Below are 57,671 nucleotides of genomic sequence, written 5' to 3' on the forward strand. Positions count from 1 at the left end.
GGTCGATGGTCGATGGTCGATGGTCGATGGTCGATGGTCGATGGTCGATGGTCGATGGTCGATGGTCGATGGTCGATTAGTCAGCGTAGCGGCTCACGGGGCCGTTGCAAGGCATTCGTGCAAATTCTTGCATCGTGCCCTGCCGTCCGACGCAAGCTGGAGAAAGCGAATCAGCGAAAGCGCACCGGCGCAACCGGCTCGTTGCGTTCAATCGCCGCCGAATTCGTCGACGTCGCCTTTCAGTAACTTGGCGATCGTCGCGCTCGAAAAACCGCGCATCGCAAGAAAGCGCGCCTGCTTCGCGCGCTCGGCAGGTGTTTGCGGCACAGTGCCGAACTTCTTGCGCCAAACCGACTGAGCGCGCTCGAATTCACTCTCGCGCAATCGAGTGCCGACGGCCTCGACGAGCGCGTCGCCGACCGCATGACGCTTCAACTCGCCGACGATGCGCGCCGAACCGACGCGCGACGCGCGCCGATGCACGAGGCTTTCGGCGAACCGCGAGTCGGACAGCCAGTTTTCCCGCTCGAGCGCATCGAGCAACGACTCGATATCGTCACTTTCTTCGGCGTGCAGCGCGAGCTTGCGTGCAAGCTCCGCGCGGCTGTATTCGCGGCGCGACAGATAGGCAATCGCTCGCCCTTTAAGCGTGCGCGCGGGACGCTGCGATGCCGGCGAGCGCTCGGCGCCCCCGGACGCGGGCGCGGACGAATCGGAATGAAAAGGCGGCGCGCGCCGACGCGACCGGGGCCCGGCCTGACTCGTTCGCGTATAGACGTCGCCCGCCGTCTCCCCCCGCTCCTTCACGGACGAAAACGCTGACGACGCCCGCGAGCGGCCTTCGGTACGCAAGCCGCCTGCCCGACCGCCGCCGGACACATCGTCGTTCGCACCGACGACGCTTGCCGACGAACGCCGCCGCGCAGCGTCGTGAGCATCGAACGATTCGTACGGATCGAAGGAATCGTCCGATTCCAGCGCAACCGTTCGCCCAAACGAAACGAGGGCATCATCGGATGCCCTCGCTGCCGGGCGGCCGACCGGCCGCCCTTCGCTCGAAACCGTCGTGCGCGCTTCGCGTTCGACGCGGGGCTCGTCGGCGGACACCGTCCGCGCACCGTGCCCTGCCTGCCGCGAATCCGCGCCCTCCCGGTTCTTGCGCATTACTCCTCTTCGTCCATGATCTCGGCTTCGGAATTGGCACCCTGCGGCATCGCGGCGACGCCGAGCGATTCGCGAATGCGATTCTCGATCTCACGCGCGATTTCCGGATTCTCGCGCAGGAATTCGCGCGCGTTATCCTTACCCTGGCCGATCTTCTCGCCGTTATAGCTGTACCACGCGCCCGCCTTGTCGACGATCTTCGCCTGCACGCCGAGATCGATGATCTCGCCCTGACGCGAAATGCCTTCGCCGTACAGGATGTCGAAGATCGCTTCGCGGAACGGCGGCGACACCTTGTTCTTGACGACCTTCACGCGCGTTTCGTTGCCGATCACCTCGTCGTTCTTCTTGATCGAGCCGATCCGGCGGATGTCGAGGCGCACCGACGAATAGAACTTCAGCGCGTTGCCGCCCGTCGTGGTTTCCGGGTTGCCGAACATCACGCCGATCTTCATCCGGATCTGGTTGATGAAGATCACGAGGCAGTTCGTCCGCTTGATCGTGCCCGTCAGCTTGCGCAGCGCCTGCGACATCAGGCGAGCCTGCAGGCCCGGCAGCGAATCGCCCATCTCGCCTTCGATTTCGGCCTTCGGCACGAGCGCCGCGACTGAGTCGATGACGATCATGTCGATCGAGCCCGAGCGCACCAGCGCGTCGGTGATTTCCAGCGCCTGCTCGCCGGTGTCCGGCTGCGAGATCAGCAGCTCCGGCACGTTCACGCCGAGCTTCGATGCGTACTGAACGTCGAGCGCGTGTTCCGCATCGATGAACGCCGCGGTGCCGCCCAGCTTCTGCAGCTCGGCGATCACCTGCAGCGTGAGCGTCGTCTTGCCGGACGATTCCGGCCCGTAGATTTCGACCACACGACCGCGCGGCAGGCCGCCGACGCCGAGCGCGATGTCGAGGCCGAGCGACCCCGTGGACACCACCTGGATATCCTCGACCGCCTCGCCGTCGCCGAGCCGCATGATCGACCCTTTGCCGAACTGCTTCTCGATCTGCGCGAGCGCGGCGGCAAGCGCCTTGCTCTTTTCGGCAGTCAGCCCGGAGCCTTTCTTGCTTTCTTCCATGAATCGTCCTTTGCTATGATGAGCAGCGTCTGATACAAACGCACCGGCTTCGACACGGCCAGCAAGCCGTTAGGTGCGCGATGCAGACACTGTATAAAAAAACAGTGGTTTATGCAAGCCCGCGTTGCGGGCAGGCATCGCCCATATTTCGGAGACAGCCGCGCGCAGCGCCATCGCCGCGGAGCAGCAATCGGTTGCGCATCATGCGAATTCTCATCGCCGAAGACGACAGCATACTCGCGGACGGTCTCACCCGGTCACTCCGCCAATCGGGCTATGCCGTCGATCACGTGAGGAACGGCGTCGAGGCCGACACGGCCCTGTCGATGCAGGCGTTCGACCTGCTGATCCTCGATCTCGGCCTGCCCAAAATGTCCGGCCTCGACGTGCTGCGGCGCCTGCGCGCGCGCAATTCGAACCTTCCCGTGCTGATCCTGACGGCCGCCGACAGCGTCGACGAGCGCGTGAAGGGGCTCGATCTCGGCGCCGACGACTACATGGCGAAACCGTTCGCCCTCAACGAGCTCGAAGCGCGCGTGCGCGCGTTGACGCGGCGCGGCGCGGGCGGCGGGCCGACCGTCGTGCGGCACGGCTCGCTGTCGTTCGACCAGGTCGGCCGGATCGCCTATGCGAACGACCGCGTGCTCGAGCTGTCCGCGCGCGAGCTCGGGCTGCTCGAGGTGCTGCTGCAGCGGATCGGCCGGCTCGTGTCGAAAGAGCAGCTCGTCGATCACTTGTGCGAATGGGGCGAGGAAGTCAGCAACAACGCGATCGAAGTCTACGTCCACCGGCTGCGCAAGAAGATCGAGCCGAGCGGCGTGCGCATCACCACCGTGCGCGGCCTCGGCTACTGCCTCGAGAAAGCCGCGCCCGCGGCGAACGACGCGCCGGCCGCAGCCGCGCCGCAGCCGGCCGCCTCCGCCGCGAGCCCGTCGCTGCGCTGAGCCCACCCGCGAGCGAGCGGCCGATGGCCACGCCGGTCCGTTCCCCTCACGCCGCGCGCGGCCCGGCCGATGCCGCATCCGATGCGGACGCCGCGCGCGACGCGCGCTACGAGAACCCGTTCGCGCCGCCAGACGAAACCGATGCCGCCGAAGGCCCCCGCCCGCGCTCGCTGTTCGGCGAGATTCTCGACTGGATGCTCGCGCCGCTCCTCCTGCTCTGGCCGATGAGCATCGCCGTCACTTATCTCGTCGCGAAAACGATCGCGAACGGCCCGTTCGACCGCGCGCTCGAAACCGACGCGTACGTGCTCGCGCGGCAGATCACGCCGGTCAACGGCGTCGCCGAACTGAAACTGCCGCAGGCGACGCTCGACTTCCTGCGCGCCGACAACGTCGACAGCCTGTACTTCCAGGTGCTCGGCACGCGCGGCGAGCTCGTCGCGGGCGAGGCCGACCTGCCGCTGCCGCGCGACGACGACCGGCCGTCGCCCGGCGTCGTCGTGTTCCGCGACGACATGCTGCGCGGCAACGACGTGCGCGTCGCGTACACGACCGTCGCGCTGCCGGGCGCGACGGGCTCGCAGCCCGTGCTCGTGCAGGTCGGCGAGACGCTCGACAAGCGCAACGCGCTCGCGAACGACATCATCAAGGGCGTGATCCTGCCGCAGTTCGTGATCCTGCCGCTCGCGATCCTGCTCGTCTGGTTCGGGCTGTCGCGCGGGCTCGCGCCGCTCACCGCGCTGCAGGCGCACATCCGCAACCGGCGCCCGGACGACCTGTCGCCCGTCGAGGCGAAGCGCGCGCCGCCCGAGATCGAGCCGCTCGTCACGTCGTTCAACGATCTGCTCGCGCGCCTCGAGCAGAACATCACGCTGCAAAAGCGCTTCATCGCCGACGCCGCGCATCAGATGAAAACCCCGCTCGCCGGCTTGCGCACGCAGGCCGAATTCGCGCTGCGCCACGAAGTGCCGGACGACGTCGCGCGCTCGCTCGAGCAGATCGCGACGAGCTCCGAGCAGGCGGCGCGGCTCGTCACCCAGTTGCTCGCGCTCGCGCGCGCGGAAAACCGCGCGACGGGGCTCACGTTCGAGCCCGTCGAAATCGCGACGCTCGCGCGGCAGGCCGTGCGCGACTGGGTGCAGGCCGCGCTCGCGAAGCAAATGGACCTCGGCTACGAAGGCCCGGACGCCGCCGCCGGGCCGCTTCGCATCGACGGCCACCCGGTGATGCTGCGCGAGATGCTCGGCAACCTGATCGACAACGCGATCCGCTACACGCCGGCGGGCGGCCGCATCACCGTGCGCGTGCGGGCCGATCGCGCGGCCCGCGTCGTGCATGTCGAAGTCGAGGACACGGGCCCCGGCATTCCGGCGAACGAGCGCGAGCGCGTCGTCGAGCGCTTCTACCGAATCCTCGGCCGCGAAGGCGACGGCAGCGGGCTCGGCCTCGCGATCGTTCGCGAGATCGTCGCGCAGCACGGCGGCACGCTGACGATCGACGACAACGTGTATCAAACGTCGCCGCGCCTCGCCGGCACGCTCGTGCGCGTGAGCCTCGGCTTACGGCCGGCGGCCCCGGAATAACCCTAAGCGGCCCGGCCGCCCGCACGGCCAAAAAAGCACGTACGCGACTTTTGCGGCAAAAATAAATACAATTAAGCGACGAAGGTCGACATAAACCACAAATCGAAGGTGCGAGATTTTGACGCGCCGAGTCAGTGCGCCGTAAGTTTGCCCTCCAATAATCGACTCGGAGCCGCCCTCTCGCGAGGACGCGCGCCCCTATATCAAAATTGGAGACATTCATGGCAACGGTTGGCGGACAAATTGCGCACACGCCGATGACGGGCGACGAAAAGCGCGTGATCTTCGCGTCGTCGCTCGGCACCGTGTTCGAGTGGTACGACTTCTATCTGGCCGGCTCGCTCGCCGCCTACATCAGCAAGAGCTTCTTTTCAGGCGTCAATCCGACCGCGGCGTTCATCTTCACGCTGCTCGGCTTCGCGGCGGGCTTCGCCGTCCGGCCGTTCGGCGCGATCGTGTTCGGACGCCTCGGCGACCTCGTCGGCCGCAAGCACACGTTCCTCATCACGATCGTGATCATGGGGATCTCCACGTTCGTTGTCGGCTTCCTGCCGGGCTACGCATCGATCGGCATCGCCGCGCCCGTGATCTTCATCGCGATGCGGCTGATGCAGGGCCTCGCGCTCGGCGGCGAATACGGCGGCGCGGCGACCTACGTCGCCGAGCACGCGCCCTCGCATCGCCGCGGCTTCTACACGTCGTGGATACAGACGACGGCGACGCTCGGCCTGTTCCTGTCGCTTCTCGTGATCCTCGGCGTGCGCACCGCGATCGGCGAGGAAGCGTTCGGCAACTGGGGCTGGCGTGTGCCGTTCGTCGCGTCGATCCTGCTTCTCGCCGTGTCCGTGTGGATTCGGCTGCAACTGAACGAATCGCCCGTGTTCCTGCGGATCAAGGCCGAGGGCAAGACGTCGAAGGCGCCGCTGACCGAAGCGTTCGGCCAATGGAACAACCTGAAGATCGTGATCCTCGCGCTCGTCGGGCTGACGGCCGGCCAGGCGGTCGTCTGGTACACGGGCCAGTTCTACGCGCTCTTCTTCCTCACGCAGACGCTGAAGGTCGACGGCGCGAGCGCGAACATCCTGATCGCGCTCGCCCTCCTGATCGGCACGCCGTTCTTCGTGTTCTTCGGCTCGCTGTCGGACAGGATCGGCCGCAAGCCGATCATCCTCGCCGGCTGCCTGATCGCGGCGCTCACCTACTTCCCGCTCTTCAAGGCGCTCACGCACTTCGCGAATCCGGCGCTCGAGGCGGCCACGCAGAAAGCGCCGATCACGGTGATCGCGAACCCCGGCGAGTGCTCGTTCCAGTTCAACCCGGTGGGCACCGCGAAGTTCACGACGTCGTGCGACATCGCGAAAAGCGCGCTCGCGAAGGCGGGCCTCAACTACGAGAACGTCGCCGCGCCGGCGGGCACGCTCGCGCAGGTACGGATCGGCGACACGGCGATCGACACGTACGACGGCAAGGCCGCCGACGCGAAGGACAAGGCGAAGACCTTCGACAAGACGCTCGCGTCGACGCTGAAGGCAGCCGGCTACCCGGCGAAGGCCGATCCGGCGCAGCTCAACTGGCCGATGACGACGGTGATTCTCGCGATTCTCGTGATCTACGTGACGATGGTGTACGGTCCGATCGCGGCGATGCTGGTCGAGATGTTCCCGACGCGCATCCGCTATACGTCGATGTCGCTGCCGTATCACATCGGCAACGGCTGGTTCGGCGGCTTCCTGCCCGCGACCGCGTTCGCGATCGTCGCGGCGAAGGGCGACATCTATTCCGGGCTCTGGTATCCGATCGGCGTCGCGCTCGTCACGTTCGTGATCGGGCTGCTGTTCGTGAAGGAAACCAAGGATTCGAATATTTACGCGCGGGATTGATGGGGGCGCGCCGCGGGAGGTGCGGGAAGCGGGGCGTCCGGCAGACGGCGAATGGCGATCGACAGTTGGGCAACCAGCCGATCGCCTCGTCGACGGATCGGGCTGGGCGGGAGCCCCTGCATCGATGCCTTCGGCCTTTTTTAAGGGAATCGACAAAAAGGGCTTGACACTCCCCAACTCGCCCTCCATAATTCGCCTCCTGTTGGCGAATTAGCTCAGTCGGTTAGAGCGACGGAATCATAATCCGCAGGTCCGGGGTTCGAATCCCTGATTCGCCACCAAATGCAGAAAGGGCTCAGCGCAAGCTGGGCCCTTTTTCATTGCTCCGCAAAAGCGGCTTTGCTCCGCAAACAGTCAGCCAAAAGCCAGAAATCTGGCCACCTCCAAAGCCAGCTTTGATATCCTGAGCCGAAACGGCCACCACGCACCACGGCCCCACCAAGCTGTGGTTCGGCTACATGACGCAGACGCCAAGGGTGGACATCATGGATGACCACGACGAATATCAATTCAGCATAGGGGCTTACTCGCCAGCCACGATCCCGATGGAGCGGCTGGCCAAGTACATTGCTGCCCTCGCAAAGCTGTTCGGCAACAGCCCGAATGTCCACCTCGACCGCTTACAGGAAGGCAGCACGATCCCTGTAATGAATGTCGACCGACAGGCCGCGCGGCATGTCTCGGAACGGATCTCAAAAATCGACAAGCGCGAAGCAGCAAACGACGTCATTGCAAGCTACGACGAGCTGAATGCTCTGCTTCGTGACGACAACGCCACCGGCGAGCTTCGCCGTCGCTCAGCAGGCGCGGATTCCATCTCCGTAGTGCTTCGGTTTCCAGGCAAGGAACTACCCAAACCGCTTACCTTCGGTCCGTTCACTGAACCAGCCACCATTGACGGCGAGCTGGTGCGAATCGGCGGGCGAGACCGCAGCGCCCATGCAACGATGATCGATCAAGAAGGACACTCGTGGCGCTGCGAAACCACTCGCGAACTTGCTCAAGAACTAGCGCCATATCTGTACAAAGGCCCCGTGCTAAGGGTGCATGGAGACGCAAAATGGGAACGCCTAGAAGACGGTAGTTGGAATCTCGAACACTTGAAAGTCACAAGCTTCACCGTACTTGATGACGACACCCTGCAGGAAACCACCGATCGCCTACGACAGCTCCACGCTACCGACTGGAGCAAGCTTGACGACATAGACGCATATATCAACGCCTCTCGGGGCGATAATGATGGACTCCACTAACAATGGTCGTCTTTGATACCTCGTTCCTTGCGCTTGCGTTCGACAATTCATATGCGCCACCGATCGATCCTGCGACGGGTAAAAAGCTCGATCGCTGTTCTGACCGGATAAATCACCTTATCGGCACCCTCAGTTCGTCCAAACAGCGGGTCCTCATTCCCACACCAGTACTTGCCGAGTACTTGGTGCAAGGCGGCCCCGACAAAGACAAGCGTGTAGGCATTTTCGCCTCCTCTCGCGTTTTCGTCGTCGCGGCATTTGACCAACGCGCAGCCATCGAATGTGCGCTGCTGGAGGATGGGGAGTCAAACAGCAAAAAGCGGCTATCGGACGACGAAACCAAAGCCAAGGTGAAGTTTGATCGCCAGATTATTGCCGTCGCCAAAGTACACGGCGCGCTGACAATTTATACAGGCGATACAAAGCTCGCGAAGCGCGCCACCGACAACGGGCTCACCCACCATGAGCCCCGCCGCCTGCCCACCTATCAACGGTTCATCCGTCGGGTCCAGATGCCAGACATGCAGATACAGCGCATTCCCCTTCGAATCGGTACCGCAGCCGACAAGCTGCCCACCGACCTGCGCGTACGTAACGCCATCGACCCCACCCGGACCACATGCCACGCTCGATACCGCCATGACTCCGCCTCACCGATGAAATAAAAAAGGCGCTCAGTTACCCGAACGCCTTTGAGCGCGCGCAATCGAGTAATTGGCTACATCAACGGCCGATGAAGCCCTTGACCACCTTGTATCCCCACGCAACTGCGGCGACAGCAAGCACTGCGCCGCCGACCAACACGAGGTTCGGAACAACTGCATTGATGCCCGAATCTCTTCCAGTTCACGGGTGAATTCCGCACGTTCATCCAACTTCGCCCGCAACATGCCGATGGCCCGCACGATTTCAAACGCCTCGTCATATCGGGCGTTGCGCGTACCGCTTTCGGCAGCAACCGGCAGCAGCCTGTGATAGAGGGCAATGGCGTCGTGCGGGTGTGTCTTGCCACGGACAGCGGCCATTTCCGGCCATAGCTGCATTACGACCGGTCCGCCGGTAAACGTTTCCCATGCGGCGTCGTTCTCTTTTCCAGCAAGAAAAATCCTGACCAGTTCGGTCCGCGTCGACCGCTGCCAGACATTGCGCTTCGATTTTGCAGCGGCCTCCTCTTCCCTGACCAGCGCCCAAAGGTGCGTAAGAGTGCGCTCCCGCGTCTCATCATGCCTGCCAGTAGCCGTGGCAACCTTCATCAAGGCGGGAAACGCCTCGGCTGTCGGGCGCATTTCAAAGCGGCGCCACGCGAACGCATCGGCCTTGTCGAATTCACTGCGACGCAGATACGCGTCGATACAGAAGTCGAGCAGGCGCTGGTCATGGCTCTTGCTGGACTCCTTGATGCCGCGCTCGGCCCAGGCGAGCCCTTCATCCGGGCGACCGTGCTTGACACAAAGCTCCGCCACCAGCAGAAAGCGGTACGGACTCGACAGGTCCTTCGAGTAAATGCGTATCAACGCATCAACGTCTCCATCGAGTTCGGCCAGCGCCCCCATCGCGCGTTCGAGCTGCATGCGCGGCGAGTCGTGTGACCGTCGATATTCCTTGTCCGGCGCGAGCGCGGGCAGCGCTTCCCAAGCCTCGTTGACGAGCTCGCGGTAGCGGCTCAAACCGTTCTTGCCCAGTGGCTCCGCATACGCCGGCAAAACGTTGTAAAAGGTGTCCCACTTGCCTTCTGTCTGAAATCGGAATAGCCGCTCCGCGAGCTTCACTGGGTCGGGGACAGTCAACTTGCAGGCATCGAGGTGCACAGACGCCAGTTCGAGAATCGCCGGCATCACGTCGCCACCGGAGTCGTCAATCTGTTCGAGGCTTGTTTCGGCGCCCGCAATCGCCAGTTCGGATAGCTCGACTACCTGTGCCGCGTGAGGTCCGTGAAGCCTCCGGCGCAGCATGTCGGCCAGCGACATCAGGCCATCGCCGTATGCGCTAGCCTCCCGCCAGTCCAGTGGCCGGGAAAGGCGTGTCGCCTGCCTGACGGCGGCCTTCATGCCGGGCAAGTCGGAGGCCCCCGTCGCACGCGCGGCAAACAGCAGCTTGTCACGAAACGACAGGTCGCGTTCGATGGCTTCGAGCAACAATTCCTGAAGCTCATTTTTGTCGAGCGTCGCGACGTATTCGCGAATCACTTCCTCGTAGGTCTTCCGCTTCTTGCGTGGCTTGCCGGGAGCCGCCTCTTCGGCATGAAACACCTCTCCACCGGAATTCTCGAGCCAGGCGAGCGCAACAGCGACAGCGTGCTTGCAGAAAACGCCATCGTCTCCCACCGGACAGGTACAGTCATAAGCGAGTTCGCCATCGTCATCGACGCCGAGTTCAACCCGGTAACGATGCGTGCCACGTACAGTGGCGTGAACGGCGCCGCCACGCTCCTCGAGACGGGAAACCACGCCCTCGTGGAAATAGGCTTTGCCGCGCGCAAAGGTCTTCGTGTCGGCAAGCGACTGTACTTCGGCAAGAGTAAGAACCTCGGAGAGCGTTGCAGACTGGGACATCGATTGACCGGGGAAAAACGGAAGAATGCCGCGACGGGCGACGCACAGGCACGATGATACCCGTGACGCATGCAGTCGACTCACGGCAGAGTAATGCGTGGACGATTGTCCCAAGGCGGAACCGGCGTGAAATACTCGATCAACTCGTCGATCACCGCCCGCACCTTCGGCGACAGTTTGCGCGCCGCGAGCCAAAGCGCATGAATCGGCATCTCGCCCCCGGTGAATTCCGACAGCACGATTTCGAGCTTGCCCGCATGCACATCGTCGGCGACCAGCCACGTCGGCAAATACGCGAGCCCCGCGCCAGCCAGCGTCGCATCGCGCAATGCGTCGCCCTGCCCGATCGTATGCTTCGCACGCACTCGCGCCGTTACAGCCCCGTTGCACGCATCGGAAAACACCCATGGAATCGTCGCCCCGTCGCGGGCGAACACAATGCAATCGTGCGCTTCGAGCTCGTCGATCGTCCTCGGCCGCCCTCGCGTGGCGACATATGCCGGCGACGCGCACAGCACGGATCGCTGAACGCCGAGCCGCCGACAAACCAGATTCGCGCTGTCGCGCAGCTCGCCGAGACGCACGACGACGTCGATTCCCTCATCGACCAGATCGACGAATCGATCGGTCAACGATACGTCGAGCTGTAGCAGCGGATGTCTACGGGCCAGCCCAAACAGAACGGGCAGCACCCAGCGCCGTCCGAACGACGTCGGCAGACTGATGCGCAGCGGCCCCGCGACCTCATGACGCCGCTGCGCGAGCACCGATTCGACATGCCCGAGTTCGTCGAGAATCCGCAAGCAACTTTCGTAGTACAGGCGCCCCTCGGTCGTCGGCGTCAGTGCGCGCGTCGTACGCTCGAGCAGCCGCACGCCGAGACGCGCCTCGAGCCGCGCCACGTTCTTGCCGACGGCCGACTTGGACAGCCCCATGCGCGCCGCGGCGGCCGTGAAGCTGCCCGCGCCGACTGCATGCACGAATGCAACCATTCCTTGAAGATGAGTCAGTCTGATTCGATTCATGAAATTGGCGACGAAATGGCGCAGGTGTTCGGAACAGATATCGCCACCGGCACGCATGCCCCACCCCTAGAATGAATCAAGGGAATTCGCGGCGGCGCGAATCCGTTTTCGGGTGGGACACCAAATGGCGCAAACGATGAAGGTGTGGGAACTCGACGCATTCGGCATCGATCGACTCGCACTCGCGCAGCGGCCCGTGCCGAAGCCCGGCGACGGCGAGTTGCTGGTACGGGTAGCGGCGGCGTCATTGAATTATCGAGACAAGCTCGTGATCGAAGGGCAGTTGATGTCGACCAAACCCGCGATGCCGTTTACGCCCGTCTCGGACATGTGCGGCGAAGTGGTCGAAACCGGCCCGAATACCGAACGATTCAAGCGCGGCGATCGCGTGATGGGCAACTTCTGGACGCCCTGGATCAGCGGCGCGCTGCCTCCCGAAATGCGCCGATGCGAGCGCTCGCTCGGCGGGCCGCTGCCCGGCGTGCTCGCCGAATACGTCGTGCTGCCGGAATCGGCGGCCGTCTGCGCACCGGCGTCGCTGTCCGACGTCGAGGCATCGACGCTGCCCGTGGCCGGCGTGACCGCCTGGGTCGCCCTCGTCGAGCGCGGGCAGCTCGCAGCAGGTCAAACCGTCGTCGTTCAGGGCACGGGCGGCGTCGCACTGTTCGGACTGCAAATCGCCCGCGCGCTCGGCGCGAAGACGATCGTGCTGTCCCGTCACGACGACAAGCTCGTGCGCGCGAAATCGCTCGGCGCATGGGCCGGCATCAACACGACGCGCGCGCCCGAATGGGAACATGCGGTTCTCGAACTCACCGGCGGACGCGGCGCGAACGTGATCGTCGAACTCATCGGCGGCGAGAACGTCACACATTCCGTCGCCGCCGTCGCGGATCATGGCCATATCGTGCAGGTCGGTTTTCTTGGCAGTCCGAAGATGCTCATCGACGCGATTCCGCTGATGCTGACGCGCGCGTCGATCCACGGCGTATCGGTCGGCAGCCGGCAGGCGTTCGAAGCGTTCGTTCGCGCAGCCGACCGGCATGCGATCAAGCCGACGATCGACTTCGTCTATCCGTTCTCCGATGTGCGCGCTGCGTTCGCCCATCTCGACCGCGGACCGTTCGGCAAGATCGTCGTCGCCGTGCGCGGCTGACGTGCGTCGCGCACGGCGACGCGTCGCCGGCAAACCGCCCGCCGCGCGCGACGCTCGCTCGCGGGCCGTCTCATCGGCGCCGTCACGTCAACGTCGAGAACATGTCCTTGCGATACGGCACGATACGATCGAATTCGCCCGTCCGCACTTTGGCCGGCCATTCCGGATCCGCGAGCAGCGCGCGTCCGAGCGCGATGCAGTCCGCATGCCCCGCCTCGACGCGCGCGACCGCGCGATCGAGATTCTCGATGCCGACCACCAAACCCTCCGCGCCGCGTACTTGCGCAGCCGAGAACGCGCTGTCGATGCCGACGCTGCCGACCATGATGACCGGCTTGCCGGACAGCTCGCGCACGAGCGACGCCAAATCGGCGTCGCCTTCCGACGCGAACCCCGGCTCCCAGAAGCGTCGCGTGCTGACGTCGAAAATATCGACGCCCGCGGTGACGAGCACGTCGAGCATCGTCTTCAGTTCCGCAGACGATTCGACGATGAAGCCCGTATAGTCCTGCACCTTCCATTGCGAGAACCGGAAGATCAGCGGTATGTTCGGGCCGACGGCCGCGCGCACCGCTTCGGCGACTTCCACCGACAGGCGCAGCCGGTTCTCGAGCGAGCCGCCGTACGCGTCGGTGCGCGCGTTCATCTTGGCCCACAGGAATTGGTCGAGCAGATAGCCATGCGCGCCGTGCAGTTCGACCGCGTCGAATCCGGCCTCGACCGCGTCGTACGCCGCGCGTGCGAACGACGCCGCGATATCCCGCGCATCGGCATCCGTCAACGCCTCGACCGCGACGACGCCGTCCTTGACGACCCGCTCGGGCCCGATGCCCGGCAGCTCCGCATGGGGCGGCGTGCCGCGCTGCCTGACGTTGCCGAGATGCCAGAGCTGCGCGGCGATCACGCTGCCCGCCGCGTGCACGCCGTCGACGACGCGCCGCCAGCCTTCGAGCGCCTCCCGGCCGAAGAAGTGCGGAACGTCGGCGAACCCGCCCGCCACCGGATGGTCGACGTACGTCCCCTCGGTGATGATGAATCCGGCGCCGCCCTCGGCGCGCTTCGCGTAGTAGCGCGCGACGTCGCGGTCCGGCACGCCGCCCGGCGACTGCCGCCGGGTCATCGGCGCCATGACGATGCGGTTCGGCACGCGTAAGCCGCCGAGTGAAACCGGATCAAAAACGATATCGAAATTGGAGACGCTGGTCGTCGACATGAAGTCCTCGTCGGCTGGCTGAATGGGGCGCACACAGCGCGCGGCATATGGGCGCGCGCGCCATGCACGACGGATGAAACGACAGACACTCGTACAGTCGGCCGGGCCGGCTCACGCCGCTTGCTCGTCGCGCTGCAGGCTCTCGCGCGGATCGCGCCGCGCCGACAGCTTTTCCGAGACCAGAAACGCAAGCTCCAGCGCCTGCGAACCATTCAGCCGCGGATCGCAATGCGTGTGATAGCGTTCGCACAACTGATCGTCGCGAATCTGCTGTCCGCCGCCCGTGCACTCCGTCACGTCGGTGCCCGTCATTTCGAGATGCAGACCGCCCGCATGCGTGCGCTCGGCTTCGTGAACGTCGAAGAAGCGTTCGACCTCGAGCAGGATGCTTTCGAAGCGGCGCGTCTTGTAGCCGGACGCCGACTTGACCGTGTTGCCGTGCATCGGATCGATCGACCAGATCACCTCCCGCCCTTCGCTCTTCGTCATTCGCACGAGGCGCGGCAATAGCTCCGGCAACTTTTCCGCGCCCATTCTCGCGATCAGCGTGAGACGCCCCGGCTCGTTGTCGGGATTCAGCGCGTCGATCAGGCGCAGCAGATCGTCCGGCTTGATCGCGGGACCACATTTGAGGCCGATCGGATTCGCGACGCCTCGCAGGAATTCGATGTGCGCGTCGTCGATGCCGCGCGTGCGCTCGCCGATCCACAGCATGTGGGCCGAGCAGTCGTACCAATCCTCGGTCAGCGCATCCGGCCGCGTCAGGGCCTCTTCGTAATGCAGGAGCAATGCGTCGTGGCTCGTGTAGAGATCGGTCTCGCGCAGCGAACGCACCGAATCCGGCGACACGCGGCACGCGTTCATGAACACGAGCGCCTGCTCGATCCGGCACGCGATCTGCCGATAGCGCTGCCCTTGCGGCGCGGACGCGACGAAGCCGGCATTCCATTGCTGCACGTGGCGCATATCGGCGAAGCCGCCGTGGCTCAACGCGCGCAGCAGATTGAGCGTCGCTGCCGCTTGCGAGTATGCCTTCAGCACGCGCTCGGGATCGGGCCGCCTCGCCGCTTCCGTGAATTCGATGCCGTTGATGATGTCGCCGCGATAACTCGGCAGCGTGACACCACCGATGGTCTCGTCGGGCGAACTGCGAGGCTTCGCGAATTGCCCGGCGATTCTGCCCACCTTGACGACGGGCAGCCCGGTGCTGAACGCAAGCACGGTCGACATCTGCAGAAACACGCGCAGCAGATCACGCACCGCATTCGGATGAAATTCGGCGAACGATTCGGCGCAATCGCCGCCTTGCAGCAGAAACGCATTGCCGCGCGCGACGTCCGCGAGTTGCGCCTTCAGATCGCGAATCTCCGCAGCGAGCACAAGCGGCGGCAATCGCCGCAACTGCTCCTCCGACTCCGCGAGTTTCGCGGCGTCGGGATAAGTCGGCACCTGATGAATCGGCCGCCCGCGCCACGACGAAGGCGACCAATCAGCGTGCGTCATGATGGCCCTCTCGCGTACCATCCGGATCGACACGCGATCCGCAGTCGCCGATCGGCGCGACGGCGGCATGCAACGCAGGCTCGGGTTGCGCCTGGCCCACGGGAAGCGTGGCGCCGATCAACACATCGTAATCGTAGTGATCCACAGTCAGGCTCCGACAAAGCAGATAACCGCCCGCGGCTCGCGCCAGCGGGGACTTGCCTCACTCCAGCCACACTCGTCGCGGCATACGTCATGCATCGAGCACGTCAGCGTTGCTCCGTCGCGCAGGCGCGATCACGCGTGCCGACGCATCGCTCGAGCGGCGCACGCGATGCGCGGGCCCGCCGCCGTCGTCATCGCGTCGACGTTTCCGGGAAGATCTGATTGACCACTTGATATGCAAGTGCGGTCCAATATTCGCTCGTGTCCGCGGCGACGAGCTTCGCCTCTTCGTCGGCGAGCCCCACCACACCGGGGTCCAGCAGAAAGTCCTCGAGATCGTTGATCGACGTGAACGCGAGAATCGACACGCCGTCGATCGTGTGCCCGACCGAGTGGAAGAACGGCTCGCCTTCCCGAATCGGACCGACGTTGTGCAATTGCACGTAGCGCTTGACGTAGCGGCTCGTCGCGGCCTGCTCGAGCACGCGCGGCGCGTACCGGTTCAACCAGGCGTCGTGAAAATCCGCGCGGGACAGCGACGCATTGCGCCGAGCGACCTTCACGAGCAGGAACGATTCGCGCTGCGTCTCGCTCGGCACGATGATGTGCTGGCGCGCGAGCACCGGGCACAGCTCGCGAAAGATCGCCTGGTCTTCCGGCAAGACCTTCGCGGCGATCTCCGGTTGGCTGAAGACGGCCTGCAGGCCGGCGACGTTCTCGAAGCCGAGATACGCGATGCCGTCCCACTGCGGACGGCGATATTCGGGAATGTGGCCGATCACGGTGTCGAACAGTTTGCCGTTCGCGTCGACGGGCGGCTCGTACGGCAGCGGCGCGCCGCTCGACGGGCCGGCCGGCAGCCGATGAATCTGGTCGTAGCGAAGCAGATGCTGAATGCCGTTTGCCACGGGCGGCTGCGCGTAGATGAAGCGCGGGCCATGTACTTTTCGCCAGTACTCTGTCCACTTCTCGAACGCGACGTTCGGGTTGGACTCGAACGCGCTCGTCTCGGCCGCAGGGTCCTTGATCAGTTCGCCGCGGGCGTCGAGCAGCAGGTTCGGGTCCCTGCGGCGTTCGCCGAGCGGCGAGTTGTCCGCACGGGACAACAGCGAACAGATGACCGTCAGCGGCTCCGCATACGAACGGTAGCTCTTCAGATAAGGCGGACGAAATAGGCTTTCGGCGGAAGCATTGGACACGACTGACTCCTGCTCTTCGGAATGGTTGATCGCATTGCCGAGACGCATCGTTTGGCCGCTCGCCGCGCAACCGGCGCAACGAGCGACGCACGCTCGCCCGGCATCGATGAGATCCCGCAACAATTCAGCACCGCTTATCATTGGATCGGCGGGCCGAGCAGTTCGACTCGGCCGCCGTCACGACGCACGTCCGGACATCGCTCGCGGCCGCGCATCACGGCCGCTCGACGCATCGGATGCGCCGCACTCTCAGGTCCCGCGAGCGACGAGCGGACCGGCTGGCGCGCGCATCGCCGCTCCGTCGGAACGATAGGCTCGCTGGCCCGCATCGCTCGGACGGTCGACACTTGCGACCAATAATCGCACGAGATTAGATCGCATGCAATCTAATTTAAACCCCGTTCGAGCCGCACGATTTCCGTTTGCCGCGCGACGTTCATGCGAACGGCGCGGGATGCGGCGGAAACGGCTTCTCGTCGGCCCCACCATCGGTCGAATCGACGCGAGTCGACGGAAAGACGACCGCGCGCGCCGTCCCTGACAACACCGTCGCGCCATCCGGCAGCCACGCGCGGCCGTTGAAGCGCACGACGTCGCCGTTGAGGCCCGAATGCGGCTCGACGGCCTCGACGCTCCATGCGATCAGGCACTTGCTGCCGGGCTCGGGCGTGCTCCTGCAGTCGACGGCGAACGACAGCAGCGCACTTGCGCCATGCTCGGCCGCGAACGCGAGAAACAACGCGGAGAACGCGGACGCCAACTTCGCCTGCGCCGCGAAGCGGTGCTCGGGCGTGTGCGACGCGGCCAGCGACACCCAGTCGCTGCGCGTCTCGCCGATCGAATATCTGGACCGACCCATTGCTTCTCCTGAAAACGACGGAGTCATCCGCCAGCGCAGCCGGATACGGCGACGTCGGGCGCTCTTTTTTATCGCAACAATATTAGTCGCTTGAGATGTAAAGTGTGAATATACTGGGATCGACGAGCGATTTCTCGCTCGAGGAGAAAGCCGAATGGAACGCTTTTCGGTCCAGCGCGTGGGCATCGTCGGGCTGGGGCTGCTCGGCGGCTCGATTGCGCGCGCGGCGAGGCAACGCCTTCCCGGCGTCGAGCTGATCGGGTTCGACGCGAACGAGGACGTTCGGCGCCGCGCCGTCGCCGGCTCGGTGATCGACGACGCGCCGGATTCGCTCGACGGCCTGTCGCGCGCCGAATTCGTCGTCGTCTGCGTGCCCGTGAGCGCGGTGGCCGCCATCGTCGAACGGCTCGCGCGCGGCAATCCGCGAGCGACCGTCACCGATGTCGCGTCGTCGAAGCAGTCGGTGATTCGCATGCTCGCGGGACGGCTGCCGCCCGGCTTCGCGTTCGTGCCCGCGCATCCGATGGCGGGCGGCGAAAAAGGCGGCCTCGACGCCGGCCGCGCCGATCTGTTCGAGGGCAAGAGCTGCCTGATCACGCCGACGAACGCGACGCCCGCGGACGCGACGGCGCGCGTCGAAACATTCTGGCGATCGCTTGGCGCGACTCCGCAGCGCTCGGACCCGGCGACGCACGACCGCATGGTCGCGCTGACTTCGCACCTACCGCATCTGCTCGCGTTCGCGCTCGTCGAGAATCTCGCCTTCGACCGTCCGGAGAGCCGCGACGTCGCGCCGTTCATCGGCCGCAGTCTTGACGAGCAGATTCGGCTTGCGTCGTCCGAACCCGCGGTGTGGGCGAGCATCTTCGAAACCAACGCGTCCGAGCTTCTCGCGCAGCTCGAACGTTTCCAGCGCAGGCTCGCCGACTGGCGCGACCTGATCGCGCGCGCGCCCGCGGGCCTGTCCGAGCGGCTCGCGCAAACGACCCGGACTGCGCGCGCATTCGCCTTTGCGAAGCATCGCTCCGAGGAAGTCGAATGCGCGTCAACCCGGTAGTTTCAGGTCTCGGGCCCACACGAGCGGCGGCGAAACATATGCTATATTGGATTGATTACTCTAGACGCAGCATGCGCGCCGCAAAACCAGGAGACGGCATGTCCCGCGAACGTTGGGCGGGCAGGCGCGGCGCACTGCGCGCCCCGCGATTCGCGGCGGCCCGCGTACTCCGAATACCGTTCATTTTCGAGTTGGTCACACTGAATGTCTTCCACTTTGCTCTCCCTCGCTGAAGATACGTTCTGCCTGCGCCTCCAGCGAGCGGCGCGCATGTGGCGCAAGGTCGCGGACGTCGAGCTCAGCAAGCTGAATCTGTCGGAAGCGACGTCCACGCCGCTTTGGCTCATCTACAAGCTCGGCGAAGGGTTGCGTCAACGCACGCTCGCCGAGCATCTGGGCATCGAGGGCCATTCGCTCGTTCGCCTGCTCGATCAGCTCGAGGAAGCCGGCCTCGTCGTCCGCCGCGACGACACATCGGACCGCCGCGCGAAAACGCTGTATCTGACCGACGCCGGCCGCCGCGTCGGCGAGCAGGTCGACACGATGGTCAAGCGCATCAAGGGCAAACTGCTGCACGGCGTCGGCGCCGATCAGCTCGCGCTCGTCGATTCGGTGCTGAATACGATCGCAACTTCCGCCGAAGAGTAACGTCCGCGGCGAAACAGCCGCGCGCCGCCCCCGCGCGCTCACCCGATATTCCATTCTTCGCGTCCGCCGCACTGCCGTCGGCCGCACGCCTTTCTTTCCCCTCCTTCGCCGCCCGGCCGTTCTCGCGTCGGCAATCCTTCGTCGCACTCGTCGATTCGCATTTTGGCGGACAAAATATGGAGTATTGCGACTAAATCGCACATGATTTATTCTCGCCGGTGAATTGTTCCCGGAGTCGGTCAGTACTCCAACTTACCCTGAGCATCGTCGTTGACTCGTTGCTGCACCGGGTGAAAGACGATTGCGCCATCGAAGCACATCTCAAGGCGATTCGATGAGTGATCTTTCCGGAGTAGAAGAACGTTCGCGCGAACGGCAACCTCAAGCTGCCGAGCCCCCCGTCCATATCCGACGGCTTCGGGAACTGCTCGATCCCGGCTCGTTCCGCGAACTCGACGCGCTCGCCGAACACGACTGCACATGGTTCGGCGCGGATCGCCGCAAGCAGCCGGGCGACGGCATCGCGACCGGGCACGGCACGATCGACCGCCGCCCCGTGCTCGTCTATGCACACGACGGCGGCTTCCTCGGCGGCAGTTCGAGCCGCATTCACGCATTGAAGATTGGCAAGGTGCTCGATCTCGCGCTGCGCATCGGCGTGCCGATCGTCGCGCTCAATCATTCGTCGGGCCTGCGCATCCACGAAGGCGTCGACGCCGACTCGCAGTTCAGCCACGTGTTCTACAAGACGGTGCGCGCGTCGGGCGTCGTGCCGCAGATCTCTCTGATACTCGGCGACTGTGTGGGCGGCGCAGCCTATACGCCAGCGCTCACCGATTTCATCGTGATGGTCGACAAGGAGTCCGCACTATTCCTGACGGGCCCCGCGGTGATTCGGCGCGCGACCGGCGAAGAAGTCACGAAGGAGGAAATCGGCGGCGGGCATCTGCATGCGGCCGAAACCGGGCTCGCGCACTTTCTGGCCGAATCGGCCGACGACGCAATCGCGATCGCGCGCGAGCTCCTGTCGTATCTGCCGCAGAACAACGCGTCGCTCGTGCCGGCGACGCTCGGGCCCGCGACGCTGCCGCGCGCGCTCGACGGCATCGACGATATCGTGCCCTCGAGCAAGACCGAGCCGTTCGACGTGCGCCGCCTGATCGAGCTGGCCGCCGACGATCACGTGTTCCTCGAGGTGCATCGGCTGTATGCGCGCAACATCGTCGTCGGCTTCGCCCGCATCGGCGGGCAGAGCGTCGGCATCGTCGCGAACCAGTCCGCGTGGCTTGCCGGCTGTCTCGACATAGACGCGTCGGAAAAGGCCGCGCGGTTCGTGCGCACCTGCGACGCGTTCGGCATTCCGATCCTCACGCTCGTCGACGTGCCGGGCTATCTGCCGGGCAAACAGCAGGAACGCTCGAACGTGATCGGCGCGGGCGCGAAGCTGATGCACGCGTATTGCGAGGCGGTCGTGCCGAAGCTCGCCGTCGTGTTGCGCAAGGCGTACGGCGGCGCTTATCCGACGCTCGCGAACCGCTCCGCGACGGACGTGATCTATGCCTTTCCCGACGCGGAGATCTCGGTGATGGGGCCGGAGGCCGCGGTCGACGTCATTTTCCGCAAGGAGCTCGCGAACGCGCCGGATGCGGCCGAACATCGCGGCGCGCTGATCGACGAATACCGCAATGCGCACGCGAGCGCGCGCTATTCGGCGAGCCGCGCGTACATCGAAGGGCTCGTCGAGCCCGCGGAACTGCGCAATGCCGTGGTCTCGACGTTCACGCTGCTGCGCGAGAAGATCGCGGGCGCGCCGGGCCGACGCCATTCGAACATCCAACTCTAGACAAGAGAAAACAAATGGGCATTCCGAGAGATTCGCAAAACGACTACGCCGCCGCCCAGGTCGACGCGCGCTTGCGCTGGGTCGAAGCCGAGACGGGCAAGCGCTATCCGCATCTCGGCGGCGCGAGCGTTGCGCCCGAAGCGGTGCAGGGCACGTGCGAGAATTTCACGGGCTTCGTCGGCATTCCGCTCGGGCTCGCGGGCCCGCTGAAGATCAACGGCGCGCACGCGCGCGGCGAGTTCGTCGTGCCGCTCGCGACGACGGAAGGCGCGCTCGTCGCGTCGTTCTCGCGAGGCATGAATCTGATCTCGGACAGCGGCGGCTGCACGACGACGCTGCTCGCGAACGCGCAGCCGACCGACGCCCGGCCCGCGTACCGCTTTCTCGGCGACGCGCTCACCAAGGTTTCGGCGATCGTGCTGCGCTCGGCCGACGACGCGAGCGCATTCGACGCATGGCTGCGCGAGCACGTCGCGCAAGTCGTCGACGCGGCGAACGCGACGAGCCGTCACGCGCGCCTGCTCGAAGTCACGCCGCTGTTGCAGGGCGATCTCGTCGGCCTTGCGTTCACATACGAGACCGGCAACGCGATGGGCCTGAACATGGCGACGAAGGCGAACGAGGCGGCCTGCCGCTACATCGCCGAGCATTGCCCGCAGTTCGTCGACGGCTACCTGAACACGCTCGGCGGCGACAAGCGTTTCGTCGCGGATCAGGCGAAGGGCCGCTACGTATCGGCAAGCGTGCGCATTCCGGCCGCGCTGGTCGAGGCCCGTCTGCGCACGACTCCGGCGCGGATGCGCCGTTTCCTGCAGGCGTGCAACACGCTGCTCGCGCAGCGCGGCGCAACCGCGCCGAACATTCATGTCGCGAACGCGCTGACCGCGCTTTTCATCGCGTGCGGCCAGGACCCGGCGTTCGTTACCGTATCGTTCAAGAACGCATGCACGACCTTCGACGTTCTGGACAACGGCGATCTGCTCGCGGCCGTCACGCTGCCGAACGTGATCGTCGGCGTCGTCGGCGGTGGCACGCGCCTGCCCGCGCAACAGGAATGCCTGCGCATGCTCGGCTGCGAGGACGATGCGCGCAAGCTCGCCGAGATCGCTGCCGCCGTCGCGCTCGCAGGCGAAGTGTCGGTCGCGGGCGCCGTGAGCGCCGGCGAATTCACGCGCGCGCATACGGTGCTCGGGCGAGGACTCAAGCAAGCCGAGCAAACGCCGTCGGAGCTCGCGACATGAGCGTGAAACGCGTCCTGCTTTGCTGCCGCGGCGAGATCGCGCTGCGCTTCGTGCGCACCTGCCGGCTGCTCGACATCGAAACCGTCGCGATCTACACCGACGACGACGACAACGCCGGCTTCGTGCTCGCCGCCGATTCGGCGTTCCACATCGACGCGTGGAATCCGGCGACGCTGATCGACACCGTGATCTCGATCGCGCAGGCGGTGCGTGCGGACGCGGTCGCGCCCGGCTACGGCCCGCTTGCCGAGAACGCGGCGTTCGCGGCGGCTTGCGCGGCCGAGGGGCTCGTCTTCGTCGGTCCGCATGCCGAAGCGATTCGCCGCACCGGCGACAAGATCGAGGCGCGCGCGGCCGCGCAACGCGCAGCCGTGCCCGTCGTGCCGGGCGCGACGGTCGCCAACGACGCACAAGCGGCAACGGCCGCGGCCGAAATCGGCTTTCCGATTCTGATCAAGGCGGCGCTCGGCGGCGGCGGCCGCGGCATACGCGTCGTCGAGCGCGCGGAGCAGTTCGACGACGCGCTGGCCGAGGTGCGCCGCGAGGCGAAGCTCGCATTCGGCAGCGACGACATCTATCTGGAGCGCTTCCTCGGCGAGCGAATCCGCCACATCGAAGTGCAGGTGCTCGGGGACCGTCGCGGCAATCTGCTGCATCTCGGCACGCGCGAATGCAGCGTGCAGCGGCGCCGGCAGAAGATCGTCGAGGAGGCGCCCGCGCCCGCGCTGTCCGATGCGCTGCGCGAGCGGCTGCACGAGTCCGCGCTTGCAGTCGCGCGCGAGGTTGGATACGACAACGCGGGCACGGTCGAATTTCTCGTCGACGGCAACGAGCGGTTCTACTTCATCGAGATGAACGCGCGCATTCAGGTCGAACATCCGGTCAGCGAAGCCGTGACGGGCGTCGACATCGTCGAGCAGATGTTGCGCGCCGCGGCCGGCGAACCGCTCAGCCTGTCGCAAGACGACGTGCGTTTGCGCGGCTCGGCGATCGAATTCCGCATATGCGCGGAAGACGCGCACGCGGACTTCCTGCCGACGGGCGGCGGCGTCACGCACTACCGCGTACCCGAAGGGCCCGGCATCCGGATCGACTCGGGCGTGCACGCGGGCGCGCGGCAATCGACGCGTTTCGACAGCCTGTGCCTGAAGCTGATCGTCGACGCCGCAACGCGCGAGCGCGCGCTGCGCCGCGCGCGCAACGCGCTGCGCGAGCTCGTGATCGCGGGCTTCAGCACGAACGTGCCGTTCCATCTGTGGCTGGTCGATCATCCGCCGTTCAAGCTCGGGCGCTACGACCTGTCGGTCACGCGAGACTTCCCGTTCGCCCACCGCGTGCCGGACGACACCGCGCGCGTGTTGCACGCGCTCGCGGCTCTTGCGGCTCACTGCAGCGGCGCGCCGCTTCCGGCGCGCGCAGGCGAGCCGGCCGTCGATGCATCGGCACCCTCCGCGTGGGTGACGCGAAACGACCGCCGCGCCTGGGCATCGTGACGGCGTCGAATCGATCTGCAATGCCAACCATGACGAAGGAGCGCCCGGCATGAGCCTTCCCCTGCTTCACACGTCTTACACGGGCACGTTGAGCGGTGCGCCGGAAGACGAGCCGCCCGCGCGCATCGACGTCCGCACGCTCGAGGCCGGCACCTATCGCGCGACGTTCAACGACGGCGACTCGTTGCTGCTTCGCCTCGTATCTCGCGAGTCGCTGCCCGACGGCGTCGTTCGGCTCGTCGCAGACGCGAACGGCACGCGTCACGACATCCTCGTCTCGCCCGCCGCAAACGGCGGCGTCACGCTCGACTATGCCGGCATCCGTCGCACCGTCGACACGCGCGGCGCGCGGCGACGCGCAGCCGGATCGCGCGGCGGTGGCCGGTCGACGCACACGGCGATTGCCGCGCCGATGCCCGCGCGCATCGCGGAAGTCCTCGTCGCCGAATCTGATGTCGTCGAAGAAGGCGCACCCGTGGTTCGCATCGAAGCGATGAAGATGCTGATGACGCTGTCCGCGCCGCTCCGTTGCCGGATCGAAGCCGTGCACGTGGCCGTCGCGGACAACGTCGAGGCGGGCGCGCTGCTCGTCAGCTTCGCCGACGTACACGCCGATTCCGCATGACCGCCGCACCCGGGTCATTCTCCCGAATCTGAATCTCCACACTACCGCGGAGTTGCCGTGAGCCTCGAATCCCACATCACCGAGTACTGCGACGCCCTCACCTATTCGACCGTCGATCCCGCCGCGATCGAGATTGCGAAACACTCGCTGATCGACATTCTCGGCGTGTCGATCGCCGGCTCGCGCGACGCCGAGGTCGCGCTGCTCGCCGGCATCGTCGAGCACTGGGGCGGGCTGCCCGAAGCGCGCGTGCTCGGCCGCGCGAGCCGCCTGCCCGCACCCGCCGCCGCGCTGCTGAACGGCGCGTCGGCGCGCGCGCTCGATTTCGACGACGTCGCCGATCCGCTCGGCACACACCCGAGCGTCGCGATCCTGCCGCCGCTACTGGCCATCGCCGATCTGCGCGGCGACGAAATCGACCACCAGTCGTTTCTCACCGCATACATCGCCGGGCTCGACCTGTCGATCCGGTTGTCGCGCGCGCGCCGCGAGACGCTGCTCGAAAGCGGACGCTACGACCTATGCAAGGTGATCGCCGCGACGGCCGCGGCCGGCATGCTGTACGGGCTCAAGGGCGACACGCTGCGCCATGCGATGGGCATCGCCTATACGTCCGCGCTCGGCGAAACGCAATGCATGATCGACGGCGCGCCGACGGTGTTCTATCAGCAAGGGCTCGTCGCCGCGAACGCGGTTCGCGCGGTCGTACTCGCGTCACACGGCTTCACGGGCGCGCGCGATTTTCTCACGGGCCGCTGGGGCTACTACTCGGCGTTCGAGCCGGGTTCCGCGATCGAGACGATCGACGCCGATCTCGGCAAGACCTTCGCCAACGTCGACGGCATCGCGTTCAAACCGTTTCCGACCTGCCGCCCGAACACATCCGCGGCCGCACTCACGCTCGAGCTGACGAAGGGGGAGCGCCTGAGCGCGTCGCAGATCGAGCGCGTCGACATCCGGACCAACCGGCAGATCCATGACCTCGTCAGCGCGCCCGTCGAGCGCAAGCAGGCGCCGACGAGCGTCGTCGAGGCGCGCTTCAGCATCGCGTACAACGTCGCGACGGTGCTCGCGACGGGCGATCTCTTCATCGGCGATTTCACCGAAGAAGCGATTCGCCGGCCCGACGTGATCGCCGTAAGCCGGAAGATCCATCCGGCCGCCGCCCCCGATTGCGAATGCGCCGCGCTCGGCACGCACGGCAAGATCAAGATCGCGATTCAGCGCGTCAACGGCGCTGTCCTCTCGGGTGAAGTGTCATATGCGAAAGGCAATCCGAAGAATCCGATGAAGCTCGACGAATTGGTCGCGAAGTTCGGCAAGTGCGTCGCATACTCGGGCCTTGCGCACGTGAGCGCGAACCGCCTCGCCATCGTCGACTGGATCGTCGATCGATCCGATCGGAATCCGAAATACGCGCGGCTCGCGGAGCTGCTGCACGCACCCGCGTAAGAACATCCGCTCCGCGATCGGAGCGGATGCGCGCCGCCCTGAACGACACGAGAGCCGATGCGCGGGGCCGTTCGGCCCGCGCATCGGCTCTCGCCTTTTCTCTTTTTCTCGCGCCTACTCGACCGTTTCCGCGCCGCGTTCGTCGAGCGCGGGAACGGCGACGGGCACCGCCGCCTCCGCGCGGCCGGTAAGGATTCGCTCGACTAGCCGCGCCTGCCGCTCGCGCACCTTCTCGACCGCGCGCGCCTTCACGTGCCCGTAGCCGCGAATTGCGTCCGGCGCCTTCGCCCAGGCGACGATCTCCGCCAGCGTGTCGCGCTCCAGCTTGAGCAACAGACGCTCGAGCGTCTGCTCGTATTCGCGGACGAGTCGTCGCTCGTCGCGGCGCTCCGTCGTCCATCCGAACGGATCGAACGGCGTGTGCCGCAACGCGCGGCTCGCCGCCAGCACCCGGAATACCGGAACGATCCAGCCCGAGAACGCGCGCTTGCGCGGCGGCTGCTCGCCTGGCTTCGAAAGCGCGTCGAGCGTCGGCGGCGCGAGATGGAACGTCAGCTTCGCCGGGCCTTCGAACTGCTCGCGCAGCTCATCAAGAAACGCCTTCGACGTATGCAGGCGCGCAACCTCGTACTCGTCCTTGTACGCCATCAGCTTGAACAGCGTGCGTGCGACCGCTTCGGCCAACGAATCGTCACCGAGCGGCGATGCCGCCGCGCGCACGCGCTCGGCCATTCGACGGTAGCGCGCCGCATAGCTCGCGTTCTCATATTGCGCCAGCAACGCCGCGCGAGATTCGATCAATTCGTCGACGGATTCCTTCTTGCGGCGGACGAAGTCGACCGGACGCCACGCTCCCGCTTGCGCCGCGCCCGCCGCGCCGAGATGGGAGGCGACAAACGCGGGGGCGGCCGCCCACAGCCGCCCCCACGAAAACGCGAGATACTTCGCGGTCGCGCCGCCCTGCAGATTCAATGCCTGCCGCAGCGACGCGAGCGACACCGGCACCGCGCCCCGCTGCCACGCATAGCCGAACAACAGCATGTTCGCCTGCATCGGGTCGAGCAGCTCCGCGGCGAGCGCCTTCGCGTCGATCGCGTCGTAACGCTGAGCGCCGACGATCGTTTCGATCAGCTTCCGGATGGCGTCCGACTCGATGCGCGCGTCGACGTCGCGCAGCATCGCGCCCGTCTGCGTCTGCGCGGTGCTGGCGATGACGACCGTCTTGTCGCGCGCGAGCGATGCGAGCGCATCGTCTTCGGATGCGACGAGCAGGTCGGCGGCGATGAGCGCATCTACGCCGCCGCGGTCGATTCGGTACTGATGCAGCACCTCCGCCTCGCGCGCGATCCGGATGTGGCTCAACACCGCGCCGCCCTTCTGCGCGAAGCCCGTGAAATCGAGCACGCTGACCGCGCGCCGGTCCAGATGCGCGGCGAGCCCGATCGCGCCCGCGACGGTCACGACGCCCGTTCCGCCGACGCCGACCAGCATGACTTCGTACGGATCGTCGAGCGCACGCGACACCGGCGCGGCGAGCGCCTCCGCGCGCGCGATCACGTCCGCGTGGTCCGCCTTCTCGCGCCGCCGTCCGCGCGGCTTGCCCGTGACCGTCACGAAGCTCGGACAGAAGCCTTTTATGCACGACAGATCGGTATTGCACGCGTGCGCATCGATTTTTCGTTTCGGGCCGAACGGCGTGTCGACCGGCACGACCGACAGGCAGTTTGATTTCACCTGGCAATCGCCGCAGCCTTCGCACACCGCCTCGTTGATGAAGACGCGAGTCTGCACGTCGGGCGCCGGCTCGCGCTTGCGTCTGCGCCGCGCCTCGGTCGCGCATACCTGATCGAAGATCAACACGCTCACGCCGCGCGTCTCGCGCAATTGCCGCTGCACGTCGTCGAGCTCGTCGCGATGATGCAGCTCGACGCCGTTCGGCAAGCTGCCGCTCGCACGATAGCGCGCGGGATCGTCGGCGAGCACGACGACGCGCCGCGCGCCCTCGCTCAGCACGAGCTCGGCGGCCTTGCGCACGGTCAGCTGGCCATCGACGGGCTGCCCGCCCGTCATCGCGACCGCGTCGTTGTAGAGGAGCTTGTAAGTGAGCGTCGCGCCCGCCGCGATCGCCTGGCGGATCGCGAGAAAGCCCGAGTGAAAGAACGTGCCGTCGCCGATGTTCTGGAAAATGTGCGGCGTCTCGACGAACGGCGCCTGACCGAGCCAGTCGACGCCTTCGCCCCCCATCTGCACGCTGCCCGTGGTCGCGCGCTCGGGCATCCGCGCCGCCATCGCGTGGCAGCCGATGCCGAGCCGCGCCTCGCTGCCCTCCGGTATTCGCGTCGACGTGTTGTGCGGGCAGCCCGAGCAGAGATAGGGTGTGCGTCTGAGCCAGTCGGCCGGACGCGCCGCGGGCGTCTCGCGCCAATTGGCCGGAACGTGCAGCGCGACGTCGAACGCTTTCAACTGCCGCTCCAGCAGCGACGCAATGCGCGAGGGCCGCAGTTCCTCGAGTTCCGACACGATCGGCGCGCCTTTTTCGTCGGTCTTGCCGACGATCGTCGCGCGCCGATCGTGCCGCGCGTTGTAAAGGCTGTTCTTGAGCTGCTCCTCGACGACCGGCTGCTTCTCCTCGATGACGAGAACCTTGCCCGCTCGCTGCGCCCACGTCTCCAGCAGCGGCGACAGCGGATACACGACGTTGATCTTCAGGAGTGCGACGCCCGCGCGCTCGAGCCGGTCGAGCGTCACGCCGCCCTGCCGCAGCACCTCGCACACGTCTCGATACGCCTTGCCGACCGCCGCGATCACGAGCGCCGGCCGCGCGGGCGTCGTCACCGCTTCGTCGAGCGGATTGGCGCGCATGAACGCGCGCGCGGCCTTTAGCTTGTACGGATGACGTCGCTCGATCTGCATGCCGGGCAAATCGGGCCAGCGCCAATGCAAGCCGTCCGGGCCGGAGTCGACGGTCGGCATCGTGAAGCGCGGCGGCTCGAACGTCGGCACCGAAGCCGACGCCTCGACAGTCTCGGTGATCGCCTTGAAGCCGACCCACAGCCCCGACGCGCGCGACAACGCCCAGCCCCAAAGCCCGCAGCGCTCGTAATCGGCCAGCCCGGACGGATGAATCACCGGCATGCCCCACGCGATCAGCGTGCGGTCCGATTGATGCGACATCGACGACGACACGCATCCGTGATCGTCGCCCGTCACGACGAGCACACCGCCGTGCGGTGACGAGCCGTACGCGTTGCCGTGCTTGAGCGCGTCGCCCGATCGATCGACGCCGGGCCCCTTGCCGTACCACATCCCGAATACGCCGTCGTAGCGTCTCGTCGCGTCGGATTCGACCCGTTGCGTGCCGATCAGCGCCGTCGCGGCCAGATCCTCGTTGATCGCCGGCTGGAAGCGAATGTGCGCCTGCTCGAGACGCTCGCGCGCGCGCCAAAGCTCATGATCGACGCCGCCGAGCGGCGAGCCTCGATAGCCGCTCACGAAACCCGCGGTATTCAGGCCCATCGCGCGATCGGCCGCCGCCTGCGCGAACAGCAGGCGCACGAGCGTCTGCTGGCCGCTCACGAAGATGCGCCCGGGAGGATCTTCGAAGCCTTGTCGGTATAGGGAATCGCTTCGATATTCAGGAGTCTTTAACATGGTTTCGTGCCCTCGTACACGGAATACCCACATTGAAGTGGTTGAAGCGGTGCGGCGGCCGCGTTGCGGTGGATCGCCGCAATAGCGGGGGCGCGCGCGGCGGACCGGCGGCCCTCGTTGCGACGGATCAGTCGAGGCCCGCGCGCGCGATCTCGATCGCCTCGCGCAACACCTCGGGGTCTGCGATGTGATGCATCAGCACGAGAACGAGTTGCGCATGAAACAGATGCCCTTGCGCGTCGTCGAGATCGCGGCACGCATCGGCCAGCATTGAAAAACGGGCGTCCGGATCGGCAAGTTCCGGCACGCGGACGCCCGTCAGGTGCCCGGCCAGGTTTTCGGTTGCGGTTGCGCCCATGTTTACGCCTCCTCTGACGAAATCGGAACCGATACGCCGACCGTCCGTTGCAGCGCGGCGCGTAGCTCGGGCGAATCGACTCGCGCGAACGAGCCGAGCACGTGCTGATCCGGGCGCAACAACAGCACGTTGCCGCATGCGAGCCCGTAGCGGAGCGCGACGAAGCCTTCGTGATCCCACAGGACGATGCGGCCCGACGGCTCGTGTGCGTGACGTACGGGCGACACCACGACGACGTCGAGCGGATGCGCGCTCGGCGCCGCGCCGAGCGCATCGAGCGCCGCGTCGTCGGGCTCGCCGTAGACGAGCAGCGTGTAACCGGCACCGCCCAGGTGCGCGAGCAGCCAGTCCGGCTCACCTGCGCGCTTGACGGGCGCGTCGATTGCGGGCGAACCGGGTTTCAGCACGCCGGGCAGCGCCGACGCGCCGGCGAACTGCCCGATGTCCGTCAGCACCGACGGCCGCGACAGACGGCCGGAGTTGACGAGCGCACGTCCGAACGTCGTCGTGCGTGCGAGCGCGAGCGCCGCGCGCCGCAGCGTATCGACGGCCGGGCTCTCCGGCGAGATGAAGCGCGCGCTGCGGGTGGAGTTGAGTATGTTCTCGTCGGCGGCGAACACCCGCTCTTCGTTGTACGAATCGATCAGCGAAGGAGATGCGCCGTGACGCACGATCGCCGCGAGCCGCCATCCGAGATTGTCGACATCCTGCAATCCCCCATTGCCGCCGCGTCCGCCGAACGGACTGACCTCGTGCGCGCTGTCACCGGCGAACACGACGCGCGACTGGACGAAACGCTCCAAACGCCGGCAACGGAACGTGTAGACGCTCACCCAATCGATCCTGAATGCCGCGCGCTGGCCGAACATCGCGCGCAGCCGCCGCTCGACCCGCTCGGGCTGCCGCTCGAGCGCCGGGTCGGCGTCGACGCCCAGCTGAAAATCGACGCGCCACAAGTTGTCAGGCTGCTTGTGCAGGAGTACGGATCGGTTCGGATGAAACGGCGGGTCGAACCAGAAGCGCCGCTCGGCGCGGAGCTCTGCATCGTGCATCTCGACGTCGACGATCAGAAATCGGTCCGGGAACATCTCGCCGACGAACGGCAGGTCCAGCACCTTTCGCACCGTCGAGCGCGCACCGTCGCACGCGATCAACCAGTCGCAATCGACGCGGTACTCGCCGTCGGGCGTCTCGATCGCGACCGTCGCACCGTCGGCGCGGCTCTCCACGTCGGTGACGCGATGAAGCGCGCGCAGCTCGACGAGACCGCTCTGCGCGCAGGCTTGCGCGAGCCATTCCTCGATATACGACTGCTGGACGTTGATGAACGCGGGCCACGCGAAGCCCGGCTCCGGCTGGAAATCGAAGCTGAACACCTCCCGAGCCCGGTGGTACAGCCGGCCGACCTTCCAGTTCACGCCCCTCTCGAGCAACTGCGGGCCGAGTTGCATTCGCGCGAGGATCTCGAGGCTGCGCTGGGCGAAAACGATCGCGCGCGAACCGTCGATCGGCGCGTCACGCGCTTCCAGCACGACGCTCGCCACGCCTCGTTGAGCAAGATCGCAAGCGAGCGCGAGGCCGATCAGCCCCGCGCCGACGATCACGACCGGAACGCGCGCCGTTGCGTCGCGATCGAGCTCGACTGGGCGGCGATAGGAAAAACGGGGTGGAATATGCATCCGCAGGCACTCCCAAAATGCCGCTTTAACGAGGAAACGACTTCGTAGGTTGTTTCGATTTCGACGAGATGCAGCGCAATATTAGATCGCATATGTTCAATTCGCAACAACAACAAAATTTCCAGTCGATATAGCGAATTTCGACCAAAATCGCCGAATTTGGATGCCAAATCGGCCAGAAACTCGAATTGGAGTCGGTCCTCTTTATTGAATTATTTGGTTGCCACCACGTGAGACAACACAAAAAATATCGCATAAGATTTATTTGCATGAGATCATATTTGGCGACCTAATCGGCGCAAGCGGCCGCATCGGCATTCGGCGGCTCGACTTGATGTGAGTTCGCGCACGCACGCCCCTCGCGCGAGACTTGCGCACTGCCCGTCCGAGGGCGTTGCCCGTTCAACCTGGGAAGCAAGGAGCGCATCTTGACGACACCTGCCGCGTTGCCCATGGGTCAGGAGACCCTGTCTCGACGTCTCGTCCTGCTGCTGGCGGTCGGGACCGGAATCGGCGTCGCGAACGTCTACTACATTCAGCCGATCCTGAGCCTCGTCCAACGTGAATTCGACGTCCCTTCGCGACTGATCGGCTGGGCGCCGACGCTCACGCAAATCGGCTACGCACTCGGCATCCTGCTGCTCGCGCCGCTTGGCGACATGCTGAACCGCCGCTCGCTGATCATGACCAAGGGGCTGCTGCTGATCGTGTCGCTCGCCGCCACGGTGCTGTCGCCGAACTACGCGACGCTTCTCGCGACGAGCGCCGCGATCGGCCTGTTCAGCAGCGTCGGACAAGATTTCATCCCGGTCGCGGCGCAGCTCGCACCGGAGGCGCATCGCGGCCGCATGGTCGGCACGGTGACGACAGGACTCCTGACGGGCGTGCTACTGTCGCGCACGCTCGGCGGGTTCGTCGCGCAGCAGCTCGGCTGGCGGGCGATCTACGCGGTCGCGGCGGTGCTCGAAGGCCTGATCGTGCTCGCGGTGTGGCGCTTCCTGCCGCCGCTGCGCGTGAGCGTCGCCGGCCGCTACGGGAAGCTGATGGCGAGCCTCTTCGAGCTATGGCGCCGGCATGCGGCGTTGCGGCGCGCCGTCTACACGCAGGGCCTGCTCGCGATGTCGCTCGGTGCGTTCTGGTCGACGCTCGCGCTCGTCCTCGCCGCACCGCCATTTCACCAGGGCTCGGGCGTCGCGGGCGCGTACGGCGTCGCGGGGGCGGCTGGCGCGCTCGCCGCGCCGCTCTTCGGACGATTCGCCGACCGCGCGGGCCCGATCCATGCGATTCGGCTCGGCTGCCTGCTCGTCATCAGCTCGTTCGTCGGCATGTGGATTTTCTCGGGCTCGATGATCGCGCTCGCGATCGGCGCCGTGCTATTCGACCTCGGCGTGATGGCCGCGCTCGTCTCGCACCAGACGATCGTCAACACGATCGACCCCGCCGCACGCAGCCGCCTGAACGGCATCCTGATCACGGGCGCAATGTTCGGCGTCGCCGCGGGTGCGGAGGCGGGCAACGTCGCGTTGAACCACGCCGGCTGGCCCGGCATCTGCACGGTGGGCGTGCTCGTCGGCAGCCTTGCGCTGTTGCTCCGGCTCGGCAACCGATGAACGGCCGGGCGCGACATTCCTTCGTCATGCAGAAGGTCTACCGCGCCGCCCGCGCTCTCGCGGCCCGCGAACGCCCTCTTTTGTCGCCGACGCTCGGCCGGCCCGCGTCGGCGCGTACCGCGCAACACCCGCCGAAGTTCGCCCGTTTCTTCCGTTTACCGCGTCATCATTAGAACAGGTACGTCATCGTGAATCGAATCCCGCTTCGCGCCGGCCGGCTGATCGGCACGCTCACGTTCGCCGCGTTGTCCTGCGCCAGCCTCGCCCAGACCTCCAACAACCAGAGAACGACGCCGGCGAAAGCGGCCGACGCGATCGAGATCCAGTACCTCATTGCGCAGTACGTTGCGACGCTCGACGCCGACACCGTCGGCGAATCGACGCAAAGCCGGGTGGACCGGTTCACCCGCATGTTCACGCCCGACGGCGTGTGGACGCAGCATGTATGGAACGCGGGCAAGCCCGCCGACGACGGCCCCGGCTGTTTCGTCCGCGGCCAGGCGCAGCTCACGCGATTTGCGCAAGTGCTGTTCGGCAACGCGACGAGCCGACCGACCGCGACCGCGCGGCACAATCTCGTGACGCCGCTCATCGACATCGCCGGCGACCGCGCGGAAGCCGCCGTCAACTGGATGCAGACGCGCGACGCAACGCTGTCCGAAGGACGCGTCGAGCTGCTCGCGACAGGCCGCTATTACCTGACGTTCCGACGTCAACCTTCGGGCTGGGCGATCGAGAAACTCGACCTGATGAGCGATCATCCGTTGTACGGCACGCCGCTCGGGCCGCCGTGCACGCCAACCGGGCCGCGCTGAGCGCGGCGTCATCTCCGGGCCCAGAATTCTAGTTCCCGACTCTCCGGAAAACTCAAAGCCCCCGGCGATCAGCCGATCGCCGGGGGCTTTCTCTTTACTACTCAGCCAGCCACTTGGCGCAGCGCTCCCGCGCGCAAGTCGCCACCACATCGCCGGCATCGATCGAAGCGCCCGGCTGCGTATGCTGCAGCTTTCGAGTCGCCCGAAACAGGCGGCAGCCCGCGTTCGTCACGAACCCGGAACCCCGCCAAACCGAAATCCGGCCCCCGAACCGAACCTCGGCCTGCGATGCCGGCCCTTCCCTCGCCTTCGACCCCGCCCGCGAATCACCGCAGGCGATGCGGCAACCTGCCGCCGCTTCTCTCCATCGAAGACGAAAGACCCCGCGCCGCCGACCGCCGTCGCCCACAAGCGAGCGCATCGGCGGCGCGTCCATCTCGCTCGTCGGTTCGTCAGCTAGTCAGTTGACCTGCAACTGGCCGCCGCGCCCGAAACCGCCCTTCACGTCCTGCGCCTTGTAATTGCGCACCGCGACGACGAGTTCGTTCCATGCGCCGACGAACGCGACCGCGGTCGCCTTGCCTTCCGGCGACGTCGAAAAACCGCTCGACCCGCCGCCGACGTTTCCGCCGAAGCCGGCGAGCATCGCGCCTGAATGGGTCGCCCTCGAGCTCCCCTCGCCCCCCACCATTCCGCATTGCGGCCGTCGTCGACCGCGATCGTGCCGGGCGGCACGCTGCAATGCTGCAGCATCGAATCGGCGCTTGCGTTCACCGCGCCGCACGCCGCGCCCGTCGCGCCCGCATTCTGGCCGCCGGGCGTCACGATGCCGCCGCACGCCGCACGCCGCGAGGCGTGCGCCGTCAAGCCCGCCGCCTTCAAAACGAGCAGGTTGGAGAGGATGATCTTCACGTGCTTATCGATATCGTTGGTCTCTGTTTTCGGCTCACGCACTCGTGCAAACGCCGCGAAGCCCCCGGCAAGACGTGCGATGAGTTGGTCTCCTGCGATCGCCCCGTTTCGGCCGATACCCGGTCAATACCCGCACCCGTCCGACTGACGCCAGACGCCCAAGTACGGGTAGCCCGAATACCGGTAGTCCTAATAGACGTCACGCCATCGCGTGCGCCATTTGAAGTCGTCCCCGTCCACCTGCTTCGCCGCCCCGCACCTGCTCGAGCAGCTTCTCCGATTCCTTGTCGTCACGACCCGCGGCAATCGCGCAGCCATTTGTCCGCCTCGCGCGAATCCGGCCGCCCCCTCGGGACCGAACAGATAGAACACGCCGAACGCTTTCTGCGCTCGCAGATTGCCGCGCTACGCCGCATTGCCCGTCCACATGAGCGCCTGATAGCTGCCCTGCCGCACGCCGTCACCGCGGAAGCATCGCAGGCCCGGGGCGCAAGCCACCTTCGGCTGCGTCTTCGCGCGCCCCTTCAATGCCGCGATCCGCGAGTCTTCCTGATCCACGACGTCGCTCTCCAACTCGTAGGAAACCTGATTTTTCGGCCGTTCGGAACAGCCGTGGTCGTCGCATATCCGCACCGCGTCGCTCGCGGACGAATTCTGCGCACACGCGGCCAGCAGCGACGATGCGGACAAACGGCAGTGCATTGGGTGTGACCTCGAGTTTTTATTTGGACTGCAAATCGAAATCGCTTGAATCCACACCACGCCACACGCCCGACGCAGCGGTACGACACCGCCGCCATCGGACGCCACCGCTCAAGGACTCTCTCAGGTTCCCTATGTCGAATCTTTCGGCCCGACGCACTCGTTTTTCTCTCGCATCGAAGGCCTGCATCGCCATGCATCGTCCGTCACCCAATGTGACGCAACAAACAAGGGTGACGCGAAACGTCATAATAATGCAGAAAATTGGCATGTCAAGGCAATTCAGGCGGAAGAAGATTGCATATTGCGTCACGTTTGTTATTCTTCCACCCAAAAATTCAGCGAGGAGCGCATCAAGATGACCCAACCGGACCCAGCCAACGCCGACTTGATCACCGCGATCAAAGTCCGAGATCTCCTCACCCGGACGGGCATTGCGCCGCGCAGCCACAACACGACGATCGCCAATATCCTCGGCCTGAGTTTTTCCGTCGTCACGCGCAAGATGAAAGGGCAGATTCCATGGAATCTGTCGCAGCTTCAGGACATCGCTTCGTACTTCGGCGTGCCGCCCGCGATCCTGCTCGACGACAAAGGCGCCCAGTCGAGCCCGGCGGTCGAGATGCACGATGCGACGCTCGTCATCGAGACGCGGCGCTTCCGGTGCCGCGCGGCGATTTCGACGAAGGCCAGCAACCAGCCCGATTCGGATTTCGTCGCGCTCCAATGGCAGGACAGCTGGGTCGTCTATGAAAATAAGCACGCGCCGGAAGGCCGCGCTTATCCCGTCGACGTCGTCGAGCTTCGATCGAGCGAGAGCAGCGCGTACGAAGTGCGGGTCGCGGTCGTCGACGATTCGCCCGACGTCGCCGAAACGATCTGCGAGTACTTCGCGGAGAAGGGCGTCGCCGCGATCGCATATCACGACAGCGCGTCCTTTCGCGACGCGCTGGAAGTCGAGGATTTCGACGGATACATTCTCGACTGGATGCTCGGCGCGGAAACCGCCGCCGGCCTCGTGCGCCGCATCCGCACGAGCGAAAACGCGGACGCGCCGATCTTCCTGCTGACCGGAAAAATCTCGACCGGCGAGGCAAGCGAGGACGAAATCGCGGAAGTCGTATCGAGCTTCAACGCCCGCTGCGAAGAAAAGCCGATCAGGCTGCCGATCTTGTTCGCCGAAGTGGCGCGCGCGCTGAAGATCGCGTACCCGCCCAACGCGCATGCAAGCTGAACCACCACTTTGAGAGGATGAAGCGATGCGAATGTCGATCGAATGGATGAAGAGCTTCGCGCTGACGCTGCTGCTGGGCGTCGCGATCTCGTCTTACGCCGCCCCCTTCAAGTTCACGGTCGACGGAAACATCAGGCATGCCAATCAATCGGGCCGGCACGCGTACGTCTTTTCCGAAGCGGATCTGATGGCCCTGCCGCAGCATTCGATCACCACGTCCACGAGCTGGACGCCGAGCGCCACGTTCACCGGCCCGCGCCTCACCGACATCCTCAAGACCGTCGGCGCGACCGGCACGCAAATCGAATTCCACTGCATCGACGAATACACGTTCACGATCCCGATTTCCGATGCCGACAAATACGGCGTCATTCTCGCGCGAAAGATGAACGGCAAGGTGCTCGACAACAACAGCTATGGGCCGCTGTGGATCATGTATCCGCGCGACCGGTTCCCCGACGAGCTGAAGACGCCGATCAGCGAAGCGAAGTTTGCATGGCAGATCATCGGGCTCACCGTGAAATGAGCAAGGTTCGATGGCGAAATGAAAAAATCATCGTCGCGCTGGGGACCTTGTGGATTCTGGGCTTCGCCGCGTGGGCGTTCCTGCTGTACGACCTGCTCGGCACGTCGGTCAAGGAAGGCATTCTGGAAGGCCCGCGCGAAGGTGTGTTCTGGACTGCTGCGCAATATCGAAACTCGTTCAGCCGGTTCGATCGGCAACTGATTCTCTACGCGGCCCGTCAGGATCGCGACTTCGACGGCGTGCTGCTCCAGCTCGACAGCCTCGAAGCGTCGTTCGGCTTCCTCCAGCGGCCGTCCGAGGTGTCCGCCTACTGGCTGAGCATCCCCAAGGCTCGCGACGACATCGACGAGCTGGCCCGCTTCATGACGAGCCTGCGTCGCGACGTTCCCGCGCTGCGCGACCGCCCGGACGATGCGAAACGCGTCCTGCGCGATCTTGCCGGACATTGGCCGAAGGTGAACGCGCTCGCGAATTACTTTCGCTCGATCGAAATGGAGCAGCGCGACTTCACGTTCCATCAGCTCAAGGAGAAGCGGCGCGCGATCGTCATGCTGGGCGGCGTGCTCGGCGTCATCCTCGGCGCGCTGTTCCTGCTCCTCTTCTACACGATACGCACGCGCGGCAGCCTGCTCGAACGGCAACAGGCGGCGCTCGACGCGCAACGTCAGGCGTCCGACCGCGCATTCGAGATGATCGCCGCGAAGAACGCGTTCCTCGGCATGGTCAGCCACGAATTGCGCACGCCGTTGCAGGCGATCTGCGGATCGATCGAGGTTCTGCTCGCGCGCCCGCAGTCCGAAGCCAACACGAAGACGATCAAGCGCTTGCAGAACTCGGCCGCGTCGCTCGAAGCGCAGGTGAAGGAGCTCACCGACTACATCAAGCTTCGGTCCACGAATCGATCCGTTCAAGCGGAGACCGTCCAGGTCGCGCCGCTGTTGACCGAGGTCCTCGATCCGCTGCGCGCCAGGGCCCGCGACAAGCACCTGACGGCGGCGCTGCGCGTCGAGCCGCCCGATCTCGTCGTCAAATCGGATCGCAAGCTGATCCAGCAGATCGTATCGAACCTGATCGAAAACGCGATCAAATACACGAACAGCGGGATGATTTCGATTTCGGCGAATCTGACGGGCACCGCCGCGAAGCGCGCGATGAGAATCGCCGTGCGCGATACCGGCGTCGGCATTGCGAAGAACATGCTGCAGAAGATCTTCGAGCCGTTCTTTCGCGTGAACGCCCCCGGCGTCCGCCATGTCGACGGCATCGGCATGGGGCTCGCGGTCGTGCGGGAGCTCGTCGTCGCGCTGCACGGACATGTAGACGTCCGAAGCGTCGTCGGCGAAGGAAGCGAATTCGTCGTCACGCTGCCCGTCGAGCTGCCCGGCAGCGCCGATGTGTCCGGCGACGCGGCGCAACCGTCATTGCAGACGCCGCATCGCGGCCTGCATGCGCTCGTCGTCGACGACAACGAGAACGCGCGCGAAACGCTCGGCGCGATGCTGACGGCCCTCGGCATTCAGGTCGATTTGCGCGGCACGGGCAAGGAAGGGCTGCGATGCTTCGGCGAGCGCCAGCACGACATCGTCGTGCTCGATCTGGAGCTGCCCGATCTGAGCGGCTTCGAAGTGGCCGAGCAGATCCGCTGGGCGACGTCGGCCGGCACGCAAAAGAAGACGTCGATACTCGGCGTGAGCGCGTACGAATCCGCGTTGCTCAAGGGCGATCGGGCGATCTTCGACGAGTTCGTCCCGAAGCCGGTTCATCTGGACGCGCTCAGCCGCATCGTCCGCCGGCTGCGCAACTGATTCGCGGCGCGGCGCGCGCAGGCAGGCATGGAGCGGCGCTCGTCGGGCCGGCGCGCGTTCCGCACGCGTTAGGCGCACCTTCGATGCACCTTCGGCGCGCGCCGACGCGCGCATCGCGAACGCTACGCCGCCACCTGCCCGCGCCTCCCCTGCGCTTCCCGCGCCGCGACGCCGCCGCGCCAATCCTCGCCGCCTTCGAGCGCGGGCGTCGATTCGAACAGCTCGGCGATCCAGTCGGCGAATACGCGCACCTTCGCGGACAGATGCCGATTGTTCGGATAGACGATCGAAATCGGCTTCGGCTTCGGATTGAAGCCCGGCAGCACCTCCCGCAGCGATCCGTCGAGCAGGTGCGGCAGCACCATGAACAGCGTCGGCTGGATCATGCCGAAGCCTTCGACGCCGCAGGTCACGTAGGCATCCGAATCGTTGACGGTCACGGCGCCGTTCAACCTGACCTCGACCGGCTTGCCGTCGATCACGAACACCCACGGCACCGGCCGCGAACCGTGGCTCGCGCGGAAGTTCACCGCGTGGTGCGCGGCCAGCTCCTCGATTTGCGTGGGCTCGCCGAAGCGTTTCAGGTAATCGGGCGACGCGCACGTGACGCGCTTGAGCATCCCGATCCGCCGCGCGACCATCGACGAATCCTCGAGCGGCCCGACGCGGATCATGCAGTCGATCCCCTCTTCGACCGGGTCCACCGGGCGATCGGACAGCCCGAGATCGAGCACGATGTCCGGGTAGCGCTGACGGAAGATCGGCAGCGCGGGAATCACGAGCCGCCGCCCGAGCGAGCTCGGCATATGCACGCGCAGCGCGCCGCTCGGCTTGCGGTTGCCGATCTGAAAGCTCGCATCGGTTTCCGCGATCTCGGTGATGATCTTGATGCAGTGCTCGTAGTACGCGGCGCCTTCCGGCGTCAGCGACAGCCGGCGCGTCGTCCGATGCATCAGGCGCACGCCGAGCAGCGCCTCGAGATTCTGGATGATCGTCGTCACCGACGCGCGCGGCATCCCGAGCGTCTCCGCGGCCCGCGTGAAGCTGTTCGCATCGACCACGCGGGTGAAAACTTCCATTGCCTGAATGCGGTCCATGCTGTCCCCCTTCGAATCGCCAACAGGACAGAATAGAGCACGCGACGGCGCCGGTTCAAGCCGCTTCGCGACTATTCGCTTTCGCCGAATAGTCCTGCGGGTCGCGCGATCCGGCGCGCCGCCCGCACGCGGCCGGATCGACGGCCGCCGTGAACCGATGCGCTGATGCGCCGACGCCGATCGTTCGTGCGCCGAACTATGGCGCGAACCGCAGCGTGTGCTCGGTCGGCCCCGGCAGGAACGGCATCGGCTCGCCCTTCACCCATGCCTCGTGTCCCGCGAGGAAAAACGGACTGAGCGGATGCCCGCTCTGCCCGCCCGGCATGTTGAAGAGCCCGTGCTCCTCGTGCCCCGGCGAAACGACGATCCGCTCCGATTGCCCGAACTTCGGCGCGGCGACGCGCGGCATGTTCGCATCGCCCGGCACCTGATCGGCGGGTGCGGACAGCCAGCGCCCCGCGAGCGGCACGCTGCGCGCGAACGGATGCGCGATCCGCAGCGTGTTGCGCTCGCCCCAGGTGGCTTCGGCGAGCGGCGCGCCCTTCGAGGTCAGCGCGGCAATCGTCCGATCGATCGCCATCAGTTGCACGTCGCGCCAGCTCGCCGTGTCGGCGGGCAGCCACGCGGGCGGCTGCTCGTCGAGCAGCCGCGCGATCACGACCGGCCAGCGCGGATTCGCCAGCGCGTAGTCGGCGTCGCGCTGTTGCTGCTTCAGGCGCGCGTCGAGTCCGCCGAAGAGCACGTCGTAGAGCCGGTACAGATAGCCGCGCGCGAGCGTGTATCCGACCGAGTCGGCGCTCGCGCGCCCCGTCCAGCCGCTCGCGAGCAGGCGCCGGAACTCCGCGCGCTCGGGATGGCCGGCGAGCGCCGCTTCGTCGAGCACGCGCAGCGCCCGGTCGCGCCAGAGCGACATGAAGCGCGCGCGATCGTCGAGATCGAGCCGGTATGCGGATCGCTCGTCGGTGCGCCCGAGCGCCGTCAGGCCGTCGCGCAACTGGCTCGCGCGCGCGCCGAGATCCGCGCCGCCGTCGCCGATCAGCCGGTACGCGTCGCTCGCGAGCTGCCGGTTGTTCGCCGTCCAGAGCTGGCCGCCCGCGGGATCGACGATGCGCGGATACGCGTCGGACGGCAGCGCCGCCTGCCAGGTCGAGGCGTCGTCGCCACCGTCGTCAGGCCGCCCCCGGCGATCGGGCAGCGCGCCCGCGATCGTCCAGCCGATGCGCCCCGAGCTGTCGCCGATCACGATGTTCTGCGCGGGAAGGCCCGCCGCGTTCGCGACCCTGATCGCGTCCTCGATGCCGGCCGCATCGATCATCTTCATGAATTCGAGGTTGGCCGCGCCGCTCGCCTGCGCGATCCAGTGCGCCGCGTAGAACTCGCCGCCGATTTCGCGCACGGGGCCGGCCGTCGTCTCGAGCACGGTCAGCTCGACGGGCGCGGCGCCGCGCACGCGTATCGTCTCGACGCGCGCGCGCGCCGTCTGCCACGCGCCGCCGAGCTTGAAGCGATCAGGGTCGCGCACGTCGCGCTCGAGCGGCAGCAGATCGAGGCAATCCGCGTAGCCGTTCGTGAAGCCCCACGCGATGCGCCCGTTGCTGCCGACCACGACGGCGGGCAGCCCGGGCAGCGTCACGCCGACGACCCGCGCGGCCGGCCCCGCGCCGCCCGCGAACCTGAACGCCGCGCGATACCAGATGTTCGGCAGGCCGAGCGACAGATGCATGTCGTCGCCGACGATCGCGGCGCCGCCCACGCTGCGGCTGCCCGCGAGCACCCAGTTGTTGCTGCCGACCGACGACTGCTCGTCGAGCGACACGCTGTTGATCGTCGCCGCGGGCTTCGCTTCGCGCAGCCATGCCGGCGCGGCCGCGCTCACCCGCGCGATCGGCGCGGCGACGCCCGGCGCGTCGAGCGGCGCATCGAAGCGGCTCGACGTCGGCAGCACAAACGCGAGCTGCTCGGGCGTCGAGTGCGCTCGCAGCCAGTGCCGCGCGAACTCGCGCGACGCGAGCCGGCCTTGCAGATCGAAGTACATCGCCCAGATCACGAGCAGCGAATCCTCGGGCCGCCACCGCTGCGGCTGCATGCGCAGCAGCGCGTATTCGAACGGGCGTGCGCGCAACGCGGCGAGGCCGTCGTTCACGCCTTGCGTGTAGCGCTCGAGCACGCGCAAGTCGTCAGCCGGCAAGTGCGCGACAACTGCTGCGGCGAGCGCGCGGAACCGGAACAGGCGATGGTCGCGATCGACGTCGAGCGCGATCGGCCCGAACAGCTCGGACAGCTCGCCCGCGCCGCTTCGGCGCAGCATGTCCATCTGGAAGAAGCGGTCCTGCGCATGCAGATAGCCGATCCCGTACGCGGCGTCGACGCGCTCCCGCGCGGAAATCGTCGGCACGCCGAACGCGTCGCGCTCGGCCGTCATCGGCGCGCCGAGCAGCGGCGCGCGGACGTCACCGTCGAGTTGCGCAAGACTCGCGCGCAGATACGCAGTCGCGCCCGCGAAAGCGAGCAGCACGCAGAGCAGGATCAGGCCCGACAGGATCTTCAGGTGGCGCCGCATGCGATTCCGGGTCGAGGCCATGGTTGCGCGAATCCGTGGGTTGCGCCGGCGCGGCGCCCGTCCGGTTCCGGGCGAAGGGCGAACGCGCTGGCGGGTTGGGCGGCCTGGCGCCGCTCGTCGATATCGGTCTGCTGGAACGGATCGAACGCATCGCGTGCCGTCGTTGCGACCTGCCCCGAATATTCTGCAGCGGCGGCGCTTCCGTCAAGGCGCCGCGCCCGCCTGCGAGACGGTTGCTTGCGCGCGTCCGCCGGCGCGCCGCTCGGCCGGTCGCCGATCGCGCCCCGCCCGCGGCGATCGCGAATGACGAGAACCGCGCCGCGCCCGTATCCGCGCGCCGGCGCAAACCAAACCATAATCGGCCGCCTTCGCCGGATGGTTCAATTCGATGACCGGATCGTGCGGCACCATACTCGAACGAATGACGAGCGCTTGCGCCAATTCGCGCGTACGCCGAAAATCCCCGGGCATGAATCCGGGCCGAGCCGCATCGCCTCCACGATTGGCGCGACGACTGTTTCCGGCATTAAAAATACCTTACATATCACGCGGTTGCACGATCACGTGGAATATTCATCCTTGCCGCCCGCGAATCCTGGTTTAATCAGGCGCATGCCGATATCGGCTGCACAACGATATTGAATCATTCCCCGGCGCGAATTTGAACGCAAGGCGGCAATAATGTGGCCACTCGACGCGTACCTCGACAATCGCGGTAATGATTTCTCGCTCGCCGCATCGAAACGCTTCGAGACGGCGCGCTTCGGCCGTATTCGGCATCGCCGCGCGGCCGCGCATCTCGACGGCGATTCCGGCGTCCGGCGCGCGATGGGCACTGCGACGCCATGCGCCCGTCGACTGAACGCCTGCGGCCCCGCCGCCATTCGCGGAACGCGCGATCGCGTCGGCGTCGGGCGCGACGCGCGCATGACCGCGCGCCGCACGGAGCCCCGCGGCCGGTCGCGCCGATCGGCCCGAATCCCGACCGCCTCTTTCCGATGAACGACCTCCTTCCCTACTACGAACGCGAGATCGCGCTGCTGCGCAACGCGGTGCGCGAATTCGCGATCCGTCATCCGAAGATCGCGACGCGCTTCGGGATCGCCGACGGCCAGACCGACGACATGCATGTCGAGCGTATGCTCCAGTCGTTCGCGCTGCTGAGCGCGCAGATCGGCGAGACGCTCGACGACGAGTATCCCGAGTTCACCGAGGCGCTCGTCGAAACCGCGTGCCCCGATTATCTGCGCCCGTTTCCCGCGTGCTCGATCGCGCAGTTCGACGCGGCGTCGCTGTTCAGCCAATTGACGGAAAGCGTGACGATCCGGCGCGGCACGACGCTCGAAAGCCGGGTCGGCGCAAATCGGTTCCGCACCGCGTACGACGTCGCGCTCGCGCCCGTGTCGATCGTCGACGCACGCTTTCGGCCGGCGTCGGCCGCGCCGGCCGCCGCGCAGATGCCGCCGTCGTCGACGGGCATCGTGTCGATCACGTTCGATTCGCCGACAGCGCAGCCGGCGCAACTTGCGCTGTCGGCATCGCACGCGCGCAGCCTGCGCGTGCATCTGCACGGCGACGCGCCGCTCGTCGCCGCGCTTCTCGACACGTTCGCGATGCACGTGCCCGCCGCGTTCGTCGAGCTCGACGGCGACGGGCGCTGGAAGCCGCTGTCGAAGGTGCCGCTCGCGCCCGTCGGGTTCGCGGACGAAGACGCGCTGCTCGCCCCCGCGCGCGACGCGTCGCCGTTGCGGCTGCTGATGGAATATTTCGCCTTCCCGGCCAAATTCGATTTCGTCGACATCGACGTCGCACGCATCGCGCGCGCGGCCGGCCCGTGCCGGCGCCTGACGCTGCACTTGCCCGTCGTCGACGTCGCGATGGATTCGCGGCGCGCGCGCGTGCTCGACACGCTGTCCGCCTCGAACCTGCGCCTCTTCTGCACGCCGATCGTCAATCTGTTCAGCCAGGACGCGATGCCGATCTCGCTGCGCGACGCCGCGGCCGCCTATCCCGTCGCGCCGCAGGCGCTGAAGTCGAACGGCATCGAGGTGCGATCGATCGACGCGGTGCGCATCGCGCGCGAAGGCGAGCACGGCGCGAGCGTCGACGTGACGCCGTATCACTCGCTGCTGCACGGCCAGCGCGGCCGCAAGGAACCGCTCTACTGGGCGCCGGAGCGCGATCCGTTCGCGCACGGCGCGCGCCCGGCGGCGCCCGCGGCGCTCAGGCTCGTCGACGCCGACGGCGCGCTCGTGCGGCCCCGTGCCGGTCAGTTGAACGTCGAGCTCACCTGCACGAACGGCGACTATCCGCAGACGCTGCCGATCGGCGATCCCGACGGCGACCTGTTCAACGAGAAGGACAATCTGCCGGGCAGGATCGCGATCCTGCGCCGGCCGACGCCGACCCGCCGCTTTGCGCGCGACCACGGCGCGCTCTGGCGGCTGATCGCGGCGATGACGCCGCACGCGTTGCTGCTGCGGCCGTCGGGGCTTGGTGCGCTGAAGTCGCTGCTCGTTCAATATGCGGCGCGCTCGTCGAGCGCGGTTGCGCAAATCGACGGCATCGCGAATCTCGATCACAAGGCCGCCGTGCGCTGGATGGCCGTGAAACCGATGCCGACGTTCGTGCGCGGCCTCGAAGTCGAGCTGACGCTCGACGAAGCCGCGTTCGCATCGAACAGCCTAAAGGTGTTCATCGACGTGATGGACGGCTTCTTCGCGCTGCACGCGCCGCCGAACGGCTTCATCCGGCTCGTCGTGTATTCGCGGGACACCGGCCGCGCGCTGCACCGATGCGAGCCGCGCGGCGCAATCGCGCAGCTCGTGTAGCAACGTTCGTTCGCGCAACGGGCGACGGGCAACGGGCGATGCTGCGGCAAACGGTAAGCGACAGGCGAAAGACGGCAAGCGGCAAGCAACGATCGTCACCTCCGCCCGCGCGGACATGAAGTCCGCGCAGACGACACCGTCCGGCTGACGCCGCATCAAGCGACGCAAGCCATCCAGGGCGCCGCCTCCGTTACCGCCCTCCTTCGCGCTGCCGCGTCGCCTCGCGACGACGTCCACCGCGCAAATCGCACCGCCGCGCGCCCTCCGCGACGCCGCCGTCGCGCGGCCGGCGGCGCGAGCGCCGCCGTGCGTCCCGCGAACGGTGCGCGCCGCACCATTTCCGGACATCGCCGCCGCCACTGCCGCGAGCTGCGCGACGCATACGGAAACGTTTCCACACCCACTGTGGTTTTTCAGAGTCAACCCGTACAGTGGCTTCCACAATTCGGTACTAAACTAAGCGAAATGGGCTCGGCGAGTGCCGCAGCTCTCCGGGAGACGCCGCCATGAATCGGCCGCTGATTCGGATTCCCCTTCGCCCCACCGGAACCCTGTCGTTCTGGAAGGCGCTCAAATGGTCGTTGATCGCGATCATCGTGGTCGCGCTTGCGATCATCGCGCGCGTCGTTCAGATCGAGATCGAAACCTCCCGGCTACAGGCGCGTTTCTTGTCTGAACTGACCCGCGACGTCGGCTACAGCGTCGACGAAGGCGCGAGCAACCGCATCCGCTTCCCCGAAAACGGCCCGTACGACCTGCGGCTCGGCTATGCGCTGCTGCCGTCGTTCCAGCAGAGGCTGCTGTCGCGCGGCTTCGTCGTCGCGTCGCAGGCGCGCGCGTCCGACCGGATGCTGTCGCTCGCCGACGACGGCCTGTTCCTGCCGTACGGCGAAAAAGACCAGGCCGGCCTGTCGATCGTCGATTCGACGGGCTCGCCGCTCTTCGGCGTCGTCTATCCGCACCGCGTGTACGACAGCTTCGAGTCGATCCCGCCGCTCGTCGTGCAATCGCTCCTCTTCATCGAGGATCGTTATTTGCTCGACCCGAATCAGCCGAACCGCAACCCGGCGATCGACTGGGGGCGCTTCAGCCGCGCGCTCGCCGACCAGGGGCTGCGCTTCGTGAACCGCCGCCAGGCGACGCCCGGCGGCAGCACGCTCGCGACGCAGCTCGAGAAGTTCCGCCACTCGCCCGACGGCCGCACGGCGACGCCGCCCGAAAAGCTCCGGCAGATCGCGTCGGCGTCCGTGCGCGCGTATCTGAACGGCCCGCAAACGATGGCCGCGCGCCACGCGATCGTCGTCCACTACCTGAACTCGGTGCCGCTCGCCGCGCGCGCGCGCGTGGGCGAAATCACCGGCATCGGCGACGGCCTCGCCGCGTGGTACGGCCGCGACTTCGACGAAGTGAACCGGCTGCTCGCCGCGCCGACGACGCCCGACAACGTCGAAGCGCAAGGCGTCGCGTTCCGGCAGATGCTGTCGCTGATGATCGCGCAGCGCGCGCCGTCGTACTTCCTGAACAGCGGCTTCCCGACGCTGCAGCGGCTCACCGACAGCTACCTGCGCCTCGTCGCGACGGGCGGCGTGATCTCACCCGCGCTGCGCGACGCCGCGCTCGCCGCGCGCATCGAGCGCAGCGCGCCGCCCGCCGCGCCCGATGCGCAATCGTTCGTCACGCGCAAGGCGGTGACGTCCGCGCGCTCGCACCTGCTCGGCGCGCTCGGCATCGACAACGTCTATCAGCTCGACCGCCTCGACCTGCGCGCGACCGATACGCTGAACAACAAGGTGCAGCAGGCGGTCGCGGCGGGCCTCGCGCGCGCGGCGACGCGCGACGGCGCGCGCGAAGCCGGCCTCTACGGCTTCGAGATGCTGCGCGCCGGCGACGATCCGTCGAAGATCCTGTACAGCTTCACGCTGTACGAACGACGCAACGGCGCGAACCTCCTGCGCGTGCAAACCGACAGCGTCGATCAGCCCTTCGACATCAACCAGGGCGCGCGCCTGAATCTCGGCTCGACCGCGAAGCTGCGCACGATCGTCACGTATCTGCAGATCGTCTCCGAGCTGCACGCGCGCTACGCGGGCATGAGCGCCGCCGAGCTCGCGAAGGTGAAGCCCGATCCGACCGACGCGCTCACGCGCTGGGCGCTCGACTATCTCGCGCATACGCACGATCGTTCGCTGCAGGCGATGCTCGCCGCATCCGTCGAGCGCAAGTATTCGGCGAGTCCTGGCGAGACGTTCTACACGGGCGGCGGCGCGCAGAGCTTCACGAACTTCGAGAAATCCGACAACGGCCGGATACTGACCGTGCACGTCGCGTTCCAGAACTCGGTGAACCTCGTGTTCGTGCGGCTGATGCGCGACATCGTCCATTACGAGATGATCCGCACGAGCGGGCCGTCGACGTCGTGGCTCGACGATCCCGCGCAGCGCCAGCGCTATCTGATGCGCTTCGTCGATGCGGAGAGCCGCGTGTACGTGAAGCGCTTCTATACGAAATACGCGGGCAAGCCCGACGACGACGCGCTCGCCGCGATGCTCGACAACGTGCGCAAGTCGCCGCCGCGCGTCGCGACGGTGCTGCGCAGCGTCGCGCCCGAAGCGCCGCGCCCGTGGTTCGACGCGAAAATGCGCGCGACGCTGCACGGCACGCCGGCCGCCGCGAAGCTGTCGGACGACGCGCTCGACAAGCTCTACACGAAGTACGCGATCGACCGCTTCAACCTGAACGACCGCGGCTACATCGCGGGCGTGCACCCGCTCGCGCTGTGGACGCTCGCGTATCTGCGCAAGCATCCGGACGCATCGCTCGACAACGTGCAGAAGGCGAGCCGCGACGCGCGGATCACGTCGTACTCGTGGCTATTCAAGACGCGCTACCACGCGACGCAGGACCGCCGCATCAAGCGGATGGTCGAGCTGCGCGCGTACGACGAGATCGGGCAATCGTGGCGCGCGCTAGGCTACCCGTTCGATCACCTGACGCCGTCGTACGCGGCGGCGATCGGCGCATCGGGCGATCAGCCGGCCGCGCTCGCGAAGCTCGTCGGCCTGATCGCGAACAACGGCGAGAAGGTGCCGAACGAGCGGATCTCGTCGCTCGAGTTCGCGGCCGGCACGCCGTACGAGACGCGCTTCGTGCGCGCCGCCGCGCGGCCGCAGCCGCTGCTGTCGCCGGAAATCTCGAACCAGGTGCACGCGCTGCTCGGCGACGTCGTGCAGAAGGGCACGGGCCGCCGCCTCGCGCAGGGGCTCGCGTTCCCGAACGGCCCGACGCTGCCCGTGTACGGCAAGACGGGCACGGGCGACCAGCGCTTCAACGTGTACGCGCGCGGCGCGCGCCTCATCGAATCGCGCAAGGTCAATCGCAGCGCGACGTTCGCGTTCTCGATCGACGATCGGTTCTTCGGCGTGCTGACCGCGTACGTTCACGAACCGTACGCGGCGCGCTACGATTTCACGAGCGCGATGGCGGTGCAGTTGCTGAAGACGCTCGCGCCGGCGCTGCAGCCGCTGCTGAAAGCGCCCGCCGAGCCGGGTGCGAACGACGTGGGCAGTAAGGCCGCCGCCGCGGGCTGAGCGCACGCGATGCGCGTTCGATCGATCGAACGCCGGCTCGACGCCGCGCGGCCAGCCGCGCTCAGAACGGGCCCGCGTCCGGCGTCGGCGCGCCGTCCGCGCCCGACCATTCCCACTCGCTCGCGCGGCCGAGCAGCTCGCGCACCTCGTCGTCGCTCGTCTGGTCGAAATTCCGATAGAACTGGCCGATGCCCATCAGCCAGTCCGGCCGCATCACGCAGACGACCGCGTCCGCGACCTCCTCGACCTTCTCCGCGCTGCTCGGCGACGCGACGGGCACCGCCGCGACGAGCTTCGCCGGCTTGTGCGCGCGCATCGCTTCGAGCGCGGCGAGCATCGTCGAGCCCGTCGCGATGCCGTCGTCGACGACGATCACGGTGCGGCCCTCGACGTCGGGCGGCGCGCGGCGGCCGCGATACGCGGCCTCGCGCCTCGCGAGCTCGGTGCGCTCGCGATCGATCGTGTCGGCGAGCTCGCGATCGCTCACGTGCATCGCGTGCAGCACCGACCGCTCCAGCTGCACGACGCCGCCCGTCGCGATCGCGCCCATCGCGAGCTCCGGATTGCCGGGCGCGCCGAGCTTCCGCACGATCAGCACGTCGAGCTTCACGCGCAGCGCCTTCGCAACCTCGAACGCGACCGGCACGCCGCCGCGCGGCAGCGCGAGCACGATGACGTCGCTGCGGTTCGCATAATCGGCGAGATGCGCGGCAAGCTGCCGGCCGGCATCGACGCGATCGCGAAAATAATCGTTCATCACGCCTCCTTCGCCGCGACGCGCACGAAGTCGTCATGCCGCGGCTCGTTCGAATGCATGCCAACGCATGCAAGGATTCGCGTCCACGCGCAATGCGCGCAGGCCCGCGCGTCGCGCTATGCGCGCGCTTCGCTCGCCGTGCGCGCGTCGATCCGCTGCGCGAGCGCGATCAACGCGTCGGTCACGGCGACCGGATACTCGGCCGCGTGCGTGAGATCGCGCAGCGCCGCGGGCAGCGCGCCGAGCTCCTTGCTCGCGTGCGCGCGAATGCCGGCAAGGCTCGGCAGCGGCGCGACGCGCTCGCCGTCGATCACGAACGGCTCGAGAAGCGCGCCGCCCGGATGCGCTTCGTCGGCGAGCGCGAGGCTGTCGCCGTCGATGACGCCGTCGTCGCGATAGCGGCGGTACACCTGCTTGCGCCCGGGCCACGTCGCCTTGCCCTCCGAGCGCTTGCGGCGCGGCACGCCCGCATATTCGGTCAGCTTGTACGCGCAGTCCGCGTACGGCGCGTCCGCCGACGTGTTCATTCGCGTGCCGACGCCGAAGCCGTCGATCGGCGCACCCTTGCCGATCAGCTCTTCGAGCTTGTATTCGTCGAGATTGCCGCTCGCGAAGATCGTCACGCGATCGAGCCCCGCCCGGTCGAGAATTGCGCGCACGCGCATCGCGTGCTGCGCGAGATCGCCGCTGTCGAGCCGCACGCCCTTCACTTCGATGCCGTCGCGCGCGAGCTTCTTCGCGACGTCGATCACCTTGTACGCAGCCGCTTCGGTGTCGTACGTGTCGATCAGCAGCATCGCGTTGCGTGGAAACGAGCGCGCGAAATGCTCGAACGCGAGCGACTCGCCGGCGTGCGCCTGCACGTACGAATGCGCCATCGTGCCGTACACCGGAATGCCGTAGCGCAAGCCGGCGAGCAAGGTCGCGGTGCCGGTGAAGCCCGCGACGTAGCTCGCGCGCGCCGACAGCAGCGCCGCCTCCGCGCCGTGCGCGCGGCGCAGGCCGAAATCGACGAGCGTCTTGCCCGGCGCCGCGAGCACCGCGCGCGCCGCCTTGCTCGCGACGATCGATTCGTAGTGCAGCAGGTTCATCACGCGGCTTTCGATCAGCTGCGCCTCGCGCATCGGCGCGGTGATCTGCAGGATCGGCTCGTCGACGAAGAACAGCGTGCCTTCGCGCATCGCGCGGACCGAGCCCGTGAAGCGCAGCGATTCGAGCGACGCGAGAAACCGGTCGCTGAAGAGCCCCGTGCTCGCCAGCCCCTCGATCTCGCCGGCGTCGAGCTTCAGGTCGGCGAGATAGTCGAGCACCTGTTCGAGGCCCGCCGCCATCAGGAAATTGCGATGCGCGGGCAGCTTGCGCACGAAGAACTCGAACGTCGCCGCGTCGTTCATGCCGCAGTCGAAATACGACTGCAGCATCGTGAATTCGTACAGGTCGGTCAGCAGCGCGCCGTCGCGAACGGGTTTCGTCATCTTCGATGCCTCTTGTGCGCATCCCGGTCTTCGGGCAGATGCGCGACGAACCAATCCGCCGCGACGCGCGCGACTTCGTCGAGCGTGCCCGGCTCCTCGAACAGATGCGTCGCGCCCGGCACAACGACGAGCTTCGACTCGCCGATGAGCCAGCCGGCCGCGAGGCGGTTGAGGCGGATCACCTCCTCGTCGCGCTCGCCGACGATGAGCAGCGTCGGCACGCGCACGCGCGGCAGCGCGTCGCCCGCGAGATCGGGACGGCCGCCGCGCGAGACGACCGCGCGCACGACACGTCCGCGCGCGTTCGCCGCGATCAGCGCCGCCGCCGCGCCCGTGCTCGCGCCGAACAGGCCGACGGGCAACTCGCCGACGTCGCGCCGCTCGCGCAGCCAGTCGAGCGCGCTCACGAGCCGGCGCGCGAGGAACGCGATCGCGAACCGGTACTCGGCCGTGACCGCGTCGCGCCGCTGCTCCTCGATCGTCAGCAGATCGAACAGGAGCGTCGCGAGACCCGCGCGCTGCAGCACCGCCGCGACCTCCTGATTGCGCGGGCTCAGCCGGCTGCTGCCGCTGCCGTGCGCGAACACGACGATTCCCGACGCATGCTCGGGCGTCGCGAGTATGCCGTTCAATTCGACCTTTCCGAGAGGTATCCGTACTTCCTGAATCTGCATCGTCATCTCCACGTCGCGCCGCCGTCACGGCGCGGACACCGGCTCTTCGCGCGGATGCCACGCATCGGGCGGCGCGAGCGGTTCGAGCGGGCTCGTTTCGTCGAGATGGAACAGCGCATCGAACTGCCCCGTGATCGACGACATGAAATAGTGGCTGTCGCGCTCCGTCCGCGGCAGATAGATCACGCCGATCGCGCGCTCGAGCAGCGCTTCGCCGAGCGGCTGCGCGACGATCTCGCGCAGCGGCAGGAAGAAACGGTCGAGCCCGGTCGTATAAAAGAGGCGTTCGTAGCTGTCGGACAGCGCGGGGCGCATCCATTTCTGTTCGACGTCGCCGTCCCATTGCGACGCGGCCGACACGTGGCCCGTGTAGGCGGTGAAGCCGATCGACAGCGCGCGCTCGCCGAGCGACTCGCGCACGAGCTGGCCGAGCGTCCATTCGCCGCGCAGGTGCATCTCGGTCGCGCGCGCGTCGCCGACGTGCGAGTTGTGCGCCCAGACGACCGCGCGCCCCGTGCCGCCGCGACGCGCGCGGTAGCGGCGCAGCGCGAAAAGCGTGTCGCGCATGTGCGAATCGCGCAGATTCCACGTGTTCGCGCGCGGCCCGAACATCGCGCGGTAATAGGTTTCGGCGTTGACGACGACCTGCGCGTTGCGCTCGGCGAAGAACTGCGCATCGAGCGCGTCGATGCCGTCCTGCGCGAGATACGCCGCCTCGTTCGCGCGCAGCCGCAGCAGTTGCGCGACCGCGTCGACGGTGGCGGCCGGCCGCGCGCCCGTGGCGACCGCGTAGCCGTACGCCCCCGGCTCGCGCACGTGATCGAGCGCCGCGTAGCGCCGCCGCGCGAATTCGGCCTCATCGGGATCGACGTCGTCGAGATAGCGGATCACCGCATCGGCCGAGCGGTACAGGCTGTACAGATCGAGCCCGTAGACGCCCGCCCGCGATTCGCGCGGCAGCGTCGCGTTGTGATCGCGCATCCAGCCGACGAATTCGCGCATCGGGCGATTGCGCCACATCCATGCGGGAAAACGCGTAAAGTCCGCGAGCGCCGCGTCGACGCCGCCGATCGCGGCGTCGCCCTGCACGTAGCGATTCACGCGCCACGCATCGGGCCAGTCGCCTTCGATCGCAATGGTGTCGAAACCGCATTCGTCGATCAGGCGCGCGGTGATCTGCGCGCGCATCCGATAGAACTCGTGCGTGCCGTGCGTCGCCTCGCCGAGCAGCACCACATCGGCGTCGTTCGCGATGTCGATCAATTCGTCGAAATCCCCCGCGTCGCCGCGCAGCGGGCGAGCGAGATCGCGCACGGCGAGAAAGGGCGTCTTCGCAGGATGCATGAATCGTCTCCGGACGACCGCAGCCCGGGCGTGCGCGCCGTTCGCGACAGGCCGTCGCGCGACGCCGCACAGAGCGGCTGATCCGATCATTCTCGACCGCGGTTTCGCCGAAACGTTGCGTTGAGTCAACGCTCGCCGCCACGGTCACGCCGTCGCTCGAGCGCGACGCGCCTCTTTCAATTTACGCGCTCTGCGCAGAAGTTGCAGTGCGAATAACCCGATCTACACGCATGCGTTCGCGTCATTTCGCAAGCGCGCGACGTTCCGGAGAACGGCGCTTCGATGCCGCTGATGCAAGTCGGGCGCGCGCGTCGTGATCCGACGTCGGCGACGGCGCGCGTAACGGCGCACCGAGGCTCGCGCGTGCTCGTGCTCATGCTCGCGCCGATCGGCGTCGCGACGGTCGTCCGGGCAGCGGCGGGCGCGCCGGTCCGGCCGCGGCCGCGCGCGACCGCGCTTGCGTAACCGAACGCGTGATTTCCCGCCGCATTCCCCGCGAACCGGCTGTTCGCGCTCGCGGCATTCGCGATCGTGCGCGTCGGGCTCGCGCCCGCTTTTCGGCTCGGCCCGCCGATAATTCTCGGCACGCGGCGGTGCATCCTGTCCAACGCGATTCGCCGGCCCGACCGCGTTTCCCGACGATCCGAAACAGGCGGCGGCGAGCTTGCGCGTGCGCCCGCCCGCTTGGCGGCGCGCGGTCGCGCCGCCCGGCGTCCTGCCGTACCGCGTGACGGGCGCGATCACCGCATCGGGCCGCGCATGCAATGCGAGCATCGGGCGAAGGCTCGTCGGCCAAGGATCGACGACGTGCGGCGCCACCGGACCCAGCGCATCCGTCGCGCGCGCGACCGCTTGCCGGCGACTATCCGCGAATCGCGCGCGACGCCGCCGCGATGTCGCGCCTCGCGATCGCGACGAATCGTCTGACATCACGGCCGCTCAACGCGATGGCGAAACGCCGCAGCCGCCTCGACCAGGCGACGCCATCTCCACGCCGACGCACACCGCCCTCGCCCCGCGCCCTGCGGCCCGCCGCCGCGAGCGGCGCGCACGAAACGCACTAAGCGCACGACATCCACCCGTCATCGCGCCGCGCGATGTCAGGTCCGCTCCGATTGAGTTCGATCAAAAGCCGAGGCGGCGTTGCTCGTACAGTGATCGCAGTACCTCGTCATGCGCGTGGCGCCGAACGAGTCGCAGCGCCTGTGCGTCGCGCGCGGATCGCCCGATGCCGAGGCGAGCGCGGCGGTTGCGCGCGAGTGCGCGCCGATCCATCGATGCGTTCGCCGTGCCGTGCAACGCATGCGCGACGCGATTCTTGCCGCACGCACCGCAGCGGTGCACCAGCCTTCCGCATCGCCATGCGCTCGGCGGATGCGCTCGCATGCGGCTCGATTCGTATCGATTGCATCGACGCGCACGTCGCCGCCGCGCGACTCTTTCGGAGATCGATCATGGTTGCAGGTGTGGTGCTGTGGGTCGCCCTCGCGGCGATCTTTCCGACCGTCGTCGTGCCCGCCGCGCAGCATGCGGTCGAGCACGCCGTCAAGCATCGGGACACGCATGCGGCGTCAGGCGCGCCGATCGCGAGCGGCGTGCGAGAGCAGCCCGCGCCACCGGACGGCGGCGATGCGATCGGGCATTGAGCGGCACCGGCCGCGCTCGAAAAGAATCGGCCGTGCAAGCGCCGGGCGATCGGGCGCATGCGTGCCGATGCGTCGTTCGAACGCGCGCTCGAATCGCCGTTTGAATCTCGTCGTTCAGGATCGCTGATCGCTCGATCGGCGCATATGCGCCGGCATGTGCGCCGTCATCCGTCCAAACGGATGCTCGCGAATTCACGCCATGCGATGCGCGGCGGCTGCAGCCCGCTCGTTCGGCGCGCGCAGCGCAGCGTCCTGCAAACGGCACTCGCGCGCGATCCGCGCCACGTTCCGCTCAATCCCGCCTGCGTCAGACGCTCGCGCTCATCGCGTCGAGATGCGCGAGCAACGCCCTCGCCTGCTCCACGACGTCGGCCGCAGTCGGCCTGAACGGGAAATGCTCGGCCCGCGGCAGGCGAACGAAATGTTCGCGGCTGCTGCGCGCATACGCGGGATCGTAGTGAACGTCGACGAGCTCTTCGGACAGCTCGCCAAGACGCCCCTCGTCGAGCATCTCGTGCCACTTGCGGATGCGCGCGTGACCGTGCAGCGGCACGAGCTTCTCGAGCTGCACCTTGAAGAACGCGCTCCGGTCGATCAGATGCCCGTAATCCTGCAGCAGCAACTCGACGCGCTCTTCGCGCTGGGTCTCGACGTTCACGCAATCCGCCTCGTGCATGCTGGCGAGCAGCGCGAGCGGCAACGTGATCGAGCCGATGCGCCGGCTCTCCGCCTCGATGAACACCGGCCGCTCGCGAGCGAAGCCGCGCAACGCGCGGACGAGCGCCGTGTCGAACGCCTTTTGCGACGGCTGCTCGCCGCTCGGCAGCGCGCCCAGCAGCGAGCCGCGGTGCGCGGCGAGCGCTTCGAGATCGAGCGTTTGCGCGCCCGCCTGCGCGAGCGCGTGCAGCAGCCGGGTTTTGCCGCTTCCGGTGTGCCCCGTCAGGACGACGTAACGAAACTCGGCGGGCAATCGGCCGAGCGCGTCGACGACCGAGCGGCGGTACGCCTTGTAGCCGCCGTCGAGCTGCCGCGCGCGCCAGCCGATCATGTTGAGCATGACGGCCATCGATCCGGAGCGCTTGCCGCCGCGCCAGCAATAGACGAGCGGCCGCCAGTTGCGCGGGCGGTCGGCGAACGTCGTGTCGAGATGCGCGGCGATGTTGCGCGCGACCATCGCCGCGCCGACGCGCGTCGCCTCGAACGGCGACACCTGCTTGTACATCGTGCCGACGATCACCCGCTCTTCGTTGCTGAGGACGGGTGCGTTCAGCGCGCCCGGAATATGGTCCTCCGCATACTCGAGCGGCGTGCGGACGTCGACGATCTCGTCGAAATCGTCGATCTGGTCGATGGAAACGGGCTGGAGATTCAACGTATCGGGCGCGGCGGGGCCGCATCATCGTTGGCGATGGAGCGGCGATTATCTCACGCGCGGCAGCCGCCTCATGCGGCGGCAGGCGTGTCGCCCGCCGGCGCCGGCGGGCCCAGGCGCGCGACGAGCACGAAGAACGTCAGGCCGTCGCTCTGATGGGCTTGCACTAAAAGTCAATAACCAAGTGACTCGCGGTTCATTCCAATCCCGGCTCGCGCGACCAACCTAGTGCGTCGGGCCCGAGTGCGCCCCGACGCCTTCGCCAACGATGCATCGGCCGCCGATGCGCCCGGGAGACGCGATGAGAATCGTAGACATCCGCGAGCAAGCCGTATCGATCGGTTCTCCGAGCCGCAACGCGTATATCGACTTCAGCAAGATGACGCCGAGCGTCGTCGCCGTGATCACCGACGTCGTCCGCGACGGCGAGCCCGTCGCCGGCCACGGCTTCAACTCGAACAGCCGCTACGGCCAGCGCATGCTGCTGCGCGAGCGCTTCATTGCCCGCCTGCTCGACGCCGCCCCCGCGAGCCTCGTCGACGACGCGCGCGACAATCTTGATCCGCACCGGATCTAGGCGGCGCTCTTCGCGAACGAGAAGCCGGGCGGCCACGGCGAGCGCGCCGTCGCGATCGGCACGCTCGCCGTGGCCGAGTGGGACGCGGTCGCGAAGATCGAGGACAAGCCGCTCTTTCGCCTGCTCGCCGAACGCCACGGCAACGGCACGCCGAACCGCAAGGTGTTCGTCTGTGCGGCGGGCGGCTACTACTACCCCGGCCGGGATCTCGGCAAGCTGAAGGACGAGATGCGCAGCGACCTCGACCGCGGCTATACGGTCGTCAAGAAGAAGATCGGCGGCGCGGCGCTCGACGACGACCTGCGCCGGATCGACGCGGCGCTCACCGTGCTCGGCGACGGTCAGAAGCTCGCCGCATCGCGCGTGACGTGAGCGAAGCATTCGAGGCGCTTGACGTACTCGAACCATTCGAAACGTTCGAGCCATTCGAAGCGCGGCACGGCGAACGCCAGCGTCGCGGGCAGACAACCGTGCGGATTCCGAAGTTCCGCGGCGCGCCGTGGAAACCGCTTTCGGCGCACCGCGTGCAGGCATCGATCGGCATCGCCGCCGGCG

General features: G+C 66.9%; 43 protein-coding genes, 1 tRNA gene and 4 pseudogenes (1 of these 48 running past the window's edge). 26 read left to right on the forward strand and 22 right to left on the reverse strand.

The genetic code is table 11. From position 1 onward, the window contains the following. The first annotated feature begins 26 nt into the window (after positions 1–26). Complete coding sequence (locus WS91_RS38085; RefSeq protein WP_231752742.1) at positions 27–80, forward strand: hypothetical protein; 54 nt, start codon at positions 27–29, stop codon at positions 78–80. A gap of 127 nt (positions 81–207) precedes the next feature. Here the strand turns inward: WS91_RS38085 and recX are convergent, their stop codons facing one another. Next, positions 208–1,164: a recombination regulator RecX gene (gene recX / locus WS91_RS01300; RefSeq protein WP_059575187.1), complete on the reverse strand. Its 957-nt coding sequence runs from the start codon at positions 1,162–1,164 to the stop codon at positions 208–210. Further along, positions 1,164–2,234: a recombinase RecA gene (gene recA / locus WS91_RS01305; RefSeq protein ID WP_038748937.1), complete on the reverse strand. Its 1,071-nt coding sequence runs from the start codon at positions 2,232–2,234 to the stop codon at positions 1,164–1,166. The genes recX and recA overlap by 1 nt, the downstream gene beginning before the upstream one ends. 203 nt (positions 2,235–2,437) lie before the next feature. On the opposite strand from recA, the gene WS91_RS01310 reads away from it, so the two are divergent. From WS91_RS01310 to WS91_RS01335, 6 genes are all read left to right on the forward strand, one after another. Next, a complete protein-coding gene (locus WS91_RS01310) occupies positions 2,438–3,178 on the forward strand; it encodes a response regulator transcription factor (RefSeq protein ID WP_038748972.1) in 741 nt (246 codons plus the stop codon). Positions 3,179–3,201: 23 nt separating this feature from the next. Then, positions 3,202–4,761, forward strand: a complete 1,560-nt coding sequence (locus WS91_RS01315) for a sensor histidine kinase N-terminal domain-containing protein (RefSeq protein WP_038748934.1) — start codon at positions 3,202–3,204, stop codon at positions 4,759–4,761. Positions 4,762–4,982: 221 nt separating this feature from the next. After that, positions 4,983–6,641 (forward strand): MFS transporter, encoded by a 1,659-nt coding sequence (locus tag WS91_RS01320; RefSeq protein WP_059575191.1) that lies wholly within the window; start codon positions 4,983–4,985, stop codon positions 6,639–6,641. Positions 6,642–6,845: 204 nt separating this feature from the next. Further along, positions 6,846–6,922, forward strand: a tRNA-Met gene (locus WS91_RS01325). 204 nt (positions 6,923–7,126) lie between these two features. Further along, positions 7,127–7,894 (forward strand): hypothetical protein, encoded by a 768-nt coding sequence (locus tag WS91_RS01330; protein ID WP_156432256.1) that lies wholly within the window; start codon positions 7,127–7,129, stop codon positions 7,892–7,894. Between the two features lie 2 nt (positions 7,895–7,896). Continuing rightward, a complete protein-coding gene (locus WS91_RS01335) occupies positions 7,897–8,559 on the forward strand; it encodes a type II toxin-antitoxin system VapC family toxin (RefSeq protein ID WP_059669607.1) in 663 nt (220 codons plus the stop codon). 9 nt (positions 8,560–8,568) lie between these two features. On the opposite strand, the gene WS91_RS01340 is transcribed toward WS91_RS01335, so the two are convergent. Both WS91_RS01340 and WS91_RS01345 read right to left on the reverse strand, forming a co-directional pair. Continuing rightward, a complete protein-coding gene (locus WS91_RS01340) occupies positions 8,569–10,446 on the reverse strand; it encodes an SWIM zinc finger family protein (protein ID WP_231751957.1) in 1,878 nt (625 codons plus the stop codon). Between the two features lie 80 nt (positions 10,447–10,526). Then, the gene (locus tag WS91_RS01345) at positions 10,527–11,528 is read right to left on the reverse strand and encodes a LysR family transcriptional regulator (protein ID WP_331458317.1); all 1,002 of its coding nucleotides are present in this window, start codon (positions 11,526–11,528) and stop codon (positions 10,527–10,529) included. A 67-nt stretch (positions 11,529–11,595) separates the two neighbouring features. Between WS91_RS01345 and WS91_RS01350 the strand changes: the two genes are divergently transcribed. Further along, on the forward strand, positions 11,596–12,627 hold the full coding sequence (locus WS91_RS01350) for a zinc-dependent alcohol dehydrogenase family protein (RefSeq protein ID WP_059575211.1): 1,032 nt from the start codon (positions 11,596–11,598) through the stop codon (positions 12,625–12,627). 82 nt (positions 12,628–12,709) lie between these two features. On the opposite strand, the gene WS91_RS01355 is transcribed toward WS91_RS01350, so the two are convergent. The 5 genes from WS91_RS01355 to WS91_RS01370 form a co-directional block, all read right to left on the reverse strand. Beyond that, on the reverse strand, positions 12,710–13,840 hold the full coding sequence (locus tag WS91_RS01355) for an oxidoreductase (RefSeq protein WP_059669608.1): 1,131 nt from the start codon (positions 13,838–13,840) through the stop codon (positions 12,710–12,712). Positions 13,841–13,951: 111 nt separating this feature from the next. After that, on the reverse strand, positions 13,952–15,343 hold the full coding sequence (locus tag WS91_RS01360; RefSeq protein WP_038748917.1) for a class II 3-deoxy-7-phosphoheptulonate synthase: 1,392 nt from the start codon (positions 15,341–15,343) through the stop codon (positions 13,952–13,954). Then, positions 15,330–15,488, reverse strand: coding sequence for a hypothetical protein (locus tag WS91_RS35350; protein ID WP_156432257.1), 159 nt, complete (start codon positions 15,486–15,488; stop codon positions 15,330–15,332). The genes WS91_RS01360 and WS91_RS35350 overlap by 14 nt, the downstream gene beginning before the upstream one ends. Before the next feature lie 190 nt (positions 15,489–15,678). Then, positions 15,679–16,686 (reverse strand): EthD domain-containing protein, encoded by a 1,008-nt coding sequence (locus WS91_RS01365; protein ID WP_226377155.1) that lies wholly within the window; start codon positions 16,684–16,686, stop codon positions 15,679–15,681. 436 nt (positions 16,687–17,122) lie between these two features. Continuing rightward, entirely contained in the window at positions 17,123–17,545 is a 423-nt protein-coding gene (locus WS91_RS01370; RefSeq protein ID WP_038748915.1) for a hypothetical protein, read from the reverse strand. 154 nt (positions 17,546–17,699) lie between these two features. On the opposite strand from WS91_RS01370, the gene WS91_RS01375 reads away from it, so the two are divergent. The 7 genes from WS91_RS01375 to WS91_RS01405 all read left to right on the forward strand — a co-directional run bounded on the left by WS91_RS01375 (position 17,700) and on the right by WS91_RS01405 (position 25,904). Beyond that, a complete protein-coding gene (locus WS91_RS01375; protein WP_059575212.1) occupies positions 17,700–18,602 on the forward strand; it encodes a prephenate dehydrogenase in 903 nt (300 codons plus the stop codon). A gap of 204 nt (positions 18,603–18,806) precedes the next feature. Then, complete coding sequence (locus WS91_RS01380) at positions 18,807–19,250, forward strand: MarR family transcriptional regulator (protein WP_226377156.1); 444 nt, start codon at positions 18,807–18,809, stop codon at positions 19,248–19,250. A gap of 334 nt (positions 19,251–19,584) precedes the next feature. Next, positions 19,585–21,093: an acyl-CoA carboxylase subunit beta gene (locus tag WS91_RS01385; RefSeq protein WP_038748913.1), complete on the forward strand. Its 1,509-nt coding sequence runs from the start codon at positions 19,585–19,587 to the stop codon at positions 21,091–21,093. 14 nt (positions 21,094–21,107) lie between these two features. After that, positions 21,108–22,334 carry a hydroxymethylglutaryl-CoA reductase gene (locus WS91_RS01390; protein WP_059575214.1) on the forward strand — a complete coding sequence of 409 codons (1,227 nt, stop codon included), beginning with the start codon at positions 21,108–21,110 and terminating at the stop codon, positions 22,332–22,334. Beyond that, entirely contained in the window at positions 22,331–23,827 is a 1,497-nt protein-coding gene (locus WS91_RS01395; protein WP_038748907.1) for an acetyl-CoA carboxylase biotin carboxylase subunit, read from the forward strand. The genes WS91_RS01390 and WS91_RS01395 overlap by 4 nt, the downstream gene beginning before the upstream one ends. Positions 23,828–23,876: 49 nt before the next feature. Next, positions 23,877–24,452 (forward strand): acetyl-CoA carboxylase biotin carboxyl carrier protein subunit, encoded by a 576-nt coding sequence (locus tag WS91_RS01400; protein WP_226377157.1) that lies wholly within the window; start codon positions 23,877–23,879, stop codon positions 24,450–24,452. A gap of 57 nt (positions 24,453–24,509) precedes the next feature. Beyond that, positions 24,510–25,904, forward strand: a complete 1,395-nt coding sequence (locus tag WS91_RS01405; protein WP_038748902.1) for an MmgE/PrpD family protein — start codon at positions 24,510–24,512, stop codon at positions 25,902–25,904. A 114-nt stretch (positions 25,905–26,018) separates the two neighbouring features. Here the strand turns inward: WS91_RS01405 and WS91_RS01410 are convergent, their stop codons facing one another. From WS91_RS01410 to WS91_RS01420, 3 genes are all read right to left on the reverse strand, one after another. Next, on the reverse strand, positions 26,019–29,555 hold the full coding sequence (locus tag WS91_RS01410; RefSeq protein ID WP_059669609.1) for an indolepyruvate ferredoxin oxidoreductase family protein: 3,537 nt from the start codon (positions 29,553–29,555) through the stop codon (positions 26,019–26,021). Between the two features lie 127 nt (positions 29,556–29,682). After that, positions 29,683–29,913, reverse strand: coding sequence for a DUF2783 domain-containing protein (locus WS91_RS01415; protein WP_052145100.1), 231 nt, complete (start codon positions 29,911–29,913; stop codon positions 29,683–29,685). A gap of 2 nt (positions 29,914–29,915) precedes the next feature. Next, complete coding sequence (locus WS91_RS01420) at positions 29,916–31,592, reverse strand: FAD-dependent monooxygenase (RefSeq protein WP_082758058.1); 1,677 nt, start codon at positions 31,590–31,592, stop codon at positions 29,916–29,918. A 428-nt stretch (positions 31,593–32,020) separates the two neighbouring features. Between WS91_RS01420 and WS91_RS01425 the strand changes: the two genes are divergently transcribed. Together WS91_RS01425 and WS91_RS01430 are read left to right on the forward strand one after the other, a co-directional pair. Next, positions 32,021–33,202, forward strand: coding sequence for an MFS transporter (locus WS91_RS01425; protein ID WP_231751958.1), 1,182 nt, complete (start codon positions 32,021–32,023; stop codon positions 33,200–33,202). 188 nt (positions 33,203–33,390) lie between these two features. Next, a complete protein-coding gene (locus tag WS91_RS01430) occupies positions 33,391–34,017 on the forward strand; it encodes a nuclear transport factor 2 family protein (protein WP_038748891.1) in 627 nt (208 codons plus the stop codon). Positions 34,018–34,477: 460 nt separating this feature from the next. Here the strand turns inward: WS91_RS01430 and WS91_RS37850 are convergent. Together WS91_RS37850 and WS91_RS37105 are read right to left on the reverse strand one after the other, a co-directional pair. Next, a pseudogene (locus WS91_RS37850) lies at positions 34,478–34,920 on the reverse strand (hypothetical protein). A 132-nt stretch (positions 34,921–35,052) separates the two neighbouring features. Then, positions 35,053–35,631: pseudogene (locus tag WS91_RS37105) on the reverse strand (sel1 repeat family protein). Positions 35,632–35,989: 358 nt separating this feature from the next. Between WS91_RS37105 and WS91_RS01445 the strand changes: the two are divergent. Genes WS91_RS01445 through atsR form a run of 3 tightly spaced genes read left to right on the forward strand, consistent with a single transcriptional unit; the run spans position 35,990 to position 39,196 of the window. After that, positions 35,990–36,865, forward strand: coding sequence for a helix-turn-helix domain-containing protein (locus tag WS91_RS01445; protein WP_038748888.1), 876 nt, complete (start codon positions 35,990–35,992; stop codon positions 36,863–36,865). 25 nt (positions 36,866–36,890) lie between these two features. Further along, positions 36,891–37,391: a molybdopterin-dependent oxidoreductase gene (locus WS91_RS01450; RefSeq protein WP_038748886.1), complete on the forward strand. Its 501-nt coding sequence runs from the start codon at positions 36,891–36,893 to the stop codon at positions 37,389–37,391. Continuing rightward, positions 37,388–39,196 carry a hybrid sensor histidine kinase/response regulator AtsR gene (atsR, locus tag WS91_RS01455; protein ID WP_059669611.1) on the forward strand — a complete coding sequence of 603 codons (1,809 nt, stop codon included), beginning with the start codon at positions 37,388–37,390 and terminating at the stop codon, positions 39,194–39,196. The genes WS91_RS01450 and atsR overlap by 4 nt, the downstream gene beginning before the upstream one ends. Before the next feature lie 122 nt (positions 39,197–39,318). On the opposite strand, the gene WS91_RS01460 is transcribed toward atsR, so the two are convergent. From WS91_RS01460 to WS91_RS36620, 3 genes are all read right to left on the reverse strand, one after another. Then, the gene (locus WS91_RS01460; RefSeq protein ID WP_059575228.1) at positions 39,319–40,293 is read right to left on the reverse strand and encodes a LysR family transcriptional regulator; all 975 of its coding nucleotides are present in this window, start codon (positions 40,291–40,293) and stop codon (positions 39,319–39,321) included. A 196-nt stretch (positions 40,294–40,489) separates the two neighbouring features. Further along, positions 40,490–42,874 carry a penicillin acylase family protein gene (locus WS91_RS01465; protein ID WP_059669612.1) on the reverse strand — a complete coding sequence of 795 codons (2,385 nt, stop codon included), beginning with the start codon at positions 42,872–42,874 and terminating at the stop codon, positions 40,490–40,492. After that, on the reverse strand, positions 42,838–43,209 hold the full coding sequence (locus WS91_RS36620) for a hypothetical protein (RefSeq protein ID WP_059669613.1): 372 nt from the start codon (positions 43,207–43,209) through the stop codon (positions 42,838–42,840). The genes WS91_RS01465 and WS91_RS36620 overlap by 37 nt, the downstream gene beginning before the upstream one ends. 642 nt (positions 43,210–43,851) lie before the next feature. Between WS91_RS36620 and tssF the strand changes: the two genes are divergently transcribed. Together tssF and WS91_RS01485 are read left to right on the forward strand one after the other, a co-directional pair. Further along, the gene (gene tssF / locus WS91_RS01480; protein ID WP_038748875.1) at positions 43,852–45,684 is read left to right on the forward strand and encodes a type VI secretion system baseplate subunit TssF; all 1,833 of its coding nucleotides are present in this window, start codon (positions 43,852–43,854) and stop codon (positions 45,682–45,684) included. Between the two features lie 506 nt (positions 45,685–46,190). Then, positions 46,191–49,271, forward strand: coding sequence for a transglycosylase domain-containing protein (locus WS91_RS01485; RefSeq protein WP_059669614.1), 3,081 nt, complete (start codon positions 46,191–46,193; stop codon positions 49,269–49,271). A gap of 61 nt (positions 49,272–49,332) precedes the next feature. Here WS91_RS01485 and WS91_RS01490 read toward each other — a convergent pair whose 3' ends face one another. From WS91_RS01490 to WS91_RS01505, 4 genes are all read right to left on the reverse strand, one after another. Beyond that, positions 49,333–50,028, reverse strand: coding sequence for a phosphoribosyltransferase (locus tag WS91_RS01490; protein WP_059643941.1), 696 nt, complete (start codon positions 50,026–50,028; stop codon positions 49,333–49,335). Between the two features lie 116 nt (positions 50,029–50,144). Beyond that, entirely contained in the window at positions 50,145–51,503 is a 1,359-nt protein-coding gene (locus tag WS91_RS01495) for a nicotinate phosphoribosyltransferase (protein WP_038748870.1), read from the reverse strand. Beyond that, on the reverse strand, positions 51,500–52,177 hold the full coding sequence (locus tag WS91_RS01500; protein ID WP_038748949.1) for a dienelactone hydrolase family protein: 678 nt from the start codon (positions 52,175–52,177) through the stop codon (positions 51,500–51,502). The genes WS91_RS01495 and WS91_RS01500 overlap by 4 nt, the downstream gene beginning before the upstream one ends. 24 nt (positions 52,178–52,201) lie before the next feature. Next, positions 52,202–53,521: an erythromycin esterase family protein gene (locus tag WS91_RS01505; RefSeq protein ID WP_038748868.1), complete on the reverse strand. Its 1,320-nt coding sequence runs from the start codon at positions 53,519–53,521 to the stop codon at positions 52,202–52,204. Between the two features lie 317 nt (positions 53,522–53,838). On the opposite strand from WS91_RS01505, the pseudogene WS91_RS37110 reads away from it, so the two are divergent. Both WS91_RS37110 and WS91_RS01520 read left to right on the forward strand, forming a co-directional pair. Beyond that, positions 53,839–54,495 (forward strand): annotated as a pseudogene (locus WS91_RS37110) (sulfonate ABC transporter permease); the annotation flags it as partial. A 480-nt stretch (positions 54,496–54,975) separates the two neighbouring features. Further along, positions 54,976–55,167, forward strand: coding sequence for a hypothetical protein (locus tag WS91_RS01520; protein ID WP_059669625.1), 192 nt, complete (start codon positions 54,976–54,978; stop codon positions 55,165–55,167). 307 nt (positions 55,168–55,474) lie between these two features. Here the strand turns inward: WS91_RS01520 and mnmH are convergent, their stop codons facing one another. Beyond that, a complete protein-coding gene (gene mnmH / locus WS91_RS01525) occupies positions 55,475–56,539 on the reverse strand; it encodes a tRNA 2-selenouridine(34) synthase MnmH (RefSeq protein ID WP_059575243.1) in 1,065 nt (354 codons plus the stop codon). Between the two features lie 301 nt (positions 56,540–56,840). Between mnmH and WS91_RS01530 the strand changes: the two are divergent. After that, positions 56,841–57,470: pseudogene (locus tag WS91_RS01530) on the forward strand (mandelate racemase); the annotation flags it as partial. Between the two features lie 14 nt (positions 57,471–57,484). Then, positions 57,485–57,671: the 5' portion of a hypothetical protein gene (locus tag WS91_RS01535; protein WP_059669617.1), read on the forward strand. It continues 41 nt past the right edge of the window; the window shows 187 of its 228 coding nt (coding positions 1–187); the start codon lies at positions 57,485–57,487; its stop codon lies beyond the right edge, outside the window.

The sequence above is a fragment of the Burkholderia sp. MSMB1498 genome, assembly GCF_001526245.1.
Taxonomy (GTDB): domain Bacteria; phylum Pseudomonadota; class Gammaproteobacteria; order Burkholderiales; family Burkholderiaceae; genus Burkholderia; species Burkholderia savannae.

Excerpts from the sequence above, each read along its gene's own strand:
- WS91_RS01340 (WP_231751957.1), bottom strand. The coding sequence starts at position 10,446 with ATGTCCCAGTCTGCAACGCTCTCCGAGGTTCTTACTCTTGCCGAAGTA.
- recX (WP_059575187.1), bottom strand. The coding sequence starts at position 1,164 with ATGCGCAAGAACCGGGAGGGCGCGGATTCGCGGCAGGCAGGGCACGGT.
- WS91_RS01390 (WP_059575214.1), top strand. The coding sequence starts at position 21,108 with ATGGGCATTCCGAGAGATTCGCAAAACGACTACGCCGCCGCCCAGGTC.
- WS91_RS01410 (WP_059669609.1), bottom strand. The coding sequence starts at position 29,555 with ATGTTAAAGACTCCTGAATATCGAAGCGATTCCCTATACCGACAAGGC.
- WS91_RS01360 (WP_038748917.1), bottom strand. The coding sequence starts at position 15,343 with ATGACGCACGCTGATTGGTCGCCTTCGTCGTGGCGCGGGCGGCCGATT.
- WS91_RS01520 (WP_059669625.1), top strand. The coding sequence starts at position 54,976 with ATGGTTGCAGGTGTGGTGCTGTGGGTCGCCCTCGCGGCGATCTTTCCG.
- WS91_RS36620 (WP_059669613.1), bottom strand. The coding sequence starts at position 43,209 with ATGGTTTGGTTTGCGCCGGCGCGCGGATACGGGCGCGGCGCGGTTCTC.
- WS91_RS01350 (WP_059575211.1), top strand. The coding sequence starts at position 11,596 with ATGGCGCAAACGATGAAGGTGTGGGAACTCGACGCATTCGGCATCGAT.
- WS91_RS01375 (WP_059575212.1), top strand. The coding sequence starts at position 17,700 with ATGGAACGCTTTTCGGTCCAGCGCGTGGGCATCGTCGGGCTGGGGCTG.
- WS91_RS01355 (WP_059669608.1), bottom strand. The coding sequence starts at position 13,840 with ATGTCGACGACCAGCGTCTCCAATTTCGATATCGTTTTTGATCCGGTT.
- WS91_RS01500 (WP_038748949.1), bottom strand. The coding sequence starts at position 52,177 with ATGCAGATTCAGGAAGTACGGATACCTCTCGGAAAGGTCGAATTGAAC.
- WS91_RS01320 (WP_059575191.1), top strand. The coding sequence starts at position 4,983 with ATGGCAACGGTTGGCGGACAAATTGCGCACACGCCGATGACGGGCGAC.
- WS91_RS01385 (WP_038748913.1), top strand. The coding sequence starts at position 19,585 with ATGAGTGATCTTTCCGGAGTAGAAGAACGTTCGCGCGAACGGCAACCT.
- WS91_RS01445 (WP_038748888.1), top strand. The coding sequence starts at position 35,990 with ATGACCCAACCGGACCCAGCCAACGCCGACTTGATCACCGCGATCAAA.
- WS91_RS01485 (WP_059669614.1), top strand. The coding sequence starts at position 46,191 with ATGAATCGGCCGCTGATTCGGATTCCCCTTCGCCCCACCGGAACCCTG.
- WS91_RS01395 (WP_038748907.1), top strand. The coding sequence starts at position 22,331 with ATGAGCGTGAAACGCGTCCTGCTTTGCTGCCGCGGCGAGATCGCGCTG.
- WS91_RS01335 (WP_059669607.1), top strand. The coding sequence starts at position 7,897 with ATGGTCGTCTTTGATACCTCGTTCCTTGCGCTTGCGTTCGACAATTCA.
- WS91_RS01505 (WP_038748868.1), bottom strand. The coding sequence starts at position 53,521 with ATGCATCCTGCGAAGACGCCCTTTCTCGCCGTGCGCGATCTCGCTCGC.
- WS91_RS01460 (WP_059575228.1), bottom strand. The coding sequence starts at position 40,293 with ATGGACCGCATTCAGGCAATGGAAGTTTTCACCCGCGTGGTCGATGCG.
- WS91_RS01420 (WP_082758058.1), bottom strand. The coding sequence starts at position 31,592 with ATGCATATTCCACCCCGTTTTTCCTATCGCCGCCCAGTCGAGCTCGAT.
- tssF (WP_038748875.1), top strand. The coding sequence starts at position 43,852 with ATGAACGACCTCCTTCCCTACTACGAACGCGAGATCGCGCTGCTGCGC.
- WS91_RS01490 (WP_059643941.1), bottom strand. The coding sequence starts at position 50,028 with ATGAACGATTATTTTCGCGATCGCGTCGATGCCGGCCGGCAGCTTGCC.
- WS91_RS01315 (WP_038748934.1), top strand. The coding sequence starts at position 3,202 with ATGGCCACGCCGGTCCGTTCCCCTCACGCCGCGCGCGGCCCGGCCGAT.
- WS91_RS01465 (WP_059669612.1), bottom strand. The coding sequence starts at position 42,874 with ATGGCCTCGACCCGGAATCGCATGCGGCGCCACCTGAAGATCCTGTCG.
- WS91_RS01345 (WP_331458317.1), bottom strand. The coding sequence starts at position 11,528 with ATGCGTGCCGGTGGCGATATCTGTTCCGAACACCTGCGCCATTTCGTC.
- WS91_RS01450 (WP_038748886.1), top strand. The coding sequence starts at position 36,891 with ATGCGAATGTCGATCGAATGGATGAAGAGCTTCGCGCTGACGCTGCTG.
- WS91_RS01330 (WP_156432256.1), top strand. The coding sequence starts at position 7,127 with ATGGATGACCACGACGAATATCAATTCAGCATAGGGGCTTACTCGCCA.
- WS91_RS01400 (WP_226377157.1), top strand. The coding sequence starts at position 23,877 with ATGAGCCTTCCCCTGCTTCACACGTCTTACACGGGCACGTTGAGCGGT.
- WS91_RS01415 (WP_052145100.1), bottom strand. The coding sequence starts at position 29,913 with ATGGGCGCAACCGCAACCGAAAACCTGGCCGGGCACCTGACGGGCGTC.
- atsR (WP_059669611.1), top strand. The coding sequence starts at position 37,388 with ATGAGCAAGGTTCGATGGCGAAATGAAAAAATCATCGTCGCGCTGGGG.
- WS91_RS01370 (WP_038748915.1), bottom strand. The coding sequence starts at position 17,545 with ATGGGTCGGTCCAGATATTCGATCGGCGAGACGCGCAGCGACTGGGTG.
- recA (WP_038748937.1), bottom strand. The coding sequence starts at position 2,234 with ATGGAAGAAAGCAAGAAAGGCTCCGGGCTGACTGCCGAAAAGAGCAAG.
- WS91_RS01495 (WP_038748870.1), bottom strand. The coding sequence starts at position 51,503 with ATGACGAAACCCGTTCGCGACGGCGCGCTGCTGACCGACCTGTACGAA.
- WS91_RS01380 (WP_226377156.1), top strand. The coding sequence starts at position 18,807 with ATGTCTTCCACTTTGCTCTCCCTCGCTGAAGATACGTTCTGCCTGCGC.
- WS91_RS01310 (WP_038748972.1), top strand. The coding sequence starts at position 2,438 with ATGCGAATTCTCATCGCCGAAGACGACAGCATACTCGCGGACGGTCTC.